Genomic DNA, 42,414 nt, shown 5'->3' on the forward strand with positions numbered 1-42,414 from the left:
TCGGCCGGCGTCTCGATGCCGGCTCGGACCACCTGCTCCGTGAGCTTGGGGGAGCAATGCTCGATGAAACGAAATGCATAGCCCCTCAGATACGTTCCCCGCCGCACGGCAACGCGGGAGACGTTGACCTCGAACAGATGATCGGCGTCGATCAGGCGCAACGCGGGGTCCCGCGCGGGATCGAACGCGCGGGACGCGACGATGCCGATGCCGAGACCCAGCTCGACATAGGCTTTGATCACATCCGCATCGAGCGCGGAGAGCACGATGTCGGGGGCGATGCCGGCCGCCTGAAACGCCTTGTCGATCTTGGAGCGGCCGGTGAAGCCTTCGCCGTAGGTGATCAGCGGCCACTCGGCGAGCGCCTCGAGCGTGAGCGTCTCCTCGGTGTCGAGGGCATGTCCCTTCGGGACGACCACACCGTGATACCAGGTGTAGTAAGGGAACGCGGCGAGCTCGGGCGCGTCCTGCAGGGCCTCGGTCGCGATACCGATGTCGGCCTGCCCTCCGCGCAGCATGGAGACGATCTCGCCGGGGCTCGCCTCGTGCAGCACGAGGTTGACCTTTGGGAACTCCTTCTTGAACTCGGTCACCACAGGCGGGAGCGCGTAGCGCGCCTGCGTGTGCGTGGTGGCGACGACGAGCTGTCCCCTGTCCTTGTTCGAGAACTGCTCGCCGAGCTTCTTGATGTTCTGAGTATCGAGCAGAATGCGCTCGACGATGCCGATCAGCTCCTGCCCCGGCTCCGTCAAACCCAGCAGGCGCTTGCCGCGCCGCACGAAAAGCTCCACTCCGAGCTCGTCCTCGAGGTCCTTGATGTGCTTGGAGACGCCGGATTGCGACGTGTGGAGCGCCCCCGCGACGTCGGTCAGGTTGAAATTGCGCTTCACCGTCTCGCGGACGATGCGCAGCTGCTGGAAATTCATCGGTGATACTCGCGATCAGGAAGGCCGGTACGCCGAGCGCGGCAGAAGAATGGAATCTCGATCGTTGCGTGCCGGACAGCGTGCAGAAACTACTCGGGAGGTGGGCGACGAACAAGGTGCCCGCGAAGCGCAGCCCGAAGGGCTATGGACAGGCGCAACAACACCGCCCGCGCGCACGTCCAACGCCCAGGCATCGCCTGATGGGCGTCTCTCGCCGGCTCTTGTGCGCAGTCGTCATCCGTACGTTCTTCCGTGATCAGCCGGAGCCGGCTAGTTGTCGCCGAACAGGCTCAGACGCCGGCTCCTGATGCGGACGCTCTCGCCTGTCGAAAGGCTCAGCGCGGCCAAATCGTCCGGCGTCACCTCGACCTCAAAGTAGTCCTTCTTGCCTTCCCGAGCATCCCCGTTGGCGATGAGCTCGACACGCGTCACCGCGCCGCTGGCCAGAATCCTGTTGACCTTCGCCGACACGCCTTCGCCGGTCTCCCCTTTGACGATCTCGGTATCGTGCGGACGGGCATAGGCGATGACCGAGCTGCCTTCACTGAGATCGCTGCGCCCGTGCGGGAGAAGATCGTTGCCTATCCGCACGTAGCCGCCTTCGACGCGACCACGGAACTCGTTCACGTTGCCGATGAAGCTGTAGGCGAACGAGGTCGCGGGCTCGTTGTAGATCTGGTGCGGCGAGCCGATCTGCTCGATGCGGCCCTTGTTCATGAGCACGATGCTGTCGGCGACCTCGAGTGCCTCCTCCTGGTCGTGGGTGACGAACACCGAGGAGATGTGCAGCTCGTCATGAAGGCGGCGCAGCCAACGGCGCAGCTCCTTCCTGACCTTGGCGTCAAGCGCGCCGAACGGCTCGTCGAGCAGCAGGACCTGCGGCTCCACGGCAAGCGCGCGGGCAAGCGCGATGCGCTGACGCTGACCACCCGAAAGCTGGGACGGCCGGCGGTCGGCCACCCAATCGAGCTGCACGAGGTTCAAGAGGCGGTGAACTCGCTCGCGGATCTCCTTCTCGGGGGGCCGCTGAGGCTTCGGCTTCACGCGCAGGCCGAAGGCCACGTTCTCGAACACCGACAGGTGGCGGAACAGCGCGTAATGCTGGAACACGAAGCCGACGTGGCGGTCGCGCACATGCTTTTCGGAGGCGTCCTCACCGGAGAGGATGATCGACCCCTCGTCGGCGAACTCGAGGCCCGCGATGATGCGCAGAAGGGTGGTTTTGCCGCAACCCGAGGGGCCGAGCAGCGCGATCAGCTCACCGCTCGGCAGGTTCAGATTGACGTTGTCCAACGCCTTGAAGCTGCCGAACGACTTCGAGATGTTCTTGACCTCGATGCTCATGAAGATGACTCCTCGGAGGTAGTCAGGCTCGCCCGCCATTCAATGTAGGTCTTGACGATAAGCGTGACGAGCGCCAGCAGCGCCAGCAGGGACGCGACGGCGAACGCAGCCGCGAACTGGTACTCATTATAAAGGATCTCGACGTGCAGCGGCATGGTGTTGGTCTCGCCGCGGATGTGGCCGGAGACGACCGACACCGCGCCGAACTCGCCCATGGCGCGCGCGTTGCAGAGGATGACGCCATAAAGCAGCGCCCACTTAATGTTCGGCAGCGTGACGCGGCGGAACATCTGCCAGCCCCTGGCGCCGAGCGAGACCGCCGCCTCCTCCTCGTCGCGACCCTGGGCCTGCATCAGCGGAATAAGCTCGCGGGCAACGAACGGGAAGGTGACGAAGACCGTCGCCAGCACGATGCCGGGCACCGCGAAGATGATGCGGATGTCGTTCGCCTGGAGCCATGAACCGAACCAACCGTGAGCACCGAACAACAGCACGTAGATGAGGCCGGCGACCACTGGAGAAACCGAGAACGGCAGGTCGATGAAGGTGATCAAGAGGTTCTTGCCCGGGAAATCGAACTTGGTGATGGCCCAGGCGGCAGCGAGGCCGAAGCTCAGGTTGAGCGGCACCGAGATGCCGGCCGCGATCAAGGTCAGCTTGATGGCCGACAGCGCATCCGGCTCGGTGAGCGAGGCGAGATAGGTCTCCCAGCCCTTGCGGAATGCCTCCACGAACACCGCGATCAGCGGCAGAATGAGGAAGAGCAGGAAGTAGGTGAGCCCGACAGCCAGCAGCGTGTACTTGACCCACGACCGGTCGCGCGTGGCGATGTTGCTCTCGAACCGCGTGGCGGCTCCGGCGTGCGCGCCGAGGCGTACTGCAACTCCTCCGGCCATCAGCCTTCCCTCCCTGCGCGACGCGTCGTCCACGCCTGCAAGCCGTTGATGATCAAGAGCAGGGCGAATGAGACGAGCAGCATGACGGCCGCGACGGCGGCGGCACCCTCATAGTCGTACTGCTCGAGCTTGGTGATGATCATCAGCGGCGTGATCTCGGAGACGAACGGAATGTTTCCGGCGATAAAGATCACTGAGCCGTACTCGCCCACGGCACGGGCGAAAGCCAGCGCGAAGCCTGTGAGAAGAGCCGGCAGAAGCGTCGGAAAGACCACGCGGCGGAACGTCTGCAGGCGCGTGGCGCCGAGGCTTGCCGCCGCCTCCTCGAACTCGACATCGAGGTCCTCGATGATCGGCTGCACCGTGCGCACAATGAACGGCAGGCCGATGAAGACGAGCGCGATCAGAATGCCGATGGGCGTGAACGCGATCTGGATACCAAACGGCTCGAAGAACTGCCCGACCCATCCGTTCTTGGCGTAGATGGCGGTCAGCGAGATGCCGGCCACTGCCGTCGGCAGCGCGAACGGCAGGTCGACCAGCGCGTCGACGATCTTCTTGCCCGGGAAGGTGTAGCGCACGAGGACCCAGGCCAGAATGAGCCCGAACACGACATTGATCGCAGCCGCAAGCAGCGAGGCGCCGAAGCTCAACTGGTAGGACGCGACGACGCGGGGCGCGGTGGCTGCATCGATAAACCTGTCCCATCCCATGCCGGCCGACAAAAAGAAGACGGACGAGAGCGGGATGAGGACGATCAGCGACAAATAGATGAGCGTATAGCCTAGGGACAGGCCGAACCCCGGCAGAACTCTGCGCGTACTAGCGTGTGCCATTGGCCTCGGTCCCGTTCAATGCGTAATCGTCAGAGCGACTATCACAGAGACAGAACACAGGAGTGCCGTCCAGGAGATCAGCTTTTCAAGATAATGTTTCGATAACAACGTAGCGCCCCCTTGAACTCGACACGAGTACCCTATGATCGGGTTCCGAGATGCCGAACGAAGAAGAAATTAGATACTTATTCGATTTGTTGGATTAGACGCCCTGCTCAGGCGGTTGGTGCAGTCACGACGAGATAGGCAGTCGCCTGAGATGATGCCGTGTTTTCAACGGTATAGGCGTTCGACGCCTCGAATACGATGGCATCGCCCACGTCCAGCGTGATCGGCTCCTCGGCACCGACGGCGACGGCAAGCCGCCCCTGCGTGACCACGAGGTTGTGGCGCGTGCCGATGTCGGCGGCCGGAAACTCCTCGCGGTGGCCGGCGGCAAACGTGAGCTCGAAGAAGCCGGTGTTGCGCGGGCGGTTACCGGGCGACAGGCTGCGGCTCGAATAGCGGCCCTCGCACGCGACAAGAACGCTCGCCCGGTCGCGATGGAGCACGACGACGCTCGGCTCGCGCTCCGTGGCGACGAGGGTCGCCACCGGCACGCCGAGCGCGTCCGCCACCCGCCATAGCAGGCTTACGGTCGGCACGCTCTTGGCGGTCTCGATCTGGCCCAGCATGGCGCGGCTCACGCCCGACAGCTCCGCCAACCGCTCTAGCGAGAAGCCCTGGGCCTTGCGCAGGCGGCGCAGGTTGGTGCCAACAATGGCGGGCACGTCGCGCACGGTTCCTTCGGAGGCACGGTGGTCGCTCCCGTCCTCCCTGGCGTCGGGTTCTGCTCTGGACATGGAAATCGGGATTGCTGCAATCGTTTTCATGGCCGCTAATGTAGCGGCGCCGTAGTCGCAGCCGAACCAAGAAGAAATGATGTTCTTATGAAGCTGATCGCATTGGCCCGGAATCCCGGGGCTTCCCGGCCTGGCACATAGACGAAAGGGCCGCCCTCGCGAGCGGCCCTTCCATGACGATCCCCGGAAGAAGCGTCAGGATCAGAACTTGATGATGGCGCCGGTCATGACCAGGTCGACATCCTCAAGCGGAGAATCGGCGATCGCGCCGCTGGCCTTTCCGCCGACGATCTCGCGCAGCGTGAGCTCCGGCTCGACGTGGCGGTACGAGAGGTAGACGACGAGCGCAGCAGCATCGAAGCCCTGAGCGATACCTGCGCCAAACACCTCGACGCCCGTGCCCCAGATCGCACCCGCGTTGCCGTTGCGGAAGACGTCCAGCGCGGTGTTCGCGTCGACGGTCCGACGCTGCGTCGCTCCGCCTTCGTAGTCGTAGTACTCGCCGTAAATCGTGGTCTTTCCGAAGCTGTTGAACTTCTTCTCGATACCGGCCTGGACGGCCCAGAAGGTCTGCTGATCGTCCACGCCGGCCACGCCGGAGAAGCGGTTCTGCTGCTTCAGGAGATCGTCGTTCTTCACGCCCGCGCCGGCATTGACGAACAACCCGGTCGCCTCATGAATCACGCTGATCGAGCCACCGAACTGGTCGCACTTCTGGCTGGGGCTGGGCGAACCGTCAACGCGGCCGGCGCAAACGGTCTTGGTGTCGAGGTAGTGGCCGTCGGACTGCTCGCCGTAGCCGATGCCGGCCGCGATCTTGAAGCCCCCAAACTCGCCTGCCCAGCGCAGGGCGATATCCCAGAAGTCGTCCTCACCCCACGATGCCGAGGCCGTAAAGCCTGCAAATTCCGGGGTATCGTACTTGATCAGATTGTAGCGGCGCTCGCCCTCGCCCGGCTGGTCGCCGCCGTCGCCGATCAGGCGGCGCAGCGTGAGGCCGGAGTCGCCGGGCGCGCTCGACGGGTGGCCCACGGGCGTGATCGTGTTTGGAGCGAGCTGACCGTTGATCGCCGAGCGGAGGAAGAGACCGAAGCCGGTATCCTCGACGTCGGAGTACTTGGCGAAGTCCTTGGTCTGGGTGTTGTTGATCTCGGTGATCTGGTCTGTCGAGCTTGCCTGCTGGCCGAGAGAGACCGTGCCGAGCTTCTTGTTCTTCAGGTACCAGTAGCTATCGCGAAGATCGAGGCCGACATCCTGCGGATTGGAGTCGCCCTCGTCGTTGAACTGGTTCGAGCGCTTGGAGTTGGCAGAGCGGATGCCGATCTCGATACGGTAGCCCGCCTCCCAGTCGGCATCGATCTTGGCCTTGCCGCGGAAGCCGAAGCGCGTGCGCGCATTGTCGTTGGTGACCTGGTAGACGTTGCTCTCGTGGCCGTCGTCCCAGAACAGCAGCGCCTCGTTCACCTGACCGTAGACCTCAAGCGAAACCTTGCGGTTTCCCTTGCGGGCCGTGGTCGCTTCAAGCTCGGCGATACGCTCCTCGAGGTCGGCGCAGCAGTTGCCGCCGAGATCCGCCGCGAATGACGGCGTTGCCCCAATAGAAATGATCAGCGCGGCCGCGAGCGCAGCCGTGCGCGTTCCCAGAAATTCCCCAACCATCCCAACCTTCCCCAACCTTGTCTGTTATGTTAGATGCCACTCCGTGATATTGGTATTCTGTATACCTGATCCCATTCAGTCTCTCAAAGCGCCCCAAGGGTCTCAAGGCTTCTCACCGCAAGACTTCATGATTCCGTCATGTTGTGACCGGAACGCCACGCCTTTTGGCCACAAAGACACGCTTTTCATCTGCAATCGTATGCGAATGCCTTGACGCGGCCGCCTGCTCCACAGCGCGGCGCACGCCCGCCCGAATCACATCCTGCCCCTCAGTATGAGGCCATTCGTTAACGAACTCCCGCCCCTCTCGGAGTTGCCGCAGCAGCGCGAGGCCGAAGGGCCAGGGGCCGAAACCCGCGTCCGCGTTGATGTGGCCCGCGTTGCCGAGATCGACGAGGTTGGCCCCCCAGCGAATGGCGAGCGCCAATGCGCGATCGATGCTGAGCCAGGGATCGTTCGCCGAGGCGACGATCGTCGCCGGAAAACCGAGGGGGCCAGTCGGCAGCGCGTCCACAACGCCGAATTTCTCAGGATCGGCAGGGGCGACCAGCAAGGCGCCGGCAATGCGCTCGCGGTAATCCTCGGCGGCCTGCACGGCGGCGAGGACGCCGAAGCTGTGGGCCGCGATCAGGATGGGGCCAGAGCGGCGCGAGATCTCGCGGCGCACGCGGCTCGACCATTCGGGCAGATTGGCGCGCTTCCAGTCGCCTTGGATGACGCGGATGGCGTCGGGAATTTGCGATTCAAACCAGGTCTGCCAGTGGGCGGCGCCACTCGAATTCAATCCTGGGACGATGAGCGTGGTGGTCATGGGGTGATCCTTCAAAGCGATGGCTGTTGTCGACCTCGGGCGCGGCTCAAGAGAGAGCACGCATCAACAGAGCGTCGGCATTGGCTTTGTAGGACGTTGGGGCTTTGTAGGACGTTGGAGGCGGCGGCGCGCGAGGGCGCTTGCGACCGAACGGCAGAGACCCATGGCCAGCATCGCAGCGGCTGCACTCGTCAGAAGCATTGCGTTGGCCATGGGTGCATTCTCCGAGGAGGATCGCTCGCAAGCGAGACAGGTGTGTAGCGTCTCGTCCCACTTGCGAGAAACGTGGCGGATCTCGCCGCTTCCGCGTCCCCCAGGAGTCAGGGACGTCCGGAAGCGGCGAAACCGCGCGAGACTCAGCTCTTCTTGTCGTAGATCTGGTCGAAGATGCCGCCGTCGCTGAAGTGGACTTCGGTGGCCTTGTCCCAGCCGCCGAACACGTCATCGATGGTGAACAGGTCGATCGGCAGGAGCTGATCCTTGTACTTGTCGGCGAACGTCTTGTTGCGCGGACGGTAGAAGTGCTTGCCGGCAATATCCTGACCCTCGTCGCTGTAGAGGTAGTTCAGGTAGGCTTCGGCAATCTTGCGCGTGCCCTTCTTGTCGACGACCTTGTCGACTACGGTGACCGACGGCTCTGCGAGAATGGAGACCGACGGCAGGACGATGTCGTACTTGTCCGGGCCGAGCTCCTTGGTCGCCAGGTGAGCCTCGTTCTCCCAGGAGATGAACACGTCGCCAATGCCGCGCTCGGTGAAGGTGGTGAGCGAGCCGCGAGCGCCCGAATCAAGAACCTTGGTGTTCTTGTAGATCTTGGTCACGAGATCGCGCGCGGTCTCGTCGCTGCCGCCGGGCTGCTTCAGGGCGTAGCCCCAGGCCGCGAGGTAGTTCCAGCGCGCGCCGCCCGACGTCTTCGGGTTCGGCGTCACGACCTCGACGCCTTCCCGGCCGAGATCGTTCCAATCCTTGATCCCCTTGGGGTTGCCCTTGCGGACGAGGAAGACGATGGTCGAGGTGTAAGGTGCCGAGTTGTCCGGCAGACGCTTCTGCCAATCGGTCGGGATGAGATCGCTCTTCTTGTACAACTGGTCGATGTCGCCGCCGAGGGCGAGCGTCACGACGTCAGCTTCGAGGCCGTCGATGACCGCGCGGGCCTGCTTGCCCGAGCCGCCGTGCGACTGCTTGATGGTTAGATCCTCGCCGCCCTGGGCCTTCCAGTGCTTGATGAACGCCGCATTGAACTCCTGATAGAGCTCGCGGGTCGGATCGTAGGAGACGTTGAGAAGCTCCGCGGCATAACCCGCCGCAGAGAGGCCGGCAAAGCCGGCGGATAGGCCGAGCGCGATAGCGGTTCGGCGCGTGAAATGGGCAAACGACATGTGTGAAGTTCCTCTTCAGTAGGCTTAACTGAGCCCCGGACCCTAGGCGCGGCACCTCAGACGGCGAACCAAGAAGAATTGAAGAGCTTATGAACATTCCTGTCGAAGATATTGGTTTGTCCGAAACGCAGGATGGGGTTCCTGCGCGGCGCTGAATCTTCGCAGGGCTGTTCCGCAAAAAGGCGGGCGGGATAGAAAAAACGCTCCCCGATCAACTGTCAGGGCCTGGCCGGGCTCCGCAGTCCTATGCCATTCGGCTGCAATGCTTCTCATTTCTTGTTGTTTGACCCGTAACGCCGATCGAGGCTTGATGATGGTGCGAGTCCATCCTGTGCTCGCCGCGGTGATTTCGAGGTTCACTTGCGCCGCGTCATCAAACGCTAAGGAGCACCGCATGACGTCCTTCAATCCGGTCCCAGGCGCCGAAGCGCCAGGTGCCTTGCCGGTTCAGCCCGTGTCCCTCGCCTCGCGCCGGTGTTGTTGCTGCTGATCCCTTCCGCGGGCTCCTGGCGCCCGCCCTGCAACCCGTTTCACCTTCTGCGAGTTAAGCCCGCCGACAGGCGGGAAAGGACACGTCATGTCAGACGCATACATCATCGAAGTCGCCGACGAGACCGCCGGCATCGTGGTTCGCCTGGATAGCGAGAAGAGCTACCGCTTCCATGCCTCGCTGCCGCGCTACTATCCGCTCGACGGCAAGATCTTCTCGGCGCCGCGCGATGCCGAACGCGCCGCGCTTGCCCAGTTCGGACGCCCGAAGCAGAAAGCGAGGGCGGCATGATCTTCGCGCGGCCGCGCCGACGCTGGCCCGACGTCGCGGCTGCGCATCACTGCGCGTTACTTCCTCTCACACCAGATCGGTCACACCACGCATTGCACTGAACACACTCCCTGGACCTCGGCAGTCACCGGCCGGCGGTTCTCCTCAGGCCGGTTCGCTCTCGCGAGCCGGCCTCTTTTCCAATCACAAGGTTCCATCCTGACGTTCACTTCGAAGAAAAGGGGCACATCATGACGACGTTGCGTAATCTCGTTCTCGGCCTGGGGCTTGCCGCCCTGGCTTCGGTCCCGGCGCAAGCCGAAACCTCTCTCCTCAATGCGTCCTACGACGTCTCGCGCGAGCTCTACAAAGAGATCAATCCGGCGTTCGTGGCGCACTGGAAGAAGGAGAAGGGCGTCGACGTCACCGTCAACCAGTCGCATGGCGGCTCGACGAAGCAGGCGAAGTCCGTGGCTGAAGGGCTCGAAGCCGACGTCGTCACGCTCAACCAGGCGACCGACCTCGACTTCCTCGCGGGCAAGGACGTGATCGACAAGGACTGGAAGAGCAAATTCCCGCACGACGCCGCGCCGTACACCACGACCAGCATCTTCATCGTGCGCCAGGGCAACCCCAAGGGGATCAAGGACTGGAGCGACCTCGTGAAGCCCGACATCTCGGTCGTCATTCCCAACCCGAAGACGTCCGGCAACGGCCGCTACACGTATCTCGCGGCCTGGGGCTATGCGCTCGGAAACGACAAGAACGAGGACAAGGCGCGCGAGTTCGTCACCAAGCTGTTTGCCAACGTGCCGGTGTTCGACGGCGGCGGACGCGGCGCCACGACGACGTTCACGCAGCGTGACGTCGGCGACGTGCTGGTGACGTTCGAGAACGAGGTGGCCCTGCTCAAGACCGAGTTCGGCGACAAGTTCGACGTCGTGTATCCGACGCTCAGCATCGAGGCCGCGCCTCCGGTGGCCATCAACAACATCATCACCGCCAAGCGCGGGTCGCTCGACCTCGCAAAGGGTTACCTCAACTTCCTGTTCTCTCCGGAAGCGCAGAAGATCATCGCCAAGCAGGGCTTCCGTCCGCGCGATGAGGCGGCATTCGCCGAGGCGAAGCTGCCGGCGATTACGACCTTCAAGGTCGAGGAGCTGATCGGCCCGTGGGCGGATGCGCAGAAAAAGCACTTCGCGGATGGCGGCATCTACGACCAGATCACCGCGACCAAGAGCAACTAAGCCGGTTGCCTGTCACTGAGAAGTCCAAAGGCCCGGTCCTGCACGCGCAGGGCCGGGCTTTTCGCTGAGCATAATTTGCTCAGCACTTCTTCTTGGTTCGTCGTGCGCCGGGCCATTTCTAAGATCGTAGCGCATTGCTCTACCATTTTCATACGAGAGGGCCGTCCCGTGAGCTTCAACATCGATCGCGTCGTCAGCTCTCTCAGAAACGCGCGCAGCGTGCTTCCCCGCACGAAAGACCAGGCGGGGCGCGTGCTCCCCCTGCCGTCACCGCGCATCGTTACAGACGCCGTATCGGACCTGACCTCCTCGCTTTTTCCGCGCCGGTTCGGCGGTGCCCGGGCCGCCAGCAACGAGGCGCTCGACTACTTTGTCGGGCACACGCTCGGCAGAGCGCTCGATGCGCTCCAGGCGCAAGTGATCCGCGAGCTTGCCTTCACGGCCTCCCTCTCCTCCGAGGGGCTCGTCGATGCGGAGCAGACCGCGCAGTCGATCGTGCAGGAGTTCGCCGACGGGCTGCCGGCCATTCTCGAGGTGCTCTACACCGACGTCCGCGCGGCCTACGATGGCGATCCGTCAGCGAAAAGCCAGGACGAGGTGCTGCTCAGCTTTCCCGGCGTGAAGGCCATCATTCATCACCGGCTGGCGCATGCCCTCTATAAGCTCGACCTGCCGATCATTGCCCGCATCATCGCGGAAAGCTCCCATTCGCAGACCGGCATCGACATCCATCCCGGCGCGGAGGTCGGCGGCAGCTTCTTCATCGACCATGGCACCGGCGTCGTGATCGGAGAGACGGCGGTGATCGGCGAGCGCGTGCGCCTCTATCAGGCCGTGACGCTCGGCGCGAAACGCTTCTCCGTCGACGAGAGCGGCGCGCTCGTCAAAGGCCAGCCCCGCCATCCCATCGTCGAGGACGATGTCGTCGTCTATGCGGGCGCCACGATCCTGGGGCGCGTCACCATCGGGCGCGGCTCCGTCATCGGCGGCAACGTCTGGCTCACCCGCAGCGTGCCGCCCGGCAGCAACATCGTCCAGGCGCAAGCGCGCAGCGACGTGTTCGACAGCGGCGCAGGAATATAAATCTCTTATTGACATGATAGGCGCAATGCGAGATGCGTTTGTCGCCGCCTATGAGGCATTTTATTCTCCAATATAACAGATAATGGGGTTAACATGGCAGACGACGATCAAACAGCATTAGGCGACGTCGCCGCAAGGCAATTAGCCAATGCGACCAAGACCGTCCCGCAAATGCAGAGCATCACCCCGCGGTGGCTTGTGCATTTCCTGAACTGGGTTCCGGTCGAAGCGGGCATCTACCGCGTCAACCGCGTCAAGGACGAGAGCAGCGTCGAGGTTGCCTGCTCGCTGCGCGACGAGCGCGCGCTTCCCAACACCTACGTCGACTATGTCGAGAACCCGCGCGAGTACATGCTCTCGGCGGTCAATACCGTGCTCGACATCCATACTCGCGTGTCGGACCTCTATTCGGTGCCGCACAACCAGATCAAGGAGCAGCTCCGCCTCACCATCGAGATCGTGAAGGAGCGGCAGGAGAGCGAGCTGATCAACAACAAGGAGTACGGCCTCCTTGCCAACGCCGCGGCCTCGCAGAAGATCAAGACGCGCACCGGCGCGCCGACACCCGACGACCTCGACGAGCTAATCGCGCGCGTGTGGAAGGAGCCGGCGTTCTTCCTCGCGCATCCCCAGGCCATTGCCGCCTTCGGCCGCGAGTGCACGCGGCGCGGCGTGCCGCCGCCGACCCTCACGCTCTTCGGCTCGCCGTTCCTCACCTGGCGCGGCATCCCGCTCATCCCCTCCGACAAGCTCGAAGTGAAGAGCGGCAAGACCAACATCCTGCTCATCCGCACCGGCGAGTCCAAGCAGGGCGTCGTCGGCCTCTATCAGCCGGGGCTGCCCGGCGAGCAGAGCAAGGGCCTCTCGGTCCGCTTCATGGGCATCAACCACAAGGCGATCGCCTCCTACCTCGTCTCGCTCTATTGTTCGCTCGCGGTTCTGACGGACGACGCGCTCGGCGTGCTCGAGGGCGTCGATGTGGGCAAGTACCATGAGTACAAGTGACATCCCCAACCCCGGTCCGGATCCGACGCGGCTCAACCCGTCGCTCGGCGGAGCGGGGCTCAGCCCGCAAGGGATCAGCCCCGGCTACGGGTTGCCGGACGAGGCGTCGCTGACACGCCTGGCGAACGAGATCTTCTCGTCTCAGCCCGGAACGCCGGCGGCCGTGCTCCCCGGCATTCCGATCGCCACGCCACCGCACGGGGTGACGCCGGACATTCCCAGCACCGAGCCCACGCGGCTCAACCCGTCGCTCGGCGGCATCGGGGTCAGTGCACAGGGACTGAGCCCCGGATACGGACTGCCGGACGAGGCCTCGCTGACGCGGTTCGCCAGCGAGGCATTCCCGTCGGCGTACGGCTCGCCTGTCGGGTTGCTCCCGGGCGTGCCCGCTCTGCCCGTTGCGGCGCCGCCGCAGGTGCTGGTGCCGGATGTTCCGCTCACCACGCCTCCGTCACAGGGCACTGCCGTGCCCGGCGTGTCGGCTGTTCCGCTTCCCTACGAAGCGGAGCTCAAGGCCCTGCTCGGGACGACGGTGCCCCAGCAACAGCCGGAGCACGACATGGAGCTGGTGCCCGACATTCCGCTCCACGGCACGCCGCCGTCGGCGGGAACGGTCGCGCAGCCGTCTCCGGTGCCGCTGCCCTATGATGCCGAGCTCAAGGCGTTGCTCGGCACGATCGGCGGGGAGACACGCTTCGCCGATCCGACGAACGGCGCCGCCTCGTCCTTCTACTTCCTGAAGGACATCGAGACGGGGCCGAGCGGGATCGGAGTGCCGGGCGCCACGGGGCCGGGGATCCACTCGGAGTTCGCCTCCGCGCATCCCCCCTTCGACGTCAACGCGATCCGGCGGGACTTCCCGATCCTTTCCGAGCACGTCAACGGGCGGCCACTGGTGTGGCTCGACAATGCGGCCACCACGCAGAAGCCGAAGGCGGTCATCGACCGGCTGACGCACTTCTACGAGCACGAGAACTCGAACATCCACCGTGCGGCGCACGAGCTGGCCGCGCGGTCGACTGACGCCTATGAAGGGGCGCGCCAGAAGGTGCAACGCTTCCTCAATGCGCCGTCGGTGGACGAGGTCGTGTTCACGCGGGGTACCACGGAGTCCATCAACCTCGTGGCCGCCACGTTCGGCCTCAAGCATGTGGGCGAGGGCGACGAGATCGTCATCACGCATCTCGAGCATCACGCCAACATCGTGCCGTGGCAGCAGCTCGCCCTCGCCAAGGGCGCGAAGCTCCGCGTAGCACCGGTGGACGACCGCGGCGTGGTGCTGCTCGAAGAATACGGCAAGCTCCTCAACGGGCGGACCAAGCTGGTCTCGTTCACTCAGGTCTCGAACGCCCTCGGCACCGTCACGCCCGCCAAGGAAATGGTGGAGATGGCGAAGCGGATCGGTGCGACCGTGGTCGTGGACGGGGCGCAATCGGTCTCGCACATGAAGGTGGACGTGCAGGACCTCGGCGCGGACTTCTTCGTGTTCTCCGGCCACAAGCTGTTCGGGCCGACGGGGATCGGCGTGCTGTGGGGCAGGAAGGATCTGCTCGACAGCCTGCCGCCCTACCAGACCGGCGGCAACATGATCCAGGACGTGACGCTGGAGCGGAGCATCTTTCACAATGCTCCGAACCGCTTCGAGGCCGGAACAGGCAACATCGCCGACGCGGTGGGGCTTGGCGCGGCGATCGACTACGTGGAGCGGATCGGGCTCGAGAACATCTCGCGCTACGAGCACGGGCTGATCGTCTATGCGACCAAGCACCTGCTCGAGGTGCCCGGCCTCACGATCATCGGCACGGCGCCGGAGAAGGCGGGCGTGATCTCGCTCATCCTCAAGGGCGTGCCGAGCGAGGAGGTCGGCGGGCGGCTCAACAAGTACGGCATCGCCGTGCGCTCGGGCCACCACTGCGCACAGCCGATCCTGCGCCGCTTCGGACAGGAGACGACGGTGCGCCCCTCGTTCGCGTTCTACAACACCTGCGGCGAGATCGACCTCCTGGTCGCGGCGCTGCGGGAGATCCAGCGCGACGCGGGGCAGTCGTACCTCTGATCGCACGCTGACGACGACCGAAGCGGCGGCCTCACGTCCCTGAGGCCGCCGCTTCTTTTTCGTCCCCTGCTCCGGGGCGGGGATTTGCTCGCGTGCGCGCGCTCTCCACGCCATCCTCGTTGGCGAGGACGAGGAGGATATCGGCGTGGCACGGTTCGTCCGGCTTGCACCAGCAGGCGAGGTTCTTGCCCTTGAGCTCGTGCAAGCGCTCCCTGAGCAAGGTCATGCCCTTGAGCGACGTCGTCAGCCACTGGGCGTAGGCGTCCACGGCCCACGCCCGGCCGAGATAGCGCTGATGATCGAAGGGAAACGGATTTCCCCACTTGCTGCCACGGCCCACGTAGACCGTGTTCGGCGGCAGGCGCCAACCCTTCCTCGCCTTGCGCTGAATGCGTCGCGGATCCGCCACCTGTGCCCCCGACCGACTTACCAGTCTCTTCATAACACGGATGCGCTGTCCTACGCCCAACGTAGCGAGGCCGTACGAAGTAGGTTTGACGCCGATGACAGTTCCATCCAGCCACATGATTCGGTTGTTAGGGAAGCCTCGTGCCGACCGCGGCGGCGAGGCTTGACCGCGTCAAACATGACGCTACGCTGTGGTGGAATTGCACGCCAAGCGTAACGACAGGATGCGCCTTTTCAACACCGTTTCCACGCCAACTGACGACTGAGGCAAACGATGACGGCCGTCGTCAAACCCGTAGGCGACCCGGTACGCCGGTTTCTAGAGAAGCAGCAGGACAAGTACCTATACCGGCCCCTTTTGTTGTCGGTAGAAACCCTCGCTCTGTGCAATGCTGCATGCAATTTCTGCCCTTATCCAGCGATGGATCGGAAGGGTGATCGGATGAGTGATGAGCTTTTCCGAAAGATCATTGACGACGTCGCAGAAGACCAAGCGGTTCAGCCCGAAATCTTTACCCCCTGCCGAGTGAACGAACCCTTTTTAGACACGAGGATTTATGATTTTTGCAGGTATGTAGCTGACAAACTGCCCCGCACTGGCATTGCTCTATTCACCAATGGGACTGCATTGTCCGAGAAGAATATTTCCCGTTTGGGAGTTCTTCGAAACATGTCCTACTTGAAGGTGTCATTCAATTCCCACGATCGGGAAGAGTACGAGCGGGTAATGAAACTCCCGTATCACAAGACTCTATCCAAGGTGCGATTGCTGCATGATGCCGTTGCCGCCGGGCAAATCAAGTTTAGGGTCATTATGGGACGTGTCAGTGACAACAAAGCTGCGGATCCAGAGTATGTCGAATGGGTGCGCGAGGAATTTCCATTGTTCGAGGGGAAAACTCTTCCGCGTTTTAACTGGACCAGTGGCGTAGGCGGAGCCAGCTTTGAGGTGCCTGACCAGCCCTGCAGCCAGTGGTTCACGCTTCACATCCTGGCCAGCGGTGATGAAGCGTTCTGTAATCTGGATGGCGAGGGACTGTACGGTCGCTCTAACGCTGCGACTACCAACGCACTTGATCTCTACAATCGGCCTGACAAGCTGGAACTGCGAAAATCTTTGATATCTCGGCGCGAAACGGAAGTTGCCATGTGCCGCTCATGTACCCTTGGAGCCGGTTAGCCAACGGTGGCCCCGGATTGTGGGCGACACATTCGCGGGTTGCCTTCTCAACCAATATGGATCAATCGCTTGGGCTAGCAGCCAGTGCGATGTGCTCGCCCAATTTCCGGACGACGATTGCAGAAATGGCTGCGCGGCCGCAGATCTAGCGCTTCGCTTGAAGCAGGCTGCCGGCGGTGATGGCGGCGACCATGGCGGCCACGAAGGCGATCGTGCCCGGCGCGGCGAGCGGAACCGACACCAGCGCCGGCCCGGGGCAGAAGCCAGCAAGTCCCCAGCCGATGCCGAAGACAGCCGCTCCGATCAGCAGCGTACGATCGATCGGCGCATTGGCGGGCGGAACGTGGAACGCGGGATCGGCCAGCGGCGCCGCGCGGCGGCGCACGAGCCAGAACCCCGGCGCCGCTACGCCGATGGCGCCAGCCATGACGAAGGCTAGGCTCGGGTCCCAGGCGCCTGCGACGTCGAGGAAGTTCAGGACCTTCGCGGGGTCGGCCATGCCGGACAGAATAAGGCCCAGGCCGAACACCAGCCCGGCGACCAGCGCACCGATCACGCCCATGGCCAGCCTCCCACGACATGGCGCACGACGTAGACCGTCGCGGCCGCCGTGGTCATGAAGATCGCGGTCGCGGCGATCGAGCGCCACGAGAGGCGCGCGAGGCCACAAACGCCATGTCCGCTCGTGCAGCCACGCGCGGCGAAGACGCCGGCTCCCACGAGCAGGCCCGCGACGATGGCAAGGCTCAGGCTATCGGTGACGGTCTGCTTCACCGCCTCGCCTGTGGCGAGCGTCCACGCGAGCGGCGCGACAAGCAGGCCAACCACGAACGCCGCAGCCTCCAACGGCGCGCTCGCGCCATAGGGCGGAAGCAGGCGGCGCACGATGCCGCTGATGCCGGCGATGCGTCCCGTCACGAGCAGCAGCAGCACGGCGGATGCACCGATCAAGACGCCGCCCGCGAGCGATGCCCAAGGCGTGAATTCGGTAGCGGTCATGAACAGTCCCTGGCGGATGTCGAGGGAACGACGGCGGGCGTTTCCCCGGTCGCCCCTCTACTTGAGAGGTGCCTCGTCGGCTCCAAACTTGTACTTCACGCCAAAGGTGGCTTCAAACTGATACATGCTGATGTCGACGGTGTGGTTCGCAGGCGCCAGCCCCGGAAGATCCGTACCGCGCACGGTTTCCTCGGGAGCGTACAACCCAGCAAGCTCAATCGACCACGCTTTGTCCAGCTTATACTCCAAGCCCGCGGTGATGTGGTGCTGCACCACGGCGGGAGCGAGGATGTTGAACTGAACATCCCGCGACGAGATCGGATTTGTCGCATACGCGTAGCCAGCGCGCAGCGTCAGATCGGGAGATGAGCGCCATTCGACCCCAAACTTCACCACGTCGACGTCGTCCCAACCGAAACCCGGTCCGTTGTCTGCGCCGAGTTGCGCGGGAATGAACAAGTTCGTCGAGGGATTGGCGATGGACGCGATCGATCCGAACCAGATGTGGCGATAGTCGGCGAGCAGCGTGAGGTTCGGCGTCACGTCGACGGCGATACCGGCCTGGATGCTTGCCGGGATATCGAAGTCTCCCTGCTCGGCGAAGAGACCGCGGTACTTGTCGAACTCCTGCGACCAGATCGGCGTGTTGCCGGCGATACCCAGCCTGATGTTGGGTGCCACGGCGACCTCGATGCCGCCGCGCACACCGAAGCCCCATGACACCTCGTGGCCCTTGCCGGTGACGGCATTGGGATCGATGGAGAACCCACCCTGCCTGAACGCGTCGAGCCCTTTCAGCTTGATCTGCTGGCGGGCGAGGATAGGCGCCACACCCACGGAGACGCCAGGCGCGATCGTCTTCGCCAGCGAGACCGACAGCAGGGCCTGCTGGAGATCGACGCCGAGAGGTCCGCCGAAGAAGATGCCCGTTGCCCCGCCTCCGCGCGCGACCGCCGGATAGTCGGTATTCATACCGCCGCTGCCATAGACGGAGACGCCGATCACATCGGCGAACGGATTGGGCGCGAGACGATAGCTCGCCGCGAAGTTCGGGACCGCGAACCAGTTGCTGTCGCTTTCAACGGTACCCACGGGCGTGAACGTGGGACCTATCGCGGGTCCGCCCTCGAACTCGCGACGCGGGCTGAAGGCGGAGACGGCAGCGGTCACCTCGTTTCCGGAATGCACGAGGCCAGCGGGATTGAGCGAGATGGCCGTCGAGTCGCGGCTGTCCGCAACGCCCGCACCGCCGAGCGCCTTATGCCGTGCGCCGTATCCGTGCTGGAAATAGCCTTCGGTTGCCTCGGCTGCAGACGCCATGGACATGGCAGCCAGCACAGCAGCGCCGATCGTCGAAAACGGACGCGATGATATCTCACGCGACATGGTACACCCCCGAGAAAACCCCGAGGGGATGCTAGAGACGGGGCCCTATGCGGCGAACGAAGAAATAGCGGAAAACTTTGCAAGATCAGCGTGGAGGCGCGGCCGACTATATTGGAGCTGCAGCGGGTGGAACCTGCTCATTCAAGTGACGGCGCGCCATCACGTACATGCCGAGCGGGGAACGCTCCAGACGTTCCTCGCTCGCGGCGTCGAATTGCGATGGGACCCGCTCGGTGCGCGTGGCGTGGTGGTGATCATCCCCGCCGCGCCCGCACTGGCCGCAACGCTGTGGGGCGGCGGCGTGTGCGCGCTCGATCGGTTCTCCCGACGGACTGCGTTGGTCGACTTACGGCGCCGGGAAAAGGTCGCTCGTGAAATAGCGCTCGGCGGACGATGGCGCGAAGGTGACGATGGTCTTACCGGCGAACTCGGGGCGCTGCGCGACGGCGAGGGCGGCTGCGATGTTGGCGCCGGTCGAGATGCCGCCGGGGATGCCCTCGAGCTGGGCGATGCGGCGCGAGGTCTCGAAGGCCTTGTCGTTCGACACCGTGAGAACCTCGTCGATCACCGATGTATCGAGCACTGCCGGGACGAAGCCCGCGCCGATGCCCTGGATCTTGTGCGGACCCTTCTGGCCGCCCGAGAGCACGGGGCTCGCCTCCGGCTCGACGGCGAAGATCTTCAGCTCCGGAATGCGCGGCTTCAGAACCCGGCCGACACCCGTGATGGTGCCGCCGGTGCCGACGCCGGCGACGACGGCATCGACCTTGCCGCCGGTGTCCTTCCATATCTCCTCGGCCGTCGTGCGCTCGTGCACGAGCGGGTTGGCGGGATTGTCGAACTGAGCGGGAATGACAGCGTTCGGCAGCTCCTCGGCGAGCTCCTTGGCGCGGGCGATGGCGGCGCCCATGCCGCCGGCTGCCGGCGTCAGCACGAGCTTGGCGCCGAGATGGGCGAGGATCTTGCGGCGCTCGATCGACATCGATTCCGGCATGACGAGGATCAGCTCGTAGCCGCGGGCGGCCGCGACGAAGGCCAGCGCGATGCCGGTGTTGCCGGAGGTGGGCTCGATCAGTACCGACTTGCCGGACTCGATCTTGCCCTGCTGCTCGAGGCTATCGATCAGCGAGACGCCGATGCGGTCCTTGACCGAAGACAGCGGATTGAAGAACTCGAGCTTGAGGAGAATGCGTGCCCCGCCGTCCTCGGCCTGCAGGCGGTTCAGCGCGACGAGCGGCGTGTGGCCAATGGTCTCGGTGATGTTCTCGTAGACCCGGCCGCGCCCCCACGAGGTGATGGCGGCAAGCGTCTTGATGTCCAGAATCTCGTTCATGGCACGGGTAGCTCCGAATTTTGCGTGGCGTTAGCTCGATTCACGAGGCTAAGCGCCGGGCAGTGGAGCCCTAACGAAGAAAAACAGAAATGCTTATTCACCCCCGCGCGCCTAGATCCGGCTGCGCCTTGGGCGGCCGGAACAAACGATTCCTTCGGCGTCGTCAGGGTGAAAGGTGGGGACGCGAAAGGCCCTCGGATTGCCGTTTTCCCTCCGTGGGAGCGGCATCGAGGAAATCGCGGACAAAGGTCTCGAGCGCCGTCCAGTCCGTGCACTCGTAGTCGACGTTCAGGTCGTGGGCGACGCCCCTTTGCATGATGATGTGCTTCATGACCTGGCGCTCGAAATAGTCGTAGCCCGACAAGCGAACGGCGCCGCCCAGCAGGAGGGTCATGGTCGGGCTCCAGTGCGTCGCCTCGACAAACCGATCGACGTAGTGCTGGGCCTCTTCCCTGCCGTCGTCCATGGCGGCCGACAGGCTAACGGATATGAATGCGGTGGGCTTGCGGCCGAGCTCGGCTGCTTGCGCGCTCACGAAGTCGGTCGCGCTTTCCTGATGATAGCCCTGGTGGACGGAGGCGGCGCAGATCACGGCGTCGAAGGAGCCTATGGGCGGCGGCGCCTGGTCCGAGCTCATGTGGTGAACAAGGATCTCATGGCCCGCAGCGCGCACGATCGACGCGACACGGTCGGCAACCTTCTTTGTCTGCCCTTCGGTCGAGGAATAGAGAAGCAAGATGTTCATGGCGGGCCACATCCCTTGCGCTGCGTCCATTCGGCCGGCAAGAGGCTAGCCACGACCGCGGCGGGGGACGTTGACGCAGATCAAGGGTGCGCCCTCATGCCGCCACGTTCCCAAGGGGCTCGGACGGGCGGCTCATCGTTGGTGCGGACGGAGGGAGTCGAACCCTCACGACGTTGCCGTCTCAGGATTTTAAGTCCTGTGTGTCTACCAGTTCCACCACGTCCGCGAGGTCGATTGCCCGGATGTACGCCCCGGGCGGGCCTTTATGCGCTGGAGCCGCCGGCAGCTCAAGGTGCCCTCGGCTCAGGCCCGCGCCCCTTCCTCCTGCTGCAAGCGCGGCGTGCCGTGCCGGATCGCGGCGCGCAGCAGGATGTAGAGCGTCAGCCCGTTCAAGATGTGCCACATGAAGTGGCTGCCCCTTAAGTGCCCGCCGAGGCGAGACAGCTCGCACAGCTCCATGTCGAGGGTGCGGAAGGTCATCGACGCCAGGAAGACGACGGCGGCAAGCCCGATCGCACGGCCCGCCGGATGCCGTGCAAGGACTACGGCGGAGCCCAGAAGGGCCAGGAAGGCCGGCGCATAGGTCACCGTGCCGTTCAGGCAGCGCGCGCCGGAGCGCGCCGTGATCGGAAGCAGCTCGCCGTAGCTGCATTGGATCGTGCCCGCATACCTGATGGCGGCGTAGAAGGCCGCGACGCCCAGCACCACGGAGATCCAGTTGAGGCCGAGAAAGCGGCGCAGCAGGAAGGCGAAGTAGGCGAGCATGAACAGCGCGATCGGGATGGTGTCGGCGAGTGCCGCCCATCGCGTGGCAAAGGTGTGGAACAGGAAGCTGCCGATACCGATGACGAAGGTCAGCGCGACCAGCGCCAGCGCCGCCGGAGTGCGGCGCTCGGGCGAGGTCGCTGCATAGTCGCGCGCCGCCACCAGAGCGGCGATGAGGAATGCCGCGTTGGAGACGGCGTTGAGCGGCTCGGCCCAGAACGAAGGGTCCTGGCCGCGCTCGCAATAGATGAAGATCTTCTGGCCGAGGCTCATGGGCGCATCCCGCTTCGCAGATGGCGTGACGGCTCAGTTCTCGGCACGCCGGTCGGGGTGAGAGGACGCGGGCGGCGCGGGCGCCATGCCGGCAGCCTTCTGCATCAGGGTGCGCAGCTCGGCCGGATCATCGAGGTCGATGGTATGGGGATACTCCGGGTCCTTGCCCGCGACATCCTTCATCACCTCACCTTCGGTCGTGTAGAAGATCGTGCGCGGGACATAGGTGCCGTCGGGCGAAAAGGCGCCGTTGGCGCCGGGGTCCGAATCGACGTCGACTAGGATCATGACGAAGCTCTTCGAGGCAGCGACGACGCCCGGATCCTTCCAGACCGTGCGGTAGCGCCTGCAGGAGCCGCACCAGGAGGCGTGAAAGAGCATCACGACAGGTTTGCCGGTGCGGGTCGCCTCGCGGATGCCGGGACCGATCTCGCGCCAGGCGATCTCGGCACCGTTCCACAGCTCCGCCATCCCAGGCTGGCGGGCCGAGGACGGATGCGGCGCCGCCATACCGAGACCGAGCGCGGCCAGGGCCAGCACCGCACACCAGGTAAACGGTCGCGAGGCAAAACGGGCTATTTTCGGAATCATGGGTGGTGGGCTCCCGGGTTGGACCCGATCTTTTCCCGCTTCTCGACCGCCAATGCAAGGCGAGGCGCGCGTTTGCACGCTCCATGCGTGCCATGGCGAGGCATCGCATTACTCGCAATTAACCCGGATGTTGCGCGGTTTTCTTAAGGATCGGTGGGCTAGCCTGATGGGCAAGCGTTGTAGCTGCCCGGACATAGTCCCGCCGTGCCCAACTCACGAATCTACAGGTCTGCGAGGCCCGCCCTTGCCACTGGTGCGCCCCGCACAGGCCAGCCGTTGCGCGTGCTGGCGATCGGCAGCCTGCTGACCGTCCTCTCCGCCGCGCTGCTTGTAACGGGTGGCGTGTGGTGGTCGACGACGAGAGCCGACCAGGCCGCTAAGGACCGGCAGTTCCAGACCGTCTCCTACGCGCTCACGACGAGCGCCGAGAAGATCTCCTACGATCAGGAAAGCGTCGCCTACTGGGACGAGGCCGTGATCAACACGCGCAACGCGTTCGACGAGAAATGGGTCGACGTCAACCTCGGCGTCTGGATGTACGACTACTTCAAGCACGATCGCGTCGCCGTTCTTGATGCGAACGACAATGTTCTCTACGCCATGGCCGACGGCAAGCAGACGACCGTCGGCGACCGCGCGCCGAACGCAGCCGTCGCCAGCCTCGCAGCCCAGTTGCGGCAGCGCATCGCGACCGGCGCGCTCGACAATTACGAGGCCGGCAAAACACGCATTCCCCGGGTCGATGACGTCGGCTTCGTGGATGGGAGGCCGGCGGCCATCAGCGTCATGGTGCTGGTCCCCCATTCAAACGCCGTCGTTCAGGCGCGCGGAACCGAATGCCTGATCGCAAGCGTGCGCTTTCTCGACAGCAGCTTCCTCACGGATCTCGCCAACGCTCATTTCCTCGACAGCGTGCGCTTCTCGGGCTCGGGCGACATCGCACCCGACGAGCAATCCTATCCGTTGACAACCAAAGGGGGCGAGGTCCTCGGCAGCTTCGTCTGGACACCGAAGCTCGCCGGCGCGCGCATCCTGTCAGAGGTGCTTCCTGTGCTGGCGGCGGGACTCGTCGTGATCTCGCTTGCGATCGCGTTCCTGATCCGGCAGCTCAGGCAGACCTATACCGAGCTCGTGACCAGCGAAGCGCATGCCACGCACCTCGCGCTCCACGATACGCTCACAGGACTGCCGAACCGCGCCTTCCTCAACGAGCGGCTCGACGACGCGCTGAACGACGTCCGCCAAGGCCGGGGGCAGCTCGCGCTCGTGTTCCTTGACCTCGACCGCTTCAAGCAGGTCAACGATTCGCTCGGTCATGCCGCCGGAGACGCGCTCATCTGCGAGCTTGCGGGACACCTGACCGCCACCCTCAAGGCGGGCAACGTGCTGGCGCGCATGGGCGGCGACGAGTTCGCGATCGTCATGCGCGACATCAAGGGGCGGGTCGAGGTGGAGGCGCTGTGCCGCGATATCGTGGCCGTGGTGTCGCGGCCGTTCGACGTGCTCGGCGGCCAGGCCATGGTCGGCATCAGCATCGGCGTCGCCATCGCGCCCACGGCAGGGCTCGACCGCAGCGAGCTTGCGCGCAAGGCCGATATCGCCCTCTACCAGGCCAAGCGGAGCGGTGGCCAGCATTTCGAGTTCTTCACCGAGGACATGAGCCATACGGTGCAGCAGCGCCGGGATCTCGAGATCGACCTGCGCCGGGCGCTGGAGACGGGCAACGAGCTCGAGGTGGTGTTTCAGCCGATCTGTGCGGCGCGGGATCTCGAACTCTCAGGCGTGGAGGCGCTGTTGCGCTGGACCCATCCCCGCATCGGCGCTGTCTCGCCCTACACCTTCATCGGACTTGCCGAGGACTGCGGCGTGATCGACCAGCTCGGAGATCTGGTGCTGCGACGCGCCTGCGCGGTCGCGGGCGCGTGGGCGGTAGACACGGTCTCGGTCAACGTGTCTGCGATCCAGCTCAGGCAGAACGATTTCGCCGAGCGCGTGCTGGCTCTGCTCGACGAAACAGGCATGCCGCCGACGAGCCTCGATATCGAGATCACGGAAAGCACGCTCATCGGCGGATCGGAAGCCTCCGGGCGCAACCTCAAGGCTCTCAGGGCGGCCGGGGTGAAGATCTCGCTCGACGACTTCGGCACCGGATACTCCTCGCTCAGCTACCTCATGAAGCTCGAGGTGGACCGGATCAAGATCGACCGCTCCTTCGTCCGGCATCTCGGGGAATCGGCACAATCGGAGTCCATCGTGCAGGCGATCGTGACCATGGCGCACGCCGTCGGCGTGACCGTGACTGCGGAAGGCGTTGAAACACGGGAGCAGCAGGACTTCCTCGTCGATATCGGCTGCAACCATCTGCAGGGCTACCTGCTCTCGCCGCCCCTTTCCGCGCTCAGAATGGTCGAGTTCATCGCCGGCAACGGCGTCCCCTGCGCCGCCAGCTCCAGCGACACGGCAGCAGCCTGAGCGCCGCTATTTCGCGCAATCGACAGCGATAGTCGTCTCGGCGGCCGGGATGAAGCGTCGGCATTCCGAGGCGCTTGCCGGCACCGGCGGAGCGGGTGCCGTCGCAGCGACGTGCGCCGGAGCGGGAGCCGAGCCGGTCAAGGCTTCCAATCGCGCACGCGCCGTCTCCTGCGCCACGTAGGCATCGAGGGACTTCGACGAGATCTGGCGCGCGCGGCGGTAGCTCGCGGCCGCCGCGTCGCTCTCGCCTTTCCGCTCCTGGATCTCGCCTTTCAACGCGTGCGCCTCCGGCAGCCTCTCCTTCAGTTGCAGCGTCTTGTCTATGGATGTGGCGGCCGCGGCGAGATCGTCGACGCGGAAGGCGACCAGTGCATGGGCATAGTGGGCGACTGCGTCGTCAGGATGGGCGGCGACCGCCTTCTCGGCCTCGCTCAGCGCCGGGAGAGCTTCGCCGAGATCGGACAGAACGATGGCGCGCTGCGCGGTGATCCTCGCGTTGTCGGGATCCAAAGCGCCGGCGCGCTGCAGCTCCGAGAACGCGACGTCGAGCTCGCCGCGATGGCGGAAGATACGCGCCCGATTGAGATGGGCCTCGACGCTCTTGCCCTTTTTCTCGAGATAGAGGTCGAGGTCGGCGCGGGATTGATCGCGCACGCCGCGAACGTGCTGGATGATAGCGCGGCTCAAGTAGGTGTCGGCGTAGCCGGGGTTGTATTGCACGGACTTGTCGAAATCAGCCAGCGCCTCGTCATGGGCGCCCTGGTGGAAGTGCGCCCAGCCGCGATTGTAGTGGCCGATATAAAACTGGTTGCGCGGCAGCCGTCCGCTGTTCATGACACGCGAGCAGGCGCCGGCGCTCGCCTTACGGTCCGCGGCCGTGCAGTCGGCAAGGTCCTGCTTCATGCCGGCAAAGGCCGGCTGCGCGAGCACGCCCGTTGCCACCATCAGGCTCAGATACAGGCTCGAAGCACGGGCTGATCGCAGCATGGTTCGCTCCCTTCGCGCGGCGAGCCAAACGGCTCCACCGACGTATCCTTGGTCCAAGGGGTGAGCATGGCGGCCGGCGTACGACGCGGCAGTTCCAGCAGGAACAGAAAAGCCTCGCCGGCGGCGGCCTGCCGCCAGCGAGGCTGCGAACATGTGATTGGCAGATCAGCTCCGCGCGAACTCAAGGAGGTCGGCGTTGAGCTGGTCCTTGTGCGTGTCGGTGATGCCGTGCGGCGCACCGGGGTAGACCTTCAGCACCGCGTGCTTGACGATCTTCGCAGACGCCAACCCCGCGGCGCCGATGGGCACGATCTGGTCGTCGTCGCCGTGCACGATCAGCGTAGGGCGGTCGAATTTCTTCAGGTCCTCGCGGAAGTCGGTCTCCGAGAACGCCTTGATGCTGTCATAGGTGTTCTTGTGGCCACCCTGCATGCCTTGGCGCCAGAAGCTGTCGATCGCGCCCTGGGAGACCTTGGCACCGGGCCGGTTGAAGCCGAAGAACGGACCCGAGGCGATGTCCTTGTAGAGCTGCGAGCGGTCGGCGATGGAGCCGGCGCGGAGGCCGTCGAACACCTCGATCGGGAGGCCGTCGGGATTGTCCGCCGTCTTGAGCATGAGAGGCGGCACGGCGGAGACCAGCGCCACCTTGGCGATGCGGGACGTGCCGTGGCGGCCGATGTAGCGGGTCACCTCGCCACCGCCGGTGGAGAAGCCGATCAGGATGACGTCGCGAAGGTCCAGCTTCTCGATGAGCTGAGCTAGGTCGTCGGCGTAGTGATCCATGTCGTTGCCGTCCCACGGCTGGCTCGAGCGGCCGTGGCCGCGCCGGTCATGGGCGATGACGCGGAAGCCGTTGTTCGCGAGGTGCAGTGCCTGGGATTCCCAGCTATCCGCCGTAAGCGGCCAGCCGTGGCTGAACACCACCGGCTGCCCCTTGCCCCAGTCCTTGTAATAGATCTCAACGCCGTCTCTCGTCTTGAACGTGGTCATGTATCTTCTCCTTCAGGCTGCGGGCGGCCGGTTCGGTCCGCTTTCTAATATCGCACGATTTAATCGCGTGCGATCTATCTATTCTCCTCCGATCCGCTTGTCAAGCGCTTGCGATTAAATCGTGCGCGATTTATATGTGCCGCATGCTGGAACGAAACTCCGACGGAAGGAATCCGGCCATGTCCGCGGACTGCCTGAAGCTCGATAACGCCTTGTGTTTCGCCATCTATTCGGCGAACCACGCCATCACGCGCGCCTACAAGCCGCTGCTCGATAAGCATGGCCTCACCTATCCGCAGTATCTCGTCATGATCGTGCTGTGGGACCGTGACGGCCAGACCGTGGGCGGCATCGGCGACGAGCTGTTCCTCGAATCCAGCACCCTGACGCCGCTCCTGAAGCGGCTGGAGGCCGCGGGCTACGTGCGGCGCGAACGCGACCCCAAGGACGAGCGACAGGTCGTGGTGTTCCTGACCCAGAAAGGCCAGGAGCTGCGCAAAAGGCTCGCCGAGGTGCCCCGGCAGATGCTGAAGGCGTTCGGGTGCGGGAGCGCGGGCATGGAAAAGCTGCGGGCGGAGATCAACGCCGTGCGCGACAACGTCTCGAAGGCCGCGCCCCACCTAGCATCCTCGTAAAGATTCCCCACCTGCCCCTTGACGAGGGATCCACTCTGTCCCAAGTATGTTAATGTGATAAACATTCACATGAGGGCTGATGCATGCACGACATGGTTCTGAAGCTCGACGAGTTGGGCCGGCCGGCGTGGCTCGGCCTCATGGTGGTGAGCTTTATTCTGTTCTGGCCGCTGGGACTCGCGATCCTGGCCTTTCTTCTCTGGAGTGGACGCATGGGACGAGGATGGGGTTGCAGCTACGGTGACCGCGCGCGCTGGCAGCAGCGGTTCGCGGACAAATGGGAACGGCGCGGCGGCGGCGACGCCTGGCGTGGACGGGCCGGCTTCCCGCCCTCCGGCAACCGCGCATTCGACGAGTATCGCGAGGAGACGCTGAAGCGGCTTGAGGACGAGCAGCGCGAGTTCCGCGATTTCCTGGAGCGCCTGCGCCTGGCCAAGGACCGCTCCGAGTTCGACCAGTTCATGGCCGAGCGGAAGAACCGGCCCGCGGGTCCGACGCCCGACGACAGCGAGGGTGACCGTCCGGAGGGAAGCTCACCCCCGCAACAGACCTGACACGTGCAGGGCTTCAAAACACGCCAGGCCGGGCCGCAAGGACCGGCCTTTTTCGCGTGCCTGACCTTTAACAGTCACGAAACAATATTTCTGCTGAGTAGCCCGGCAATTCTTGGCCCCCCGTAACGGTTTTCTCATCAGGCTGCCGATAGGTTGGGACACCAATCGTTGGGGCCACTCCGTCTGGAGACTGCTCGATGCTCGTGCGCCGCGGGGTCGCCGGCTGCATCCTCGCCTCTGTTGCTGCGTTCGTTCTCGCGCTGACTGCGATTGGCGGCGACGACCTCGATGTCGTGCGCGCCGTTGCCCCCTACGCTCTTCTCAGCCTCGCCGCCGTCGCCTTTCTCGCGGGAGAAGCCTTGCCCGCCAAGCTGCGGGCGTGCTGCCGGACCGCAAAGCGCGCCGCCGATGCCGGGACGGCCCGGCCGCCGACGACGACGGACGACCTCGTCGGCATGCTCGACGATACGCTCAAGCTCGCCCGCCCTGCGCCTGCCGTCGCGCAGCTCGAGCCCGTCAATGTCACCGAGCTCCTCAAGGATCTCGCCGCGCGGCCCGACGGCGCGCGGCTGAAGCTGGACGCGAGGCCAAGAGACATCCAAACGCTCGCCAGCCGGCCGGCTCTCTCCCGCGCGCTCGAGATCCTGGTCGACAACGCGCTCGCCAACGGCACGTGGGCGTCGGTGTCGTGCGATCACGGCACGTCCGCGCTGGTCGTCCATGTCGATGACGACGGGCCGGGTGTTCCGCGCAGCGCGCGGCCGGACGTGTTTGCGTGGCAGTACTACATGAGCACGCCACCCTCGATGCAGATCGGATGCCGGGTCGAGCTTGTGATCGCGCGGCAGATCGTGCGTTCGCACGGCGGGGATATTCTCGTCGGCCCCTCCCCTCTTGGCGGGGCGCGCTTCACGGCAAGGCTGCCGCTCATGGGCGCGCACGAGACCGTGCTCGCACAGGCGTCGTAGAGGCGCACCTGACAGAAACGACGGTCGGGTTTCCCACCTTCGGCCCCTCCCAAAAGGAGAGGGGGGGAATGCCTAGCGGAATGCCTTGTCGAGGTTCACAGCCCGATCGAGGCCCTTGACGGTCTCCAGGCCCTTGACGCCGGAGAGGTTGGCGCCGTCGAAGTCCGCCCCCGTCACGTCGGCGCCCGCGAGATTGGCGCCAGAGAAATCGACCTTCGACAGATCCGCCTCGATCAGCCGGGCGCCGGTCAGGTCCGCGCCGACGAGGCTCGAGAACATGAGCACGCTGCGGGTGAGGTCGGCATGGCGCAGAGTGGCGCCCGAGAAGTCGCACGACTTCAGAACGTTGCGCGCGAGCGTGACGAGCGTGCCCTGTCCGGGCCGCGCCTCGAGCGGGCTGAAATCCGCGTACGTGAGGTCGGCGCCGCGGAAATCCGCGCCCGAGAGGTCCGCCTGCACGCGGATGCCGGTGAGGTTCGCGCCCGCGAAGCGCGGTGCATCGGCGTGGTTGTTCTGCATGTCCGCATAGACGGTCGGACGGAAGATGGTGGCGCCGCGCAGGTTGGCGCCGGAGAGATCGGTGCGGATCAGAACGGCGCGGTCGAGGCGTGAATCGGACATGTCGACGCCCTTGAGATCGGAGCCCGTGAAATCGACGCCGTAGAGATCCGTGCGCGCGAGCCGCGCCTGCTTGAAGTCGAGACCCGAGAGATCGAGGTAGGTCAGGTCGCGGCCCGCATAGTCCAGGCGCTCGCCGGGCTTGGCCTTGAAAAGCTGCTGGGTGATCTCGCGTACCGTGAAGTCGGCCGTGGGCGAGACGTTCTCGTCGGCCGCGCGCGCGGCCTGTGCGCCGAGCGCGAGCGCCACCGCGCATGCCAGTCCCTGCCGCAGACGAACAGCCGCCATGATCTTGTTCAATCTCCGCCGCAGCCCGCCAGCCGCGACTCTTGCCAGACTGGATGATTCCCCAAGCGGAGGCGGGACTGCAAGCGCCGTGACCGAAATCCAGGGCGCCGGACGCCGTAATACGTTCTCTTTCTGCCGTACGTTGCGACCGCAGCCCGTCCGCTCTTTTCGCGTACCTGTGTTGGAGTAACATTACGCGGCGCGGCGCGATGCGGCCGCTGCCATGTCGCCAAAAAATAGGGAGGACCCCGGATGCCCTTCTTCTTCCGCCGCGCTCGCCTGGCGTCGCTGCGCTTCGTCGGCGGGCTGGCCGTCGTTGCCGCTTTCCTTGCGGCCGCGATACCCGGCCGCGTGGCCGCGCGCCAGCTCGACGTGCCGTTCTTTACGACTCCGCAGGCCGTCGTCGACAAGATGCTCGAGATGGCCGAGATCAAGGGCGACGACGTGCTGCTCGACCTCGGATCGGGAGACGGCCGCATCCCCATAACGGCCGCAAAGCGATACGGCATCCAGGCCCAGGGCGTGGACCTGGATCCGCAGCGCGTCATCGAAGCCAACGAGAACGCGAAGCGCGAGAAGGTCGCAGACAAGGTCACGTTCCAGAAGCAGGACCTGTTCGAGACGGACCTCAGCCAAGCGACCGTAATCACCATGTATCTGCTGGGATCGATCAACTTGAAGCTCAGGCCGGCGCTGATGCGTCTCAAGCCCGGCACGCGCATCGTGTCGCACAGCTTCAACATGGGAAGCTGGGAGCCGGACAGGTCGGAGCGCGTCGATGGCCGCACGGTCTATCTCTGGATCGTGCGCAAGGACACGCATCGGGAGGTGCTGGCGGACTAGGCTGTTCCCGCTTCCGAGTGAGGGGACGGCACGATGCCGTCTCAGCAGGAACGGCGCTACCGCTCGCGGGTCAGGGGTACGAAGCGGACGGGTACGACGGCCGTGCTGGTGGTCGTGCCGTCCGGCTTCTTCTCGACCACCATCAGGTCCTGTACCAGCTCGCCGACGGGGATCACGAGGCGGCCTCCCGGCTTCAACTGCTCGATCAGCGCCGGTGGGATGTGGTCAGGCGCGGCGGTGACGATGATGCCGTCGAACGGCGCATGCTCGGGCCAGCCCTGGTAGCCGTCGCCGATACGCGTCGTCACATTGTCGTAGCCCAATCGCTTGAGTGCGGCGACGGCAGTCTCGCCCAGCTCCGGAATGATCTCGATGGAGTAGACCTCCCGCGCCAGCTTGGCGAGGACCTACGCCTGGTAGCCGGAGCCGGTCCCCACCTCCAGGATGCGGTCCGACGGCTTCACGCGCAGCAGCTCGGTCATCATGGCGACGATGAACGGCTGCGAGATGGTCTGGCCGTGGCCGATGGGAAGCGGGCGGTTGCGATAGGCTGAGTGGCGCTGATCGCTAGGTACGAACTCATGGCGCGGCACTGCCTCCAGGGCGGCAAGCACGCCGGGCGTGAACTCCGCAACCCCCGTCTCGCGCGCGACGGAGGTGGCCATGGCCGTGATCTCGTCGACCATGCGGCCGCGCTCGGCGCTGAACTCTGCCGCAAGCGCTGCCGCCGAGAGACCCATCACCGCCATCGCCGAGACCATGGCCCGCATCGTTATCCTTACGCTCTAGCGCAAGCTCGCAGAGACTATACGACATCACGCCGTGAGATGCAGGGCATCGGAGCACCGAGGGAACATGGACCCGGTTATGATGCACCAACGCCGCCGCCGGTCGGCGTCGCGATGACGATGGCGTCGCCGGTGTCGAGCGTCGCGCTCGCGGCACCGACCAGCTCCTCCGTCGTGCTGTCGCGGCGGCGGACGAGGTTGCGGCCGGCCTCGCCTGGCGCGCCGCCCAGGAGGCCGAACGGGCGGACCTTGCGGAAGCCGGAGAGGATCGCGAGCCGCATGGGTGCGAGGAAGCGGATATGCCGCAGCGTGCCGTCGCCGCTTTTCCATCGTCCCTTGCCGCCCGAGCCGCGGCGGATGGCGAAGCGCTCCAGAACGACGGGATAGCGGCTCTCCAGGATCTCGGGATCGGTGAGGCGCGTGTTCGTCATGTGGACGTGCACGGCGGCGGCGCCGTCGAAACCGTTGCCGTCGGCGTCGAAGCCGGCAGGTGCGCCCGAGCAGATGGTCTCGTAGTACTGCAGCTTGTCGTTGCCGAAGGTCAGGTTGTTCATGGTGCCCTGGGCGGAGCCGAGTGCGCCGAGGGCCGCGAACAGCGCATTGGTGATGACCTGGCTGGTCTCGACGTTGCCGGCAACGACGGCGGCCGGATAGGCGGGCTTCAGCATCGAGCCTTCCGGCACGACGATCTCGATGGGGCGCAGGCAGCCGGCGTTGAGCGGGATCGGCGCGTCGAGCAGAACGCGGAAGACGTAAAGGACGGCTGCGCGCGCGACGGGCTCCGGCGCGTTGACGTTGGTCGGCTGTTGCGGCGAGGTGCCGGTGAAGTCAACCTTGGCCGAGCGGCGGGCGCGGTCGATGGGGACGGCGACCTCGATGGCCCAGCCGCCGTCGGTCTCGGCGCGGAAGCGGCCGTCCTGCAGGCGGCCGATGAGGCGGCGCACGGCCTCCTCGGCGTTGGCCTGCACATGCGCCATGTAGCTCGCGATCACGTCGGCGCCGAACTCTCCGACAAGACGCAAAAGCTCGGCGCGGCCGCGGGCGTTGGCGGCCACCTGGGCCTTGAGGTCGGCGATATTCTGCGCCGGGTTGCGCGCCGGATACGGTGCGTCGGTGAGCAGCGCCAGCGTCTCGGCCTCGAGGAAGCGGTTGTCGCGGACGAGCGGCACGCAGTCGATGTAGACGCCTTCCTCCTCGATGGTGGTGGCGTCGGGGCTCATAGAGCCCGGTGCGGTGCCGCCGATGTCCGCATGATGGCCGCGGCTCGCGACATAGAATGCCGGGTTGCCGGCGCCGTCGAGGAAGACGGGCGTGACGACGGTGATGTCCGGCAGATGGGTGCCACCCGCATAGGGGGCGTTCAGCATGTAGACGTCGCCGGGCGCGAGGACTGCACCGCGTTCGCGGATCACGGTCTCGACCGCGCTCTCCATGCTGCCGAGGTGGACGGGCACGTGCGGCGCGTTGGCGACGAGCTGTCCGGTGCCATCGAAGATGGCGCAGGAGAAGTCGAGGCGCTCCTTGATGTTCACCGACTGCGCGGTGGCGCGCAGCGCCTCGCCCATCTCCTCCGCAATCCCCATGAACAGGTTGCCGAAGATCTCGAGAAGCACAGGATCGACGTCGAGCCCGACCTTTTGGCGTTGCCTGGCAGAGACGCGCGTCACGACGAGATCGCGGCGCGGTGACATCTCTACGGACCAGCCCAGCTCGATGACGACGGTCTGGTTCGCCTCGATGACGATGACCGGGCCGGCGACGGTCTGGCCGATCGCAAGCGCGTCACGTTGGAAGACGTGAGCGTCGTGCCAGGCGCCTTGCGAATAAAAGCGTGTGCGCGAAATTGGCGCCGCAGGCGGGCGGTCGGCGGCCTGGTCCGCGATGTCCGGCTCGTCGCCTGCGGCTTCCGCCTCGACCTCGACGAGGGCAATGAAGATGCGCTTCTCCGGCGAGACGAAGCCGAAGCGTTGCGCGTGCGCCGCCTCGAACGTACGGCGGAGGTCGACGATTGGAGAGCCGTCATTCCCCTCCCCCTTGTGGGGAGGGGAATTCACGCTCGCCGCCAAACGAACAGGCAGCGCGACCTCGGTGGCTTCATAGCGAAGATGGAGATGTGCCGTCGTGCGGATCGATTCGGGCGAAGCGCCTTGCGCGGTCAGCTCATCCGCGGCCTCGCGGCTCATCGTCTCGACCAAAGCCTCGGCGGCGGCGAGGCCGAAGTCGTCGAGCGGCATCTCGAGCGATCGCTCGCGGCTGGCGCGGACGGAGGAGAGGCCGATGCCGTAGGCGGAGAGCAGGCCGGACAGCGGATGGATCAGCACCTGGCGCATGCCGAGGGTATCGGCCATCAGGCAGACGTGCTGGCCGGCGGCGGAGCCGAAGCCGTTCAATACGTACCTCGAGACGTCGTAGCCGCGCGCGACGGAGATCTTCTTCACGGCGTTGGCCATGTTCTCGACGGCAATGCGGATGGCGCCGTCCGCCACCTCCTCGGCCGTGCGCCCGTCGCCGATCTTACGAGCGAGCTCCGCGAAGGCGGTGCGCGGCGCGTCGGCGTCGATCGGGGCGTCGCCGGAGGGACCGAATACCTTAGGCAGGAACGCAGGGTCGAGCTTGCCGAGCACGACATTGGCGTCGGTGACGGTGAGCGGGCCGCCGCGCCGATAGCACATGGGACCCGGATCGGAGCCCGCGCTCTCGGGGCCGACCTGGAGGCGCGCGCCGTCGTAGGAGAGGATCGAGCCGCCGCCCGCGGCCACGGTGTGGATGCGCAGCATCGGCACGCGTAGGCGGACGCCCGCAACCTCGGTCTCGAAGGTGCGCTCGTAGTCGCCGGCCATGTGCGCCACGTCGGTCGATGTGCCGCCCATGTCGAAGCCGATGACGCGCGTGAAGCCCGCGCGCCGCGCCGTCTCCGCCATGCCGACGACGCCGCCCGCAGGACCGGAGAGGATCGCGTCGCGGCCGTGGAAAGGCGCGCGTGTGCGGAGACCGCCGGACGAGGACATGAACAGGAGACGCGCAGCGAGATCGCCGGTGAAGGCGCTCGCCACGCCGTCGGCGTAGCGGCGCAGCACCGGCGAGAGGTAGGCGTCGGCCACCGTGGTGTCGCCGCGCGGCACGATCTTGATCAGCGGTGCCACCTCGTGGCTGACCGAGACTTGCGTGAAGCCCGCCTCGCGCGCGAGCGCCGCGGCCTGGCGCTCGTGCTCGGGGAAAGCGTAGGCGTGCATGAAGACGATGGCGACGCTTGCGAAGCCGTCGCGGCGCGCCGCGGCAAGATCGGCCGCGAGCTTTGCGACATCGAGTGGCGTCTCGATGGTGCCGTCGGCGCGCACGCGCTCCACGGCGCCTATGACGCGTTCGTAGAGCATGTCGGGCTTCACGATGCGGCGCGCGAAAATGTCCGGGCGCGCCTGGGTGCCGATCTCGAGCTGGTCCTCTAGGCCGGCCGTGATGACGAGCAGCGTCGGCTCGCCCTTGCGCTCCAACAGCGCGTTGGTGGCGACCGTGGTGCCGATCTTGACCGCGCGGATGCGGTCTGCCGGGATGGGCGCGTCCGGCGCGAGGCCGAGGACACGGCGGATGCCCGCGAGGGCCGCGTCGTCATAGAGGCCGGGCGCCTCGGAGAGCAGCTTCAGCGCGGAGAGGCGGCCGTCCGGCGCCACGGCGACGATATCGGTAAACGTGCCGCCGCGGTCGATCCAGAACTGCCACGCCCCGCCTCCGTGCCCCATCACGCGCTCCTTACTCGATGGTGCGTGGCTATCGGCGGGCGGCCCCTCAGTCAATCGATCATGAAATTTAGTCCATGTCCTTCATCCGCGGCCCGGAAGCGGGTATGGGTTTTCCATGCCTCTCGATTGCCTCTCCAGCTACATCGAGCCGGCGCGGGACAAGTCCCTGCGCGCCCGGCTCGCGAACCTCGTCGGCCGCTGGTGGCCGGCACTCGGCCGTCTCATCCAGCCCAGGCCCGCTCATCAGACCGCTGCGTTCTCGGCGGCGGTGATCGCGCTCGCCGCCAAGATGGCGAAGGCCGACGGCGTCGCGGTCAAGGTCGAGTGTCAGACGTTCGAGCGCTTCTTCGAGCCCACACCCGACGAGCTCCCGCGCATCCGAAGCCTCTACGAGCTCGCGAGCCAGGACACGGCCGGCTTCGAGAGCTATGCGGAGAGCATCGCGCGCATGCTCAAGGACGAGCCCGAGATCAAGCTCAACGTCCTCGAGTGCCTGTTGATGATCGCCTGCGCGGACGGGATCCTGCATCCCGCGGAGGAGGCGTTCCTGCGCACGGTCGGACACGCGTTCGGCATCACCTGCGACGAGTTCAAGAAGATCCGCGCGCCTTTCGTACGCGACATGAACGATCCGTTCGACGTGCTTGGCGTGGCACCGACGGCCTCGCCGCACGAGATCCGCGTGCGCTATCTCGAGCTCGTGCAGCGCTTCCATCCCGACCGCCTCACCGCGCGCGGCGCGCAGGCGGCGCTGATCAAGGCCGCCACCGTGAAGCTCGCGGCCATCAATGCCGCCTACGAGGCCATCACGCGCGTGCAGCACGTCGAGGGAGGGAGCGCGTGAGCCCCGATCTCATCGCGCGGCCCGACAGCCTGCTGGTCGCGGACCTCTATCCCTCTCCCAACATCGAACCCCGGCGGCCGGGCCACAAACCCTCGATCCTGATCCTGCACTATACCGGGCTGCCGACGGTCGAGCGCGCGCTGGACGTGCTGTCGCGTCCCGACTGCAAGGTCTCCTGCCACTACGTGGTCGACGAGGCCGGGCGCATCATCCAGATGGTCGCCGAGGAGGCGCGCGCGTGGCATGCCGGCGTCTCCTCGTGGGCCGGGGAGACGGACGTCAACTCGGCGTCGATCGGCATCGAGATCCAGAACCCGGGGCACATGCTCGGCTATCCCGACTTTCCGCCCGCGCAGATGCGCGCGGTGGCGGCGCTGGCGCGCGACATCATCCGGCGCCATGGAATTGCCTCGGAGCGTGTGCTCGCGCACTCCGACGTGGCGCCGGGGCGCAAGATCGACCCCGGTGAGAAGTTCGACTGGGCCTGGCTCGCCCGCGAGGGCGTGGGCCATTGGGTTGCACCGGCTCCCATCGACGACGAGGACACGGGTGTGCCGCTCGGCTGCCACGAGCCGAAAGTCGGCCAGGCCAGGGGTTTGCTGGCGGGCTACGGATACAAAGTCGATCCGGACGGCGCTTTCGACCTCGAGATGCAGATCGTGGTGCGCGCCTTCCAGCTCCACTTCCGGCAGGGGCGCTGCGACGGGGCCCTCGACCGCTCGACCCTGGACACGCTGTCGCGGCTCGCCCCGCACTGCCGCAAAGACGGCGCCATCGCCTGATTAAACCTGAAAATTAATCTTGCGATGTAAACGGCTTGTCGGTGGCTCTCCCGTACACTTCACCACAACACGCTTCTCACGGCGCGGCACGCTGGCCCTGCCGCGGCTGTTTGTTGCATTGTGGGACGAGGTCCGGCCAAAAATAAACCGGGCGGCGGACCGAGCATAAAATCACAAGGGAAACGTCCATGAAGATCGTCATCGCCCCGGACTCCTTCAAGGAGAACCTGACCTCGCTTGAGGTGGCGAGCGAGATCGAGACGGGCCTGCGCCGCGTGTGGCCGGACGCGACCTACGTCAAGGTGCCGATGGCCGACGGCGGCGAGGGCACGGTGCAGTCGCTGGTCGACGCAACCGGCGGACGCATCGTCAAGTGCGCGGTCACGGGGCCGCTGGGACAGAAGGTGCTCGCCTCCTACGGCCTGCTCGGCAACGGGCGCACGGCCGTGATCGAAATGGCGGAGGCCTCGGGCTTGCCGCTGGTGCCGAAGGCCGAGCGGGATCCCTTGCGCGCCACCACGTTCGGAACCGGCGAGCTGGTCGCCGACGCCATCAACCGCGGCGTCGAGGAGATCATCATCGGGCTCGGCGGATCGGCCACCAATGACGGCGGCGTCGGCTTCGCGCAGGCGCTCGGCGTACGCTTCATCGACAAGGACGGCGCGCCGATCACCGAGCCGCTGGGCGGCGGGCGCCTCGACGAGATCTTCGCCATCGACAGCCGCTGGATCAATCCCGGGCTGGCGAGCGTCAAGATCAGCGTGGCCAGCGACGTCACCAATCCGCTGACGGGCGACAAGGGCGCCTCCTACGTGTACGGGCCGCAGAAGGGCGCGACGCCGGAGATGGTGCTGAAGCTCGACCGCAACCTCGGCCATCTCGCCGCGCTGATGAAGCGCGATCTGCACGCCGACGTCGCGGAACGGCCCGGTGCCGGCGCGGCCGGCGGCATGGGTGCCGGCCTCCTGGCCTTCGCCAACGCCGAGCTCAAGCGCGGCGTGGAGCTGGTCGTGGCAGCGACCAGGCTCGACGACCACATGAAGGGCGCTGCACTCGCCGTCACGGGCGAGGGCCGCGTCGATTTCCAGACCGCCTTCGGCAAGACGCCCTCGGGCGTGGCGACGTCCGCGCGCCGTCACGGCGTGCCGGTGGTTGCCATCGGCGGCGGGCTTGCGGACGACGCCAACGGCGTGTTCCTGCACGGCATCGACGCCATCGAGAGCGCGACGCCGAACGCCATGCCGCTCGACGTCGCCATCAAGAAATCGCGCCAGTATCTGCAGGACGCGGCGGAGCGCGTGGCCCGCCTCGTCGTTCTCGGCCAGCAGATGGCGGCCGGAACGTCTTTGTCCGAGCCCGCGCACGCGCCGCGGGCCGAGTCCGCCGACCATCTCAATGGGACCGGCTCCGCACTCGTGCAGCCGGTGGCCAAGCGCAACAAGCCGGTCCGGCAGCTCCTGCGCGCCAAGCGCGTCCAGGGGCTCACGCGGGCCGCGGTCGAACTCAGCCTGCGGCGGCAAAAGCTGCAGCCGAACTGACCTCGGCCTGCCCGACAGGCGGCAGCCCTTGACGCGGGGTGAAAGAGGCCCCTTATGTCCCCTGTCAGCCGGCCGGACGGCCGCTGCCGTCTCAAGACGGTGGAGGAAAGTCCGGGCTCCATGGAGACAGGGTGGCGGCTAACGGCCGCCGGGGGCGACCCCAGGGAAAGTGCCACAGAAAACAGACCGCCCGCCGGCTTCGGCCGGTGCGGTAAGGGTGAAACGGTGCGGTAAGAGCGCACCGCGCGACTGGCAACAGGAGCGGCACGGCAAACCCCACCCGGAGCAAGACCAAATAGGGGTGGCCGCGTGCGGGGAAACCCGGCACGAAGGCGCGTCTTCACGCCCGTCACCCGGGTTGGTTGCTCGAGGCGCCCAGCAATGGGCGTCCCAGATGAATGGCCGTCCCCGACAGAACCCGGCTTACAGGCCGGCTGGCAAATCTTCCTGACACCTATTGCCTCAGGCGGCGCGCGATGCACAATCGCCATAGTCTTGTTTTAGCTTCCACTTTTCCCAATGCGTGGCGCGGCACAACCATCGGCCGCGGCGTGCGTTAACCCCTCGTCCCCATCACCACAAGAAGGATGCTCGAGATGAAGTTGATCCTGCCTTTGGCTGCGGCCCTCATGCTCGGCGCTGCGCCCGCGCTCGCCGACCACGAGAACCTCAAGGATGGGCCGGGCGGTCCGGGTCCCAGTCTCTACGATCGGATCTCCGCCCATTACGGGCCCATGGGGCGCGACGTGAAGGAGGAGTACCGGGACGGCCCCTGCAAGATCACGCGCGAGTGGGAGACCGACGGCGACTACTACGAGCGCATCAAGTGCCGTGGTCCTCGGCATTGGCGGGACTGACGACAGGAGCTTGTGCACCATAGCGCCGTCTCCCATTTGACAGGGGATGGAGGCTCGCCCTCTCATCGGCTCCTGTTCTTCGCGGCACATCAAGGAGCATGGTCACATGAAACGCCTTGTGATTGGACTGACTTTGCTCGCCGCCGTCACCCAGCCCGCGCTCGCGGGCGGGGACTGGGACGACGACGATGACTACTACTCGTCGCGCCACTGGCGCGACTACCGCGGCTACTACAGCGCGCCGACCTACCGCGTGCCGGCCTATGAGGTCTACATCCCGTACGGCAGCTATTTCGTGGACGAGCCGGACTTCTACGGGCCCAACTGCGAGATCGAGCGCAAATGGAGACGCGGACGCTACAAGGAGCGGATCGAGTGCGACGACGATTGATGCCGCCGCACCGCTTCGCCTCCCGAGACAATCACGCCGCTCCTTCTCCCGAAGGGGCGGCTTTTTGCTGGATCGCGTCGTCCGTTGAGATGGCTGCACGCATCTCCACCGGCGCGGTTGTGGGCATTTGCGTGGGTGCCGGCCTTCGCCGGCATGACGTCAGTTTGCGGAGGCCGACCGCCCACCCTCGACGTCACCCCGGCGAAGGCCGGGGTCTACGCAAGCTTCCAGGGGCGAAAGGCGTCGACCCCTCAAAGCGGGCGGCCTTTCCCGGTCAGCAGCCATCTGGGATCGAACCAGCGGTCGGCGGGCCCGTCGTAGGGAAGGCGCGTGATGTCCCAGTGCATGATGAACGGCGCGTAGACGTCCCATACCGGCGGGCCGCCGCCGATGAACACGACGCGGTCCTTGTACTGGGCGAGGACGTCCTCCGGCTTCTCGTGGGAGCGGATGGCACGGATGGTGCGCTCGGCGTAGGCAAACTCCGGCACGGAGGCGATGGTTTTCGGACCCGCGATCAGAACGTGGCCGCGCGTGATCTCGAAAAAGCGCTCCACGTCGGCGCGGAACTCGGGGCGAGGATCGCCCTCCCAGGGAAGACCGCCGTGCAAGCCCAACTGGCCGCTCAGCCCGATGGCGCAGATGCAGCGTACGTCAGCCATTCCTGTTCGCGGTCGCCCGCGCTCCTCGCTTCGCAAAATTCACAAACGTCGGGGACTGGTAGTCGATCCTCGGGCTTTGCTCAAGCGGCCACCGGAGGCAGCAGATTTTGACTGGACCTATGATTCACGCTTCGGACTGATAGGGTCCGAAGCGATCATGGCCTAATTGCGCAGAAAAGGGCCGAGCGTCTTCAGAAGCTGCTTAGGACGCTCGTGCTGCGGCAGGTGGTGGCAGCCCTCGATGACCGCGAGGCGCGCACGCGGCAGGGCGGCGGCAAGCTGGCGGCCCGCGCGCAGCGGCACGATGGGATCCTTGCGGCACCAGACCAGCAGTACGGGCTGCTTGACGCCCTTGTAGCGCGCGGCCACCGCGTCGGCGTCGTGCTCGTTGATGATCGAGCGGGCGGTGGCAAAGAACGCGCGGATGGCGCCTCTTTCGCGATAGGGCGCCGCGTAGCCCTCCACGGTGTGCTCGCTCGGGACGCGACCGCCCATGGCCTCCCTGAGCAGGAAGCGGGCGGCCGCATCCGCCGGCAGGACGGTAGCGACGGCATCGGGGATCAGCGGAGCCATCACGAGGTCGAGGTAGCGCGCCGTAGCGCGGGGCAGGGCCGGCGCGCCGATGACGGCGATGCGGCGGATGCGGCCCGTGCCCGCGATGCCCTTGGCAAGCGCCGTGCGGAGCGCCACCGTGCCACCGAACGAATGGCCGATGACGACCACGTTCCTGAGATCGCGCTCGAGAATGAAACGGGCCACGAGCGCCGCCTGATCATCGGCCGAATAAGCGTCGTCGTCCGGCTTGTCTGACCGCCCGAAGCCCTTGAGGTCGAGCGCAATGACGCGGTGGCGCGCGGCCAGGGCGGGCAGGATCTCGTGCCAGGTGAAGGTGCTTTCGCCGAGGCCGTGCAGCAGAAGCAGCGGCGGACCGCTGCCGTACTCCTCGTAGTAGAGGGCGACGGGGGGACTATCGGGGAGCGCGAGCGTAATGCGGTTTCCCGGAGCCTCGGCGGCCAGGGGCTCGGGGGCCGGTGCCGCCCGCTCGCTCAGGCCGATCAGCATGGCGCCTGCCATGGCCGCGCCGATGACCGCTGCTCTCTGCCGGCGCCGCCGCTCCCTCACCCGCTCGTCTCCGTGAGTCGCCACATGGTGAATATCGTGCGCCGCACAAGCCGAGGAAAGGGCCTCGTTTCGTTCCCCGCGGCGATCATCGGGTGCACATCAAAGCCCGCGAATACGGGCTTTCAGCCCTGTTAATTCCTTAACGATCCATTGACGCCCATAACGAACCATGGCATCCCATATAAGCCCGTCCGCACCGGGCAAGGGCCCGTGGTCGTGGCGCCTGCTTCGAGAGAGGGCCGAAGCACGAGCGACCGCCACGGCCCAGCCCGGGCGCGGGGGTGCAGGCGGGTCCCGTCGGACCCGCCGTTAGTTTCGGATGTCCAGCAGAGCGTTCCTGAAGTGGCGTTACTGAGCGAGGCTCGAAAAGGGGATGGACCGCTTTGTCTCGACATTCACCAACAAGATCGACGTCAAAGGACGCGTCTCGATCCCTGCGCCTTTCCGCGCCGTGCTCGAGCGCGACGGCTACAGCCAGGGAAGCGTCGGCGGAATCTATTGCTACCCCTCGATCGATGCTCCGGCCCTTGATGCAGGCGGCGAGAGACTTGCGAAAAAGATCGACGGGCTTCTCGCAGGCCTGCCGGACTATTCGGACGAGCGGGACGAGCTCTCTGTCGCCCTCTACGGCGACGTCCAGGTTCTCGGCATCGACGGCGACGGGCGTATCGTCCTTCCTGAAGCGCGTCGCCGCCATGCCGGTCTTCAGGATCAGGTCACATTTGTCGGCCTTGGCGACAAGTTTCAGATGTGGGCTCCGCAGGCCTTCGAGGAGCGGCGAACACGCGCCCGCGAGAAGGCCCAGGAGCACAGA

The 42,414-nt window shown here is 65.6% G+C and carries 39 protein-coding genes, 1 tRNA gene, 1 other RNA gene and 1 pseudogene; 18 read left to right on the top strand and 24 right to left on the bottom strand.

Annotated features, from left to right (window positions below; translation table 11 throughout):
- From IT540_RS11835 to IT540_RS11870, 8 genes are all read right to left on the bottom strand, one after another.
- Positions 1–926, bottom strand: a 926-nt coding sequence (locus IT540_RS11835) for a CysB family HTH-type transcriptional regulator (protein ID WP_291177741.1), incomplete at its 3' end; no start/stop codon positions are given.
- 270 nt (positions 927–1,196) lie between these two features.
- Positions 1,197–2,270, bottom strand: a complete 1,074-nt coding sequence (locus tag IT540_RS11840; protein ID WP_291177744.1) for a sulfate ABC transporter ATP-binding protein — start codon at positions 2,268–2,270, stop codon at positions 1,197–1,199.
- Complete coding sequence (gene cysW / locus IT540_RS11845) at positions 2,267–3,166, bottom strand: sulfate ABC transporter permease subunit CysW (RefSeq protein ID WP_291177747.1); 900 nt, start codon at positions 3,164–3,166, stop codon at positions 2,267–2,269. Before cysW ends, IT540_RS11840 begins: the two co-directional genes overlap by 4 nt.
- Complete coding sequence (gene cysT, locus IT540_RS11850; RefSeq protein WP_291177750.1) at positions 3,166–4,002, bottom strand: sulfate ABC transporter permease subunit CysT; 837 nt, start codon at positions 4,000–4,002, stop codon at positions 3,166–3,168. The genes cysW and cysT overlap by 1 nt, the downstream gene beginning before the upstream one ends.
- A 215-nt stretch (positions 4,003–4,217) precedes the next feature.
- The gene (locus tag IT540_RS11855; RefSeq protein ID WP_291177753.1) at positions 4,218–4,844 is read right to left on the bottom strand and encodes an XRE family transcriptional regulator; all 627 of its coding nucleotides are present in this window, start codon (positions 4,842–4,844) and stop codon (positions 4,218–4,220) included.
- Positions 4,845–5,045: 201 nt separating this feature from the next.
- Positions 5,046–6,503, bottom strand: a complete 1,458-nt coding sequence (locus IT540_RS11860; protein ID WP_291177756.1) for a porin — start codon at positions 6,501–6,503, stop codon at positions 5,046–5,048.
- 136 nt (positions 6,504–6,639) lie between these two features.
- Entirely contained in the window at positions 6,640–7,314 is a 675-nt protein-coding gene (locus tag IT540_RS11865) for an alpha/beta hydrolase (protein WP_291177759.1), read from the bottom strand.
- A 356-nt stretch (positions 7,315–7,670) separates the two neighbouring features.
- Entirely contained in the window at positions 7,671–8,693 is a 1,023-nt protein-coding gene (locus tag IT540_RS11870) for a sulfate ABC transporter substrate-binding protein (RefSeq protein ID WP_291177762.1), read from the bottom strand.
- A gap of 577 nt (positions 8,694–9,270) precedes the next feature.
- Here IT540_RS11870 and IT540_RS11875 point away from each other — a divergent pair.
- The 5 genes from IT540_RS11875 (at position 9,271) to IT540_RS11895 (ending at position 14,844) form a co-directional block, all read left to right on the top strand.
- Positions 9,271–9,474 carry a hypothetical protein gene (locus tag IT540_RS11875; protein ID WP_291177765.1) on the top strand — a complete coding sequence of 68 codons (204 nt, stop codon included), beginning with the start codon at positions 9,271–9,273 and terminating at the stop codon, positions 9,472–9,474.
- Between the two features lie 230 nt (positions 9,475–9,704).
- The gene (locus tag IT540_RS11880) at positions 9,705–10,700 is read left to right on the top strand and encodes a sulfate ABC transporter substrate-binding protein (protein WP_291177768.1); all 996 of its coding nucleotides are present in this window, start codon (positions 9,705–9,707) and stop codon (positions 10,698–10,700) included.
- A gap of 168 nt (positions 10,701–10,868) precedes the next feature.
- On the top strand, positions 10,869–11,783 hold the full coding sequence (gene epsC / locus IT540_RS11885) for a serine O-acetyltransferase EpsC (RefSeq protein ID WP_291177771.1): 915 nt from the start codon (positions 10,869–10,871) through the stop codon (positions 11,781–11,783).
- A gap of 93 nt (positions 11,784–11,876) precedes the next feature.
- A complete protein-coding gene (locus IT540_RS11890) occupies positions 11,877–12,788 on the top strand; it encodes a family 2A encapsulin nanocompartment shell protein (protein ID WP_291177773.1) in 912 nt (303 codons plus the stop codon).
- Positions 12,775–14,844 (top strand): family 2A encapsulin nanocompartment cargo protein cysteine desulfurase, encoded by a 2,070-nt coding sequence (locus tag IT540_RS11895; protein ID WP_291177776.1) that lies wholly within the window; start codon positions 12,775–12,777, stop codon positions 14,842–14,844. Before IT540_RS11890 ends, IT540_RS11895 begins: the two co-directional genes overlap by 14 nt.
- Before the next feature lie 31 nt (positions 14,845–14,875).
- Here the strand turns inward: IT540_RS11895 and IT540_RS11900 are convergent, their stop codons facing one another.
- Positions 14,876–15,286, bottom strand: coding sequence for a DUF4326 domain-containing protein (locus IT540_RS11900; protein ID WP_291177779.1), 411 nt, complete (start codon positions 15,284–15,286; stop codon positions 14,876–14,878).
- 240 nt (positions 15,287–15,526) lie between these two features.
- Between IT540_RS11900 and IT540_RS11905 the strand changes: the two genes are divergently transcribed.
- Positions 15,527–16,432, top strand: a complete 906-nt coding sequence (locus tag IT540_RS11905) for a radical SAM protein (RefSeq protein WP_291177781.1) — start codon at positions 15,527–15,529, stop codon at positions 16,430–16,432.
- Positions 16,433–16,577: 145 nt separating this feature from the next.
- Here IT540_RS11905 and IT540_RS11910 read toward each other — a convergent pair whose 3' ends face one another.
- From IT540_RS11910 to IT540_RS11945, 8 genes are all read right to left on the bottom strand, one after another.
- A complete protein-coding gene (locus IT540_RS11910; protein WP_291177783.1) occupies positions 16,578–16,994 on the bottom strand; it encodes a DUF6691 family protein in 417 nt (138 codons plus the stop codon).
- The gene (locus IT540_RS11915; protein ID WP_291177786.1) at positions 16,985–17,431 is read right to left on the bottom strand and encodes a YeeE/YedE thiosulfate transporter family protein; all 447 of its coding nucleotides are present in this window, start codon (positions 17,429–17,431) and stop codon (positions 16,985–16,987) included. The genes IT540_RS11910 and IT540_RS11915 overlap by 10 nt, the downstream gene beginning before the upstream one ends.
- A 57-nt stretch (positions 17,432–17,488) precedes the next feature.
- Positions 17,489–18,817 carry an outer membrane protein transport protein gene (locus tag IT540_RS11920; RefSeq protein ID WP_291177789.1) on the bottom strand — a complete coding sequence of 443 codons (1,329 nt, stop codon included), beginning with the start codon at positions 18,815–18,817 and terminating at the stop codon, positions 17,489–17,491.
- Positions 18,818–19,163: 346 nt separating this feature from the next.
- Positions 19,164–20,150 carry a cysteine synthase A gene (gene cysK, locus IT540_RS11925; RefSeq protein WP_291177792.1) on the bottom strand — a complete coding sequence of 329 codons (987 nt, stop codon included), beginning with the start codon at positions 20,148–20,150 and terminating at the stop codon, positions 19,164–19,166.
- A 163-nt stretch (positions 20,151–20,313) separates the two neighbouring features.
- Positions 20,314–20,895 (bottom strand): flavodoxin domain-containing protein, encoded by a 582-nt coding sequence (locus IT540_RS11930; protein ID WP_291177795.1) that lies wholly within the window; start codon positions 20,893–20,895, stop codon positions 20,314–20,316.
- A 139-nt stretch (positions 20,896–21,034) separates the two neighbouring features.
- Positions 21,035–21,121 (bottom strand) — tRNA-Leu (locus tag IT540_RS11935).
- Between the two features lie 77 nt (positions 21,122–21,198).
- Positions 21,199–21,933, bottom strand: a complete 735-nt coding sequence (locus IT540_RS11940) for a ceramidase domain-containing protein (protein WP_291177798.1) — start codon at positions 21,931–21,933, stop codon at positions 21,199–21,201.
- Positions 21,934–21,966: 33 nt separating this feature from the next.
- Positions 21,967–22,524: a thioredoxin family protein gene (locus IT540_RS11945; RefSeq protein WP_291177801.1), complete on the bottom strand. Its 558-nt coding sequence runs from the start codon at positions 22,522–22,524 to the stop codon at positions 21,967–21,969.
- 204 nt (positions 22,525–22,728) lie between these two features.
- On the opposite strand from IT540_RS11945, the gene IT540_RS11950 reads away from it, so the two are divergent.
- The gene (locus tag IT540_RS11950; RefSeq protein WP_291177804.1) at positions 22,729–24,996 is read left to right on the top strand and encodes an EAL domain-containing protein; all 2,268 of its coding nucleotides are present in this window, start codon (positions 22,729–22,731) and stop codon (positions 24,994–24,996) included.
- 6 nt (positions 24,997–25,002) lie between these two features.
- Here IT540_RS11950 and IT540_RS11955 read toward each other — a convergent pair whose 3' ends face one another.
- Complete coding sequence (locus IT540_RS11955) at positions 25,003–25,983, bottom strand: tetratricopeptide repeat protein (RefSeq protein ID WP_291177806.1); 981 nt, start codon at positions 25,981–25,983, stop codon at positions 25,003–25,005.
- A gap of 165 nt (positions 25,984–26,148) precedes the next feature.
- Positions 26,149–26,973, bottom strand: a complete 825-nt coding sequence (locus tag IT540_RS11960; RefSeq protein ID WP_291177810.1) for an alpha/beta hydrolase — start codon at positions 26,971–26,973, stop codon at positions 26,149–26,151.
- Between the two features lie 179 nt (positions 26,974–27,152).
- On the opposite strand from IT540_RS11960, the gene IT540_RS11965 reads away from it, so the two are divergent.
- The 3 genes from IT540_RS11965 to IT540_RS11975 all read left to right on the top strand — a co-directional run bounded on the left by IT540_RS11965 (position 27,153) and on the right by IT540_RS11975 (position 29,130).
- A complete protein-coding gene (locus IT540_RS11965) occupies positions 27,153–27,608 on the top strand; it encodes a MarR family transcriptional regulator (RefSeq protein WP_291177817.1) in 456 nt (151 codons plus the stop codon).
- 83 nt (positions 27,609–27,691) lie between these two features.
- Positions 27,692–28,162 (top strand): DUF2852 domain-containing protein, encoded by a 471-nt coding sequence (locus IT540_RS11970; protein ID WP_291177821.1) that lies wholly within the window; start codon positions 27,692–27,694, stop codon positions 28,160–28,162.
- Between the two features lie 197 nt (positions 28,163–28,359).
- Entirely contained in the window at positions 28,360–29,130 is a 771-nt protein-coding gene (locus IT540_RS11975) for a HAMP domain-containing sensor histidine kinase (RefSeq protein ID WP_291177824.1), read from the top strand.
- 72 nt (positions 29,131–29,202) lie between these two features.
- On the opposite strand, the gene IT540_RS11980 is transcribed toward IT540_RS11975, so the two are convergent.
- Positions 29,203–30,036: a pentapeptide repeat-containing protein gene (locus IT540_RS11980; RefSeq protein WP_291177828.1), complete on the bottom strand. Its 834-nt coding sequence runs from the start codon at positions 30,034–30,036 to the stop codon at positions 29,203–29,205.
- Positions 30,037–30,288: 252 nt separating this feature from the next.
- Here IT540_RS11980 and IT540_RS11985 point away from each other — a divergent pair, with 252 nt between their 5' ends.
- Positions 30,289–30,879 carry a class I SAM-dependent methyltransferase gene (locus IT540_RS11985; RefSeq protein ID WP_291177831.1) on the top strand — a complete coding sequence of 197 codons (591 nt, stop codon included), beginning with the start codon at positions 30,289–30,291 and terminating at the stop codon, positions 30,877–30,879.
- 56 nt (positions 30,880–30,935) lie between these two features.
- On the opposite strand, the pseudogene IT540_RS11990 reads toward IT540_RS11985, so the two are convergent.
- Positions 30,936–31,649: pseudogene (locus tag IT540_RS11990) on the bottom strand (protein-L-isoaspartate(D-aspartate) O-methyltransferase).
- 95 nt (positions 31,650–31,744) lie between these two features.
- Positions 31,745–35,404: a hydantoinase B/oxoprolinase family protein gene (locus IT540_RS11995; RefSeq protein ID WP_291177834.1), complete on the bottom strand. Its 3,660-nt coding sequence runs from the start codon at positions 35,402–35,404 to the stop codon at positions 31,745–31,747.
- A gap of 115 nt (positions 35,405–35,519) precedes the next feature.
- Here IT540_RS11995 and IT540_RS12000 point away from each other — a divergent pair, with 115 nt between their 5' ends.
- The 6 genes from IT540_RS12000 (at position 35,520) to IT540_RS12025 (ending at position 39,816) form a co-directional block, all read left to right on the top strand.
- Positions 35,520–36,248, top strand: a complete 729-nt coding sequence (locus IT540_RS12000; protein ID WP_291177837.1) for a TerB family tellurite resistance protein — start codon at positions 35,520–35,522, stop codon at positions 36,246–36,248.
- A complete protein-coding gene (locus IT540_RS12005; protein WP_291177840.1) occupies positions 36,245–37,030 on the top strand; it encodes an N-acetylmuramoyl-L-alanine amidase in 786 nt (261 codons plus the stop codon). The genes IT540_RS12000 and IT540_RS12005 overlap by 4 nt, the downstream gene beginning before the upstream one ends.
- Before the next feature lie 188 nt (positions 37,031–37,218).
- A complete protein-coding gene (locus tag IT540_RS12010) occupies positions 37,219–38,568 on the top strand; it encodes a glycerate kinase (RefSeq protein ID WP_291177844.1) in 1,350 nt (449 codons plus the stop codon).
- Between the two features lie 64 nt (positions 38,569–38,632).
- An RNA gene (gene rnpB / locus IT540_RS12015) (RNase P RNA component class A) lies at positions 38,633–39,010 on the top strand.
- A 154-nt stretch (positions 39,011–39,164) separates the two neighbouring features.
- Entirely contained in the window at positions 39,165–39,425 is a 261-nt protein-coding gene (locus IT540_RS12020) for a hypothetical protein (protein WP_291177847.1), read from the top strand.
- Positions 39,426–39,531: 106 nt separating this feature from the next.
- On the top strand, positions 39,532–39,816 hold the full coding sequence (locus IT540_RS12025) for a hypothetical protein (protein ID WP_291177850.1): 285 nt from the start codon (positions 39,532–39,534) through the stop codon (positions 39,814–39,816).
- Positions 39,817–40,067: 251 nt separating this feature from the next.
- On the opposite strand, the gene IT540_RS12030 is transcribed toward IT540_RS12025, so the two are convergent.
- Together IT540_RS12030 and IT540_RS12035 are read right to left on the bottom strand one after the other, a co-directional pair.
- Positions 40,068–40,478, bottom strand: coding sequence for a dihydrofolate reductase (locus tag IT540_RS12030; RefSeq protein WP_291177853.1), 411 nt, complete (start codon positions 40,476–40,478; stop codon positions 40,068–40,070).
- A 162-nt stretch (positions 40,479–40,640) separates the two neighbouring features.
- Complete coding sequence (locus tag IT540_RS12035; RefSeq protein ID WP_291177856.1) at positions 40,641–41,624, bottom strand: alpha/beta hydrolase; 984 nt, start codon at positions 41,622–41,624, stop codon at positions 40,641–40,643.
- Between the two features lie 349 nt (positions 41,625–41,973).
- Here IT540_RS12035 and IT540_RS12040 point away from each other — a divergent pair.
- Positions 41,974–42,414, top strand: a 441-nt coding sequence (locus tag IT540_RS12040) for a division/cell wall cluster transcriptional repressor MraZ (protein WP_291177859.1), incomplete at its 3' end; no start/stop codon positions are given.

The sequence above is a fragment of the Hyphomicrobium sp. genome (genome assembly GCF_020852195.1).
Taxonomy (GTDB): Bacteria; Pseudomonadota; Alphaproteobacteria; order Rhizobiales; family Hyphomicrobiaceae; genus Hyphomicrobium_C.

Bases quoted from the DNA above. Each gene is read 5' to 3' on its own strand.
- IT540_RS11840 (WP_291177744.1), bottom strand. From the start codon at position 2,270: ATGAGCATCGAGGTCAAGAACATCTCGAAGTCGTTCGGCAGCTTCAAG.
- cysW (WP_291177747.1), bottom strand. From the start codon at position 3,166: ATGGCCGGAGGAGTTGCAGTACGCCTCGGCGCGCACGCCGGAGCCGCC.
- cysT (WP_291177750.1), bottom strand. From the start codon at position 4,002: ATGGCACACGCTAGTACGCGCAGAGTTCTGCCGGGGTTCGGCCTGTCC.
- IT540_RS11855 (WP_291177753.1), bottom strand. From the start codon at position 4,844: ATGTCCAGAGCAGAACCCGACGCCAGGGAGGACGGGAGCGACCACCGT.
- IT540_RS11860 (WP_291177756.1), bottom strand. From the start codon at position 6,503: ATGGTTGGGGAATTTCTGGGAACGCGCACGGCTGCGCTCGCGGCCGCG.
- IT540_RS11865 (WP_291177759.1), bottom strand. From the start codon at position 7,314: ATGACCACCACGCTCATCGTCCCAGGATTGAATTCGAGTGGCGCCGCC.
- IT540_RS11870 (WP_291177762.1), bottom strand. From the start codon at position 8,693: ATGTCGTTTGCCCATTTCACGCGCCGAACCGCTATCGCGCTCGGCCTA.
- IT540_RS11875 (WP_291177765.1), top strand. From the start codon at position 9,271: ATGTCAGACGCATACATCATCGAAGTCGCCGACGAGACCGCCGGCATC.
- IT540_RS11880 (WP_291177768.1), top strand. From the start codon at position 9,705: ATGACGACGTTGCGTAATCTCGTTCTCGGCCTGGGGCTTGCCGCCCTG.
- IT540_RS11890 (WP_291177773.1), top strand. From the start codon at position 11,877: ATGGCAGACGACGATCAAACAGCATTAGGCGACGTCGCCGCAAGGCAA.
- IT540_RS11895 (WP_291177776.1), top strand. From the start codon at position 12,775: ATGAGTACAAGTGACATCCCCAACCCCGGTCCGGATCCGACGCGGCTC.
- IT540_RS11900 (WP_291177779.1), bottom strand. From the start codon at position 15,286: ATGAAGAGACTGGTAAGTCGGTCGGGGGCACAGGTGGCGGATCCGCGA.
- IT540_RS11905 (WP_291177781.1), top strand. From the start codon at position 15,527: ATGACGGCCGTCGTCAAACCCGTAGGCGACCCGGTACGCCGGTTTCTA.
- IT540_RS11910 (WP_291177783.1), bottom strand. From the start codon at position 16,994: ATGGGCGTGATCGGTGCGCTGGTCGCCGGGCTGGTGTTCGGCCTGGGC.
- IT540_RS11915 (WP_291177786.1), bottom strand. From the start codon at position 17,431: ATGACCGCTACCGAATTCACGCCTTGGGCATCGCTCGCGGGCGGCGTC.
- IT540_RS11920 (WP_291177789.1), bottom strand. From the start codon at position 18,817: ATGTCGCGTGAGATATCATCGCGTCCGTTTTCGACGATCGGCGCTGCT.
- cysK (WP_291177792.1), bottom strand. From the start codon at position 20,150: ATGAACGAGATTCTGGACATCAAGACGCTTGCCGCCATCACCTCGTGG.
- IT540_RS11930 (WP_291177795.1), bottom strand. From the start codon at position 20,895: ATGAACATCTTGCTTCTCTATTCCTCGACCGAAGGGCAGACAAAGAAG.
- IT540_RS11940 (WP_291177798.1), bottom strand. From the start codon at position 21,933: ATGAGCCTCGGCCAGAAGATCTTCATCTATTGCGAGCGCGGCCAGGAC.
- IT540_RS11945 (WP_291177801.1), bottom strand. From the start codon at position 22,524: ATGATTCCGAAAATAGCCCGTTTTGCCTCGCGACCGTTTACCTGGTGT.
- IT540_RS11955 (WP_291177806.1), bottom strand. From the start codon at position 25,983: ATGCTGCGATCAGCCCGTGCTTCGAGCCTGTATCTGAGCCTGATGGTG.
- IT540_RS11960 (WP_291177810.1), bottom strand. From the start codon at position 26,973: ATGACCACGTTCAAGACGAGAGACGGCGTTGAGATCTATTACAAGGAC.
- IT540_RS11965 (WP_291177817.1), top strand. From the start codon at position 27,153: ATGTCCGCGGACTGCCTGAAGCTCGATAACGCCTTGTGTTTCGCCATC.
- IT540_RS11970 (WP_291177821.1), top strand. From the start codon at position 27,692: ATGCACGACATGGTTCTGAAGCTCGACGAGTTGGGCCGGCCGGCGTGG.
- IT540_RS11975 (WP_291177824.1), top strand. From the start codon at position 28,360: ATGCTCGTGCGCCGCGGGGTCGCCGGCTGCATCCTCGCCTCTGTTGCT.
- IT540_RS11980 (WP_291177828.1), bottom strand. From the start codon at position 30,036: ATGGCGGCTGTTCGTCTGCGGCAGGGACTGGCATGCGCGGTGGCGCTC.
- IT540_RS11985 (WP_291177831.1), top strand. From the start codon at position 30,289: ATGCCCTTCTTCTTCCGCCGCGCTCGCCTGGCGTCGCTGCGCTTCGTC.
- IT540_RS11995 (WP_291177834.1), bottom strand. From the start codon at position 35,404: ATGGGGCACGGAGGCGGGGCGTGGCAGTTCTGGATCGACCGCGGCGGC.
- IT540_RS12000 (WP_291177837.1), top strand. From the start codon at position 35,520: ATGCCTCTCGATTGCCTCTCCAGCTACATCGAGCCGGCGCGGGACAAG.
- IT540_RS12010 (WP_291177844.1), top strand. From the start codon at position 37,219: ATGAAGATCGTCATCGCCCCGGACTCCTTCAAGGAGAACCTGACCTCG.
- IT540_RS12020 (WP_291177847.1), top strand. From the start codon at position 39,165: ATGAAGTTGATCCTGCCTTTGGCTGCGGCCCTCATGCTCGGCGCTGCG.
- IT540_RS12025 (WP_291177850.1), top strand. From the start codon at position 39,532: ATGAAACGCCTTGTGATTGGACTGACTTTGCTCGCCGCCGTCACCCAG.
- IT540_RS12030 (WP_291177853.1), bottom strand. From the start codon at position 40,478: ATGGCTGACGTACGCTGCATCTGCGCCATCGGGCTGAGCGGCCAGTTG.